This is a genomic window from Cryobacterium sp. TMB3-10 (assembly GCF_004402305.1).
Lineage (GTDB): Bacteria > Actinomycetota > Actinomycetes > Actinomycetales > Microbacteriaceae > Cryobacterium > Cryobacterium zongtaii.
In genome coordinates this window covers 1-57,671 of the sequence record NZ_SOGH01000006.1, presented here as the reverse complement: position 1 = coordinate 57,671, position 57,671 = coordinate 1, and the positions used below count along the sequence as shown (strand labels likewise).

The 57,671-nt window shown below is 68.3% G+C and carries 40 protein-coding genes (1 of these 40 running past the window's edge); 25 read left to right on the top strand and 15 right to left on the bottom strand.

The window, feature by feature from the left end; all coding sequences use genetic code 11:
* Positions 1-10, top strand: the end of a protein-coding gene (gene purM / locus E3T22_RS02515; protein WP_088457377.1) for a phosphoribosylformylglycinamidine cyclo-ligase. 1,094 nt of this gene lie to the left of the window's left edge; 10 of the gene's 1,104 nt are visible here — the last part of the coding sequence; its start codon lies off the left edge, out of view; its stop codon occupies positions 8-10.
* Between the two features lie 155 nt (positions 11-165).
* Here purM and E3T22_RS02510 read toward each other — a convergent pair whose 3' ends face one another.
* The gene (locus E3T22_RS02510) at positions 166-405 is read right to left on the bottom strand and encodes a DUF3073 domain-containing protein (protein WP_088457376.1); all 240 of its coding nucleotides are present in this window, start codon (positions 403-405) and stop codon (positions 166-168) included.
* 151 nt (positions 406-556) lie between these two features.
* Here E3T22_RS02510 and E3T22_RS02505 point away from each other — a divergent pair, with 151 nt between their 5' ends.
* Positions 557-1,642 (top strand): NAD(P)-binding domain-containing protein, encoded by a 1,086-nt coding sequence (locus E3T22_RS02505; RefSeq protein ID WP_134480220.1) that lies wholly within the window; start codon positions 557-559, stop codon positions 1,640-1,642.
* Positions 1,643-1,649: 7 nt separating this feature from the next.
* On the opposite strand, the gene E3T22_RS02500 is transcribed toward E3T22_RS02505, so the two are convergent.
* The 4 genes from E3T22_RS02500 to E3T22_RS02485 form a co-directional block, all read right to left on the bottom strand.
* Entirely contained in the window at positions 1,650-3,803 is a 2,154-nt protein-coding gene (locus E3T22_RS02500) for an APC family permease (protein WP_174776242.1), read from the bottom strand.
* Between the two features lie 194 nt (positions 3,804-3,997).
* The gene (locus E3T22_RS02495; RefSeq protein WP_088457374.1) at positions 3,998-4,603 is read right to left on the bottom strand and encodes a PadR family transcriptional regulator; all 606 of its coding nucleotides are present in this window, start codon (positions 4,601-4,603) and stop codon (positions 3,998-4,000) included.
* Positions 4,600-5,472: a DUF4097 family beta strand repeat-containing protein gene (locus E3T22_RS02490; RefSeq protein ID WP_103478554.1), complete on the bottom strand. Its 873-nt coding sequence runs from the start codon at positions 5,470-5,472 to the stop codon at positions 4,600-4,602. The genes E3T22_RS02495 and E3T22_RS02490 overlap by 4 nt, the downstream gene beginning before the upstream one ends.
* Before the next feature lie 117 nt (positions 5,473-5,589).
* Positions 5,590-6,429 carry a CPBP family intramembrane glutamic endopeptidase gene (locus E3T22_RS02485; protein WP_240632515.1) on the bottom strand — a complete coding sequence of 280 codons (840 nt, stop codon included), beginning with the start codon at positions 6,427-6,429 and terminating at the stop codon, positions 5,590-5,592.
* Between the two features lie 103 nt (positions 6,430-6,532).
* Between E3T22_RS02485 and E3T22_RS02480 the strand changes: the two genes are divergently transcribed.
* Positions 6,533-7,747, top strand: coding sequence for a M20/M25/M40 family metallo-hydrolase (locus E3T22_RS02480; protein ID WP_134480218.1), 1,215 nt, complete (start codon positions 6,533-6,535; stop codon positions 7,745-7,747).
* An 80-nt stretch (positions 7,748-7,827) separates the two neighbouring features.
* Complete coding sequence (locus tag E3T22_RS02475) at positions 7,828-8,583, top strand: MerR family transcriptional regulator (protein ID WP_134480216.1); 756 nt, start codon at positions 7,828-7,830, stop codon at positions 8,581-8,583.
* 79 nt (positions 8,584-8,662) lie between these two features.
* Here E3T22_RS02475 and E3T22_RS02470 read toward each other — a convergent pair whose 3' ends face one another.
* Positions 8,663-9,277, bottom strand: coding sequence for a YitT family protein (locus E3T22_RS02470; protein ID WP_088457370.1), 615 nt, complete (start codon positions 9,275-9,277; stop codon positions 8,663-8,665).
* Positions 9,278-9,340: 63 nt separating this feature from the next.
* Here E3T22_RS02470 and E3T22_RS02465 point away from each other — a divergent pair, with 63 nt between their 5' ends.
* Positions 9,341-10,792 (top strand): PLP-dependent aminotransferase family protein, encoded by a 1,452-nt coding sequence (locus E3T22_RS02465; protein ID WP_134409370.1) that lies wholly within the window; start codon positions 9,341-9,343, stop codon positions 10,790-10,792.
* A 72-nt stretch (positions 10,793-10,864) separates the two neighbouring features.
* On the top strand, positions 10,865-14,155 hold the full coding sequence (locus tag E3T22_RS02460; RefSeq protein WP_134480214.1) for an efflux RND transporter permease subunit: 3,291 nt from the start codon (positions 10,865-10,867) through the stop codon (positions 14,153-14,155).
* A 1-nt stretch (position 14,156) separates the two neighbouring features.
* Here the strand turns inward: E3T22_RS02460 and E3T22_RS02455 are convergent, their stop codons facing one another.
* Positions 14,157-15,206 (bottom strand): M23 family metallopeptidase, encoded by a 1,050-nt coding sequence (locus E3T22_RS02455; RefSeq protein WP_134480212.1) that lies wholly within the window; start codon positions 15,204-15,206, stop codon positions 14,157-14,159.
* A 1,144-nt stretch (positions 15,207-16,350) separates the two neighbouring features.
* On the opposite strand from E3T22_RS02455, the gene E3T22_RS02450 reads away from it, so the two are divergent.
* The 8 genes from E3T22_RS02450 to E3T22_RS02415 all read left to right on the top strand — a co-directional run bounded on the left by E3T22_RS02450 (position 16,351) and on the right by E3T22_RS02415 (position 30,414).
* Positions 16,351-17,445, top strand: coding sequence for a LacI family DNA-binding transcriptional regulator (locus E3T22_RS02450; RefSeq protein WP_241983573.1), 1,095 nt, complete (start codon positions 16,351-16,353; stop codon positions 17,443-17,445).
* Between the two features lie 167 nt (positions 17,446-17,612).
* Complete coding sequence (locus tag E3T22_RS02445) at positions 17,613-19,274, top strand: ABC transporter substrate-binding protein (RefSeq protein ID WP_088457366.1); 1,662 nt, start codon at positions 17,613-17,615, stop codon at positions 19,272-19,274.
* A 108-nt stretch (positions 19,275-19,382) separates the two neighbouring features.
* Entirely contained in the window at positions 19,383-20,363 is a 981-nt protein-coding gene (locus tag E3T22_RS02440) for an ABC transporter permease (protein ID WP_088457365.1), read from the top strand.
* Positions 20,360-21,325, top strand: a complete 966-nt coding sequence (locus E3T22_RS02435) for an ABC transporter permease (RefSeq protein WP_134409373.1) — start codon at positions 20,360-20,362, stop codon at positions 21,323-21,325. Before E3T22_RS02440 ends, E3T22_RS02435 begins: the two co-directional genes overlap by 4 nt.
* The gene (locus tag E3T22_RS02430) at positions 21,322-23,055 is read left to right on the top strand and encodes an ABC transporter ATP-binding protein (protein ID WP_134480210.1); all 1,734 of its coding nucleotides are present in this window, start codon (positions 21,322-21,324) and stop codon (positions 23,053-23,055) included. Before E3T22_RS02435 ends, E3T22_RS02430 begins: the two co-directional genes overlap by 4 nt.
* A gap of 70 nt (positions 23,056-23,125) precedes the next feature.
* Positions 23,126-24,295, top strand: a complete 1,170-nt coding sequence (locus E3T22_RS02425; protein ID WP_134409375.1) for a glycoside hydrolase family 1 protein — start codon at positions 23,126-23,128, stop codon at positions 24,293-24,295.
* A 75-nt stretch (positions 24,296-24,370) separates the two neighbouring features.
* Positions 24,371-27,910, top strand: a complete 3,540-nt coding sequence (locus tag E3T22_RS02420) for a hypothetical protein (protein ID WP_134480209.1) — start codon at positions 24,371-24,373, stop codon at positions 27,908-27,910.
* Positions 27,911-27,927: 17 nt separating this feature from the next.
* The gene (locus E3T22_RS02415) at positions 27,928-30,414 is read left to right on the top strand and encodes a glycoside hydrolase family 3 C-terminal domain-containing protein (RefSeq protein WP_134480207.1); all 2,487 of its coding nucleotides are present in this window, start codon (positions 27,928-27,930) and stop codon (positions 30,412-30,414) included.
* 156 nt (positions 30,415-30,570) lie between these two features.
* Here the strand turns inward: E3T22_RS02415 and E3T22_RS02410 are convergent, their stop codons facing one another.
* Both E3T22_RS02410 and E3T22_RS02405 read right to left on the bottom strand, forming a co-directional pair.
* On the bottom strand, positions 30,571-31,752 hold the full coding sequence (locus E3T22_RS02410; protein WP_134480205.1) for an alpha/beta hydrolase: 1,182 nt from the start codon (positions 31,750-31,752) through the stop codon (positions 30,571-30,573).
* A 133-nt stretch (positions 31,753-31,885) separates the two neighbouring features.
* A complete protein-coding gene (locus E3T22_RS02405; RefSeq protein ID WP_088457360.1) occupies positions 31,886-32,992 on the bottom strand; it encodes an aromatic acid exporter family protein in 1,107 nt (368 codons plus the stop codon).
* A gap of 138 nt (positions 32,993-33,130) precedes the next feature.
* Here E3T22_RS02405 and E3T22_RS02400 point away from each other — a divergent pair, with 138 nt between their 5' ends.
* Both E3T22_RS02400 and E3T22_RS02395 read left to right on the top strand, forming a co-directional pair.
* Positions 33,131-33,892: an SDR family oxidoreductase gene (locus E3T22_RS02400; RefSeq protein WP_088457359.1), complete on the top strand. Its 762-nt coding sequence runs from the start codon at positions 33,131-33,133 to the stop codon at positions 33,890-33,892.
* 236 nt (positions 33,893-34,128) lie between these two features.
* On the top strand, positions 34,129-36,354 hold the full coding sequence (locus E3T22_RS02395) for a DEAD/DEAH box helicase (RefSeq protein ID WP_134409380.1): 2,226 nt from the start codon (positions 34,129-34,131) through the stop codon (positions 36,352-36,354).
* A gap of 230 nt (positions 36,355-36,584) precedes the next feature.
* Here the strand turns inward: E3T22_RS02395 and E3T22_RS19610 are convergent, their stop codons facing one another.
* Together E3T22_RS19610 and E3T22_RS19605 are read right to left on the bottom strand one after the other, a co-directional pair.
* Positions 36,585-36,998: a hypothetical protein gene (locus E3T22_RS19610; protein ID WP_370291383.1), complete on the bottom strand. Its 414-nt coding sequence runs from the start codon at positions 36,996-36,998 to the stop codon at positions 36,585-36,587.
* 25 nt (positions 36,999-37,023) lie between these two features.
* On the bottom strand, positions 37,024-37,404 hold the full coding sequence (locus E3T22_RS19605; RefSeq protein ID WP_370291381.1) for a substrate-binding domain-containing protein: 381 nt from the start codon (positions 37,402-37,404) through the stop codon (positions 37,024-37,026).
* Positions 37,405-37,501: 97 nt separating this feature from the next.
* On the opposite strand from E3T22_RS19605, the gene E3T22_RS02385 reads away from it, so the two are divergent.
* The 8 genes from E3T22_RS02385 (at position 37,502) to pip (ending at position 47,134) form a co-directional block, all read left to right on the top strand.
* Complete coding sequence (locus E3T22_RS02385; protein ID WP_134480202.1) at positions 37,502-38,125, top strand: hypothetical protein; 624 nt, start codon at positions 37,502-37,504, stop codon at positions 38,123-38,125.
* A gap of 174 nt (positions 38,126-38,299) precedes the next feature.
* Positions 38,300-38,956 carry a YcnI family protein gene (locus E3T22_RS19300; protein ID WP_134409382.1) on the top strand — a complete coding sequence of 219 codons (657 nt, stop codon included), beginning with the start codon at positions 38,300-38,302 and terminating at the stop codon, positions 38,954-38,956.
* An 8-nt stretch (positions 38,957-38,964) separates the two neighbouring features.
* The gene (locus E3T22_RS02375) at positions 38,965-39,612 is read left to right on the top strand and encodes a copper resistance CopC family protein (RefSeq protein ID WP_241983572.1); all 648 of its coding nucleotides are present in this window, start codon (positions 38,965-38,967) and stop codon (positions 39,610-39,612) included.
* Positions 39,613-39,789: 177 nt separating this feature from the next.
* Complete coding sequence (recQ, locus tag E3T22_RS02370; RefSeq protein ID WP_134480200.1) at positions 39,790-41,829, top strand: DNA helicase RecQ; 2,040 nt, start codon at positions 39,790-39,792, stop codon at positions 41,827-41,829.
* Between the two features lie 213 nt (positions 41,830-42,042).
* Positions 42,043-44,151, top strand: coding sequence for an acyl-CoA dehydrogenase (locus tag E3T22_RS02365; protein ID WP_088458130.1), 2,109 nt, complete (start codon positions 42,043-42,045; stop codon positions 44,149-44,151).
* Between the two features lie 163 nt (positions 44,152-44,314).
* Positions 44,315-45,277: an ABC transporter ATP-binding protein gene (locus E3T22_RS02360; RefSeq protein WP_088457353.1), complete on the top strand. Its 963-nt coding sequence runs from the start codon at positions 44,315-44,317 to the stop codon at positions 45,275-45,277.
* Positions 45,274-46,101: an ABC transporter permease subunit gene (locus E3T22_RS02355; protein WP_088457352.1), complete on the top strand. Its 828-nt coding sequence runs from the start codon at positions 45,274-45,276 to the stop codon at positions 46,099-46,101. The genes E3T22_RS02360 and E3T22_RS02355 overlap by 4 nt, the downstream gene beginning before the upstream one ends.
* Before the next feature lie 76 nt (positions 46,102-46,177).
* On the top strand, positions 46,178-47,134 hold the full coding sequence (pip, locus tag E3T22_RS02350) for a prolyl aminopeptidase (RefSeq protein ID WP_088457351.1): 957 nt from the start codon (positions 46,178-46,180) through the stop codon (positions 47,132-47,134).
* A 21-nt stretch (positions 47,135-47,155) separates the two neighbouring features.
* On the opposite strand, the gene E3T22_RS02345 is transcribed toward pip, so the two are convergent.
* The 4 genes from E3T22_RS02345 to E3T22_RS02330 form a co-directional block, all read right to left on the bottom strand.
* Positions 47,156-48,106, bottom strand: coding sequence for a hypothetical protein (locus tag E3T22_RS02345; RefSeq protein ID WP_134480198.1), 951 nt, complete (start codon positions 48,104-48,106; stop codon positions 47,156-47,158).
* 24 nt (positions 48,107-48,130) lie between these two features.
* Positions 48,131-49,393, bottom strand: a complete 1,263-nt coding sequence (locus E3T22_RS02340; protein WP_134480196.1) for a DUF1972 domain-containing protein — start codon at positions 49,391-49,393, stop codon at positions 48,131-48,133.
* Between the two features lies 1 nt (position 49,394).
* The gene (locus tag E3T22_RS02335; RefSeq protein WP_088457348.1) at positions 49,395-50,960 is read right to left on the bottom strand and encodes a sugar transferase; all 1,566 of its coding nucleotides are present in this window, start codon (positions 50,958-50,960) and stop codon (positions 49,395-49,397) included.
* 334 nt (positions 50,961-51,294) lie between these two features.
* The gene (locus E3T22_RS02330) at positions 51,295-52,983 is read right to left on the bottom strand and encodes an FAD-dependent oxidoreductase (protein WP_088457347.1); all 1,689 of its coding nucleotides are present in this window, start codon (positions 52,981-52,983) and stop codon (positions 51,295-51,297) included.
* Between the two features lie 288 nt (positions 52,984-53,271).
* Here E3T22_RS02330 and E3T22_RS02325 point away from each other — a divergent pair.
* Positions 53,272-57,671, top strand: a 4,400-nt coding sequence (locus E3T22_RS02325; protein WP_241983571.1) for a DUF4082 domain-containing protein, incomplete at its 3' end; no start/stop codon positions are given.

The window sequence follows — 57,671 nt, the reverse complement described above, 5'->3', positions numbered from 1 at the left end:
CGCCGCCTGACCCCGTCTCACCCGGCCACCGGGCGCGACAACGGACCGCCCCGAGGAAACTGCCTGGGGGCGGAACCGACGCTGAGAGTTGCCCGGGAAGCGGTCGACGGGCGCGCCAACACGACAGCCGCGCACGAGAACGTGCGCGGCTGATCGAGAAACGGGCTAGGCGCGCTTCTTCTCGTCTTCGGTGTCGTAGTGGTCGACATAGTCGTCCGACTCGTCTGACGTCGTCTTGTTCGCTTCGTACTCCGGCCACTTGGCCAGGTCCTCGTCGAGCCGCGGGTCGGTCACCGGATGCCCGGTGAGCTCGCGTTCGAGCGCGTTGTAGTTGGTGTCCGGGCTGAAGTACTTCAGCTCGCGGGCAACCTTGGTGTGCTTTGCTTTTTGACGGCCGCGCCCCATGCGTGACCCCCTAACGATGCCAGGCCGGGTGAGTGATGAGTCACCCGGGAGTTGCCGAACGGAATAGTGAAATCTAGCCGCTAGTTTAGCATGGTGGGCCTCTCGCCCCGATGCCGCGGCTCTGCGGTCAGAACCCCAGGGAAGAGGACGCATGGTGAACGCCACGGCTGTGCCGGTGGTGATCATCGGTTCCGGCCAGGCCGGACTCTCCGTGGCGTACCACCTCAAGCGGTTCGGGCTCACGGCGGGGCGTGATTTCGTGATCTTCGACCGCGGTGCGGATGCCGGTGGCGCCTGGCAATACCGCTGGGAGTCCCTGCGCCTCGGCGCTGCTCACAGGGTCAACGACCTCCCCGGCCTGAACGAGCTCGGCCTGAGCTTCGAGAACGCCGACCGTTCCCGGCCCGCGCGGGACGTGGTGAGCGAGTACTACCGACGCTTCGAGGAGCATTTTGAACTCAACGTCGTGCGCCCGGTCTCGGTTCAATCGGTGTTCAACCGACGAGCCGACCTCGTCGTGCGCACAACGTCCCCGGTCTACGGCGAGCGGGAGACCCTCGCCGGCTTGCTCGTCAATGCCACCGGCACCTGGGGCGCACCGTTTGTGCCGCACTACCCGGGCGCCGGGCGGTTCGCCGGCCGCCAGCTGCACACCGCGGGCTTCAGGGATGCCGCCAAATTCGCCGGTCAGCGGGTCGTTGTGGTCGGTGGCGGCACCTCCGCGATCGGCTTCATGCTCGAGTTGGAGGGTGTCGCGGCGAGCCTGACCTGGGCCTCGCGTCGCCCGATCGATTGGGTGCACACCGAGCATCTTGATCTCGAGGGGGCATCGGCCGCGGTGGCCATGCAGGACGACGCCGCCCGCAACGGTCGCGCGCTGCCGAGCATCGTCAGCGGCACCGGCGTACCGGTCAGCCGACGCATCCAGGGCGGTATCGACAGGGGCACCCTGGTGGCGCGGCCGATGTTCGTCGGCCTGGAGCCGACCGGGGTGCGGTGGGCCGACGGCTCCGTCACCGAAGCGGACGCGATCATCTGGGCCACCGGGTTCCGGCCGGAGCTGCGCCACCTGGCACCGCTCAAGCTGCGCGATCAGGCGGGCGGGCTCGTGGTCGGCGCCGGCTCCTCCTGGACGGACCCGCGGATCTTCCTGGCCGGCTACGGGCCACAGGCCAGCACCATCGGCGCCCGACGGGCCGGCCGGACCATCGCTCGGCAGGTCTTCGCCCTGCTCTGACGCGTGCTTACTTGCGCTTGCGCCGGTTCGGGTTGACCGGCCGGGGCCGCGGTTTCATGGGCGGGCTGGCCGGGCTCGACTTGGGGCCGATATCCTCTGTCTGCACTGCGACGCTCGTCGTGTCCATGCCCGCCGGAGCGAGGGGCTTACGCGGGATCGGGTGCGAGCGCACGGGCTCACCGCGACGCTCCTGGCCGGGGATCGGTCGGGACCTGCGCCCGTAGATGAGCTCAGAGGAGTCCAGCAGCCACGGCACCAGCGCTATGGTCACGCCGTGCACGAGCATCAGCTTCTGGCGCAGTCGGCGGGCCTTGTGGTTGTGCAGCAGCGACTCCCACCAGTGCCCGACGATGTAGATCGGCGTGTACACGGTGACAACCTCGGAGCCGTACTCCTCGCGGCGGTCCTTGATGTAACAGATCAGCGGCCAGCTGATGTCGCGGTACGGCGACGCCACGATGTTCAGCGGCACCTGGATGTTCTGCTTGGCCCAGTCGATGATGAGGTCCTCGGTCTCCTCCTCGTCGATCGACACGTGCACGGCCTCCAGGCTCACGTGCCTGGCCGCGATGGCGTAGTCGAGGGCCTTGAGCACGGGCTTCTGCATCTTGCCCACGAGCACGATGGCGTGGTCGCCCTGCGAACCGAACGTTGTGATCGGGTCGACCTCGATCTCCTTGGCCACGTCGCGGTAGTACCGGTTCACGCCGATCATCAGCACGAACAGGATCGGCATCATCAGGAACACCAGCCAGGCGCCATGGGTGAACTTGGTGATCGTGACGACGATCAGCACCACGCCGGTGAGCGCGGCCCCGAAACCGTTGATCGAGAGGCTCCGGATGATCGAACCCCGGTTGGGCGGATCCGTCTTCAACAGGGTCAGCCAGTGCTTCACCATGCCGGTCTGGCCGATGGTGAACGACACGAAAACGCCGATGATGTAGAGCTGGATCAGCACCGTGAGGTTGGCCTGGTAGATCACGATGATCACGATGGCGGCCAGAGCGAGCAGCACAACGCCGTTCGAGTAGATCAGTCGGTCGCCGCGGGTGCTCAGCGACTTGGGTGCGTAGGAGTCGCGGGCCAGCACGCTGCCGAGCAGCGGGAACCCGTTGAAGGCCGTGTTCGCGGCCAGCAGCAGGATCAGGGCCGTTGCGCCCTGCAGGATGAAGAACATCAGCGAGTTGTTACCGAAGGTGGCCGCAGCGATCTGGGCGATCAGGCTGCGCTGGGGCTGGGTCTCGCACTCCGCCCAGCCGATCAGGTCGCAGGGGTTCTCCGCGTAGTGCACCTTGGAGAACAGCGCCAGCGCGGTGAGCCCCACGAACAGCACAATGGCGATGCCGCCCATCAGGGTCAGGGTGATCTGGGCGTTCTTGATCTTGGGGCGCTTGAAGGCCGGCACGCCGTTGGCGATGGCTTCTACGCCGGTCAGGGCGCTACATCCGCTGGCGAAGGAGCGCAGAAGTAGCAGGATGAACGCCGTCTGGGCGAGGTTGTGGGCCTCCACCTCGAATCCCGCCGACTCCGCGACCGGCGCGTCGCCCAGGGCCACACGGCCCAGGCCGACGACGATCATCAGCAGCACGCTGCCGATGAACAGGTAGGTGGGCAGAGCGAAGGCCTTGCTCGACTCGGCGACTCCCCGCAGGTTGACGGCGGCGAGCACGATGACAAAAAGCACTGCCAGTTCCACCCGTAGTGGTGCCAGCCCGGGCAGCGCCGAGATGATGTTGTCCACGCCGCTGGACACCGAGACCACGACGGTCATCACGTAGTCCACGAGCAGGGCGGATGCGACGACGAGGCCGGCCTTCTCGCCGAGGTTCTTGGAGGCGACTTCGTAGTCGCCACCACCGTTGGGATAGGCCTTGATGAGTTGCCGGTAGGAGGCCACCACCACCACCAGGAGCAGCACGACCACGGCCGCGACCCAGGGTGCGAAGCTCAGGAAGGCGAGCCCGCCGAGGGTCAGGATCATCAGCAGTTCCTGCGGAGCGTACGCGACGCTGGACAGCGGGTCGCTGGCGAAAATCGGCAGCGCCAGGTGCTTCGGAAGCAGCTGCCCGTCCAGGTGTTCGCTGGCGAGCGGTTCGCCGATTATCCACCGTTTCGGTGATCGGGCTTCGGGTGCTGGGGGGTTCCCCTCTGGTGTCACGAGGGACGACACTACTCCGATGCACCTCGCTGTCAAGTTGTCGGCACATTGACAGGATCAGCCGGGCGTTTTCGCAGCTGAAGTCCGGTCGTTCGTTCGCATCGTTCCGGCTGATGGGCCCGTAGTTCCGCACGCTGTGCCTGGAGAGTCCGGGCCTCCACCGTGCGTCCGGACTCTCCCAGCTGCCGCGCAGGTTACCGCGTGAGCGAGTCGCGGATGCTGGCGCGCACGGCGTCGAGCTGGCGCCGCAGTTCCGGCACGGTGTCGACCGGCATCGTCGAACGGTAGGCCTGGCGGCGCAGGTCGGCGCGCACCTGCTGCCGGAACTCGTTGAGCACCATGTCGGCCTCCCTCAGCGCCAGGTTCGCGTCGCCGGTGGGGCGGGCGTCCGCCGTGGACTTTGTCGGCTCTGGCGGCTTCTGGCGGGCGGCCGAGGCCAGGTCGGCGCGCAGGCTCTTCATGGCCTCGGTGACCCCCGTACGAACCTCGTCGGCGAGGCGACGCACCGAGTCGGTGACCTCGCTCTCGATATTGGCCAGGTCGTCGGCGCGGGCGGCGAGCTCGGCGCGGCCGGCGTCGGTGATCTCGTATACGGTCTTGCGGTCGCCGGCCGTCTTGGTGACCAGTCCCTCCTCCTCAAGCTTTGCCAGGCGCGGGTAGATGGTCCCGGCGCTCGGGCTGTAGGTGCCGCCGAAGCGGTCGCTCAGTGCCTGGATGAGCTCGTAACCGTGCCGAGGACGCTCGGCAAGCAGGCTCAGCAGGTAGAGGCGCAGGCTGCCGTGGGCGAAGATCGGGGTCATGATGACGCTCCGTCACCCGCGGTCTCGGTGCTGCCGGCCGTGCTGCCCGCGTCGTTGACGCCGGCGCCGTGGCGGCGGATGACCGAGATGTTTCCGGATACCGAGTTCGCGCGCAGGTCGAGCCAGGCACCGTCGAGGTTGCCGGTGCTGCCGTCGTACCCCTTGCCGAGGGTGCCGCGGATGGTCTGGTTGTCCAGCTGCAGGGTGCCGGAGACGGTGTTGATCTTGTAGCGGGTCGGCACGTCGGCGCCGATGCGCACGGTCAGGCTGCCGCTGACGAGGTTGGTGGAGACCTGGTCTGGTACGCCGTCGATATCGAGGAAGACAGCGCTCGTGACGCCGTCGACGGTGAACCGGCCGATGTCGCCGCTCGCGGTGACGTCGCCGGATACAGTGTGCGCCACGATGTTGCCGGTGTGATTGCGAACCGACATCTCCCCGTTCACGCCGTTGAGCTCGAGGTCGCCGATGATGTCGTCGACCACGAGGTCGCCGGAGACCGTGCTGAGCTTGGCGTCATTGCGCAGCCCCGTTACGAGGGCGTCAGCCGTGACGACGCCGAATTTCATGGCGACATCGCGGGGGACGGTGATGCTCACCTCGGCCTTGGCGCTGCCGCGGAAGGAGGCGAACACGTCGATGAAGTTGTCCCAGCGCAGCTGGGGGTGATCGATCTCGAGGGTGTCATCGACCACCGAGATCTTGAGGTCTTTGCCCGAGACGCTGTGCACCTCGATGCGCGCGCCCGGTTCGTCGCTGCCGATCACGTCCACTTTTCCACCGATCAGGCCCACTTTGAGCGAGCGAACCAGCTCAACATCGATGACCTTCGTCTGCCCGGGGGCGACGAGCCATTTTTCCTGCGTCATAGTCTTCTCCTTCGCGATATATCGCGTTCAATGCATCTCAAGATATATCGCGTCTTGACTCCCGGCAAGGCCCTCACGGCAAACCCGAAGGTAGTCCGGTCAGCCCGGTCAGCCCGGTCAGTAGGGGAAGATCGTCAGCCAGTCGCGGTTGTGGGCGTGCACCAGCACGAGGAACACCGCGAGGTCGAAGAGCAGGTGCACGCAGACCACGTAGGTCAGCGATTTCGTGATCGAGAAGGTGTAGCCCTGCAGCAGGGCGAAAGGGATCGTCAGCAGCGGCCCCCAGCTGCGGTAGCCGAGTTCCCACAGGAACGAGACGAAGATCACCATCTGCAGGAGGTTCGCCGTCCAGAAGGAGAAGTGCCGCCTGAACAGGGCGAACACCGTGCAGATGAAGAACAGTTCGTCCCAGATGCCCACGAATCCCACGCCAACGAAGAGCCGGCCGAGCTCGTCGGGCGCGCTGATGCTCGGCCAATTCAAGTAGGCGCCGGAGCGGATGAAGTAGCTCGGCAGAATGAGGTACCCCAGCAGCAGCACACCCACCAGGTACCAGCGTTCCAGAGTGGTCCAGCGCTGCCCGGTCTTGATCGGGAACCAGACCTGGCGGTCCCCGAAGGCGCGCCGTGAGATGAGGTACGGCACGGCCACCGCGGCCGAGAGCACCACCCCCATCAGTGCCATGTTGGAATAACTGATGTCGGCCTCGACCGAGATGGTGCTGATGATCAGGAGCCCGACCGCTATGAGGAGCAGGTCGCGGAACAGCGCCCGGTCCACCAGCACGGCCACGAGCAGGGCCGCCGCGAGCGTGGCGTAGCCGGGCAGCGGCATCCGCAGTGCGAACAACAGCACCGCCGAGGTCGAAATCAGTGCCGCCGCCAGCAGGCGAAGCGGCGCGTTCGCGGATGCCCGCTCCGGCGTCGCCGGAGCATCCACGGCGGCTTCGTCTCCCATCATGCAATTCTGGCCGAAACCACCGCCAGGGTAAACAGTGCTCCGCCGGGCCGCCGGGGGAGGCCCCCTGCCGGACCGGGCCATCGGGCACTAGGTTCGGTGAATGGCGACGAACCCTTCTCACGAGCCGGGCCCGACCGGCGCCCTCGAACCCGGCTCACTCGAGCCTGGTGACAACGGTCACCTGGATCCCGTCGTGCTGGCCGCCCGCCTCATCGCAATCGATTCCACCAACCCCGACCTCTGCCCGGACGGCGCCGGCGAGGCCGAGATCGCCGACTGGTGCGCCCAGTGGCTGGCCGCGCGAGGTTTCGAGGTGCATCGGCTGGAGGAACGCACCGGCCGGCCGTCCATCGTCGGCATCAAGCGCGGCACCGGCGAGGGTGCCTCCCTGATGCTCAACGCCCACCTCGACACTGTCGGGGTCGACGGCTACGAGGGCGACCCGTTCTCCGGCGCCCGGCACTCCGACCGGGTGCACGGTCGCGGTGCCTTCGATACCAAGGGAGGCCTGGCCGCCGTCCTGGTCGCCGCGCACCGGGCCACCCTCACGCCGCTGGCCGGCGATCTGCTGGTGACGCTGGTGGCCGACGAAGAATTCGGCAGCCTGGGCACCGAGGAGGTGCTGCGGCGGTTCACCGCCGACGCGGCCATCGTCGTGGAGCCGAGCGAGCTCAGCCTCACCGTCTGCCACCGTGGTTTCGCCTGGTTCGAGCTCACCCTGCACGGGCGGGCGGCCCACGGGTCGATGCCCGGCCAGGGCGTCGACGCCATCCGGCATGCCGGCCTGGTGCTTCAGGGCCTCGATGAGCTCCGGGCCGGCTTTGAGCAGAAACCCGCGCACCCGCTGCTCGGCCACGGCAGCGTCCGGGTCGCCACGATCACCGGCGGTACGGATGCCGCGACCGTCGCCGCGAGTGCCACCCTCACCATCGAGCGGCGCACGCTGCCCGGCGAGACCCCGGAGCGGATCGAGGCCGAGCTGCGGCGCCTCCTCGATCGCCTGGCCCGTGACACCGCCGACTTCCGCTACGACCTCACCCGTCTCGTCGCCCGCGGCGCATTCGAGGCCGATCCAAACTGGCCCATCGTGCGCCTGCTCGACGAGCAGGCCGAACGGGTGCTCGGCCACGCTGTCGTGCAGAGGGGCGAGCCGTTCTGGACCGACGCCGGCCTGGTCCGGGAGGCCGGCATCCAGTGCCTGCTGTTCGGGGTCGACGGCGCCGGAGCGCACGCCCGTGTCGAGTGGGCCACGGAGTCGTCGATCCATCAGGTCGCCGAGATCCTCGAAGACACCATCGTCGCATTCTGCGGTTGACATTGACGTAGCGTCAAGAATTATCCTGGACGTCGTCGGGCGGCCCGCTCGACGCCGCTACCGAAAGGAGCGCGACACAGGTGGACCACTCGATCCAGGACATCGCCCGGCTGGCCGGAACCACGAGCCGCACCCTGCGCCACTACGGCGCCGAGGGGCTGCTCCCACCGAGCCGGATCGCAGCCAACGGCTACCGCTACTACGACGACCGGGCGCTCGTGCGGCTGCAACGCATCCTGTTGCTGCGCGCGCTGGGCCTCGGGCTGCCGGCGATTCGTGGTGTGCTCGACCGCGAGACCGACGAAGCGGCGGCCCTGCGATCGCACCTCGGCTGGCTCGAGCAGGAACAACACAGGTTGCAGCGTCAGATCCGGTCGGTGCGAACCACCATCACAGCTTTGGAGAGAAAGGACCAGCTCATGGCAGAGGCGATGTTCGACGGCTTCGACCACACCACTCATAGGGAGGAGGTCGAACAGCGCTGGGGAGCCGACGCCTACGCCGGCGGCGACAGGTGGTGGCGGGGCATGAGCCCCGCGCAACGTGCCCAGTGGCAGGCGACGACCGCCGCGCTCCAGGCCGACTGGCAGGAGGCCGCCGCACGACAGGTCGCCCCCGCCGGTGCCGAGGCGCAGGAATTAGCCAGGCGGCATGTGGAGTGGCTCGATGGTGTGCCCGGCATACCGCGAGAGAACGGCCACCCGGCCGCCGCCTACGTGTGCGGGCTCGGCGAGATGTACGTCGCCGACGACAGATTCGCGGCCCACTACGGCGGCCAGGCCGGGGCCGGCTTCGTGCGTGACGCCCTCGCGGCCTACCTGGACCGCACCCTCTAACGAGGCGGCGTCCATCCCGCGAGAGCGGGAAAGTGGTCGCTTCCGCCGGCCGAGGTCGCCACAGGGCCGCTTTCGCGAGCTACGCGGGATCGAACGCGGGGGTCGGCGCCTCACGACGGCTGCGGTCCCTGGCGAACAGAGGCAGCGTCCACTGACAGAGCGGCCCCACCAGGAGGGCGAACAGCACGGTGCCCACCCCGACGTTGCCGCCGAGCACCCAGCCGGTCGCGAGAACCAGCCCCTCGATGCCGGTGCGCACCGTCCAGATCGGCCAGCCGGTGCGGGCGTGCAGCCCGGTCATCAGGCCGTCGCGCGGACCGGGGCCGAGTCCCGCACCGATGTAGATACCCGAGGCGATGGCCAGCAGCAGCAACCCGGCGGCGAACAGCAACACTCGCAGCCACAGGGCGAGGTCTGCCGGCACCAGCCACAGGCCCACATCCGCCGCCGGGCCCACAAGCACAGCGTTCAGGACGGTGCCGATGCCCAACCGCTGCTTGAGCGGGATCCACAGCAGCAACACGATGCCGCTGATGATCGTGGTGATGACTCCGAAACCGAGGTGCAGTTGCCCGTCGATGCCCTGGGTCAGTACGTCCCACGGGGCCACCCCGATCGCGCCGCGCACGATCAACGCGATACCGATCCCATAGAGGAAGAGGCCAATGATGAGCTGAATCACACGACGGGTCATAAGAGTCAATCCAATTGCATCAGCACCCTGTCCTCAAGTAGCCAATTTGCCTAGAGTGGCTTCATGTCGTCGAACCAGCTCACCGCCCGCGGCCTGGAGTCATTGCTGGGCGACTGGCGCACGGCGGGCAGCGCCTACCGGGCGTTGGCCGACCGCATCCGCCTGCTCACCCTCGACGGCCGCATCCCCACCGATAGCCGGCTGCCCGCGGAACGCGACCTCGGCATCAGGCTGGGGCTCAGCCGCACCACGGTCACGGCCGCGTACCGGCAGCTGCGCGAGGCCGGTTATCTGCACAGTGTGCAGGGCTCCGGCAGTGTCGCCCGTCTGCCCGGGGTGACCGTCGTGGCGGATGCCGCGGTGCCGGCCGGCGTGCTAGATCTCGGCCAGGCGGTGCTGCCCGCCTGGCCCGGCCTCGCCGAGGTGGCCGCGCTCGCCGCGGCGGACCTGCCGGCGCACCTGACCGGCTCTGGCTTCGACCCCGTCGGCCTGCCCGAACTGCGCCGGGCCATTGCCGACCGCTACCGGGCCAGGGGGCTGCCCACCGAGCCCGAACAGATCATGGTCACCGTCGGCGCCCAGCACGCCATCGCCCTGCTCGCGCGGGTGCTGATCAGCCGGGGCGACAGGGTCCTCGTCGAGACGCCGACCTACCCGCATGCCTACGAGGCGCTGCGGGCGGCCGGCGGTCGCCTGATGCCGGTGTCAGTCACCGCCGCGCTGCCCGGCGCGGACGCCGGCTGGGACGAGTCGGCGTTGTTGCAGACGATCCAGCGCAGCAATCCGGTGCTCGGCTACCTGATGCCCGACTTCCAGAATCCCACCGGGCAGACCATGCCCGTTGCCCAACGAGAACGGGTGCTGGCCGCGGCTGCCCGGCAGGGCACCGTGCTGATCAGCGACGAAACCATCGGCGAACTCGACATCGACCGGCCGGGGGAGTTCGGCCCGTTCGCCGCCTCGGCCGACCCCGACCGGCCCGACCTCGCCGTCACCGTCGGGTCGGTGGGTAAAACGGTCTGGGGCGGTCTGCGGGTGGGCTGGATCCGGGCCGACCCCGGCCTGATCCGCAAGCTGGCCGCGGCCCGGCTCGCCAACGATCTCGGCACCCCGGTGCTGGAGCAGCTCATCGTCACGCGGCTGCTGCGGGAGCTGCCCGAGATTCTCGAGTCCCGCCGGACGCTGTTGCGGGCGGGGCGGGACCGTCTCGTGACGGGTCTGAGCACGCGGTTTCCCGACTGGCAGGTGCCCCACGTGGACGGCGGCGTCACCCTGTGGGTCAACCTCGGCCGGCCGGTCAGCTCCCAGCTCGCCCTCGCGGCGCGCACCCAGGGGCTGCTGCTGCCGGCCGGCCCGCGCTTCGGCATCGACGGAGCGTTCGAGAGGTTCCTGCGTATCCCGTTCTGCTCCGGTCCCGACGAGATGCCGCGTGCCCTCGACGCCCTCGGGCTGGCCTGGGAGTCGCTGCTGCGGCATCCAATGCCCGACACCGGGTACCTCGCCGATGTGGTCTGACCGTAACCAGACCGTCACATCTCACGGCTGCCGGCCCCGCTGGTGGCTACTGTGCAATGGGATACTGATCGGGTGTATTTTCTCTCGGTCTTGAGCATGAAGAACCGGGCGCTCATCGCGCTCATCACCATCGTCGCGGCCGTTTTCGGCTCCCTCGCGCTGACCAGCCTCAAGCAGGAGCTGATCCCCTCCCTGCAGCTGCCGACGCTGCTGATCTCGACGAGCTACCCGGGTGCCTCGCCCGAGGTGGTCAACGATGACGTGTCCACGCCGATCGAGACCGCCATCCAGGGCATCGAGGGCCTGGAATCCACCTCCACCACCAGCAGCACCAACTCGTCGCTGGTCAACGCCACGTTCACCTACGGCACCGACCTGGTCAAGGCCGAATCCAAGATCAGCCAGGCCGTCAACCGCATCAAGACCACCCTGCCCGCCGACCTCGACCCCCAGGTGATCAGTGGCAGCATCGACGACTTCCCGGTGCTGTCGCTCGCCGTGTCCGGCGGCGACGCCGACACCATCGCCGACCAGCTCACCCGCGGCGTCCTCGGCGACATCCGCGACATCGACGGGGTGCGCGATGCCGCCCTCGTCGGCGACATCGGCCGGCGCGTCACCATCACGCCGGATGCCGCGGCCCTGGCCACGCGCGGCCTCAGCGCGAGCGCCATCCGGGACGCTCTGCAGCAGAACGGGTCGCTCATCCCGGCCGGTTCCCTCACCGAGAACGACACCACCCTGTCTGTGCAGGCCGGCACCAAGCTCGGCTCCGCCGAGGAGATCGCCGCGCTGCCTCTGATCGCCGGCGCCGCAGCCGGCCTGTCGCCCGCGGCGGCCGGACCGGTCTCGATCGGCGACGTCGCCGCTGTCGCGGTGGTCGAGAACCCCGTCACCAGCATCTCCAGGGTCGACGGCGAACCAGCCCTCACCATCTCGGTGACCAAGGTGCCGGCCGCGAACACCGTCGACGTCTCGACCGCCGTGCGCGCCATCCTGCCGCAGCTCGAAGACGCCGTGCCCGGCACCACCATCACCGTGGTCTTCGACCAGGCCCCGTTCATCCAGGAGTCCATCGACGCGCTCACCCAGGAGGGCATCCTCGGCCTGGTCTTCGCGGTCCTGGTGATCCTGGTCTTCCTGTTGTCGGTGCGCGCCACCCTGGTCACCGCGATCTCCATCCCCACCTCGGTGCTCATCACGTTCATCGGCCTGCAGTCGGTGGGCTACTCGCTCAACATCCTCACGCTCGGCGCCCTCACCATCGCGATCGGCCGAGTCGTCGACGACTCCATCGTCGTCATCGAGAACATCAAACGGCACCTGGTCTGGGGCGCCGACCGCGCCGAGACCATCGTGCGCGCGGTCCGAGAAGTGGCCGGCGCCATCACCGCCTCCACCATCACCACCGTCACGGTATTCCTGCCGATCTCGTTCGTCGGCGGCTCCACGGGCGAGCTTTTCCGACCGTTCGCGCTCACGGTCACCATCGCCCTGCTCGCATCGCTGTTGGTCTCACTCACGATCGTTCCGGTGCTGGCCTACTGGTTCCTGCGCGCGCCGAAGCCCGCCGCCGCCGAGCCGTCCCCGGACGGTCAGGCAATCGCCGCGTCCGCCGCCATCAGCGCCGCGCCAGTCACCGCCCCGCCAGTCACAGCCATGCCAGTCGCAGCCGTGCCACTCACAGCCGCTCCGGTCAGCGCCGGGACCGCACCGGCCGCCGTCGCACCGACCACCTCGTCCACGCCGACCACCCGCAACCGGCACGCCGCGCCAGACGCCGACGGCTTCGACGAACGCGATGCCCGCGAACAGCCCAGTCGTCTGCAGCAGGGTTACCTGCCGGTCATCCACTGGACCCTCAGGCACTACGTGGCCACTCTCTTGCTCGCCGCACTGGTCCTGGTCGGCACCGTCGCCATGCTGCCCTTCATGAAGGTCAACTTCCTCGGCTCGACCGGCCAGTCCACCTTCCAGGTCAGCCAGGAGCTTCCGGTGGGCACCAGTCTCGCCGCCCAGGATGCCGCCTCCACCGCGGTCGAAGACACCGTCCGCGCCGTCGACGGGGTGAGCATCGTGCAGGTTTCCATCGGTGGCGGCAGTGCGTTCGCGGCCTTCGCCGGTGGAGGGTCGTCCTCCAGCACCGTCACATACTCGGTGACCACCGACGATTCCGCGGATGCCGACGCGGTCCAGGTCGAGGTGCGCGAGCAGCTCGACACCCTCGACGACGCCGGCGAGATCACGGTCTCGTCCGGGGGCGGCTTCGGCGGCTCGTCGGACATCGAAATCGACATCACGGCGGCGTCCGGCGCCGACCTGCAGACCGCATCCGACGATATTCTCGCGGTCGTCGGCGAGCTCGACTCCCTCACCCAGGCCAGCAGCAACCTCGCCGCCTCCCGCCCGTACGTGGCCGTGACCATCGACCGCAGTGCGGCGGCCGCCGCCGGGCTCAGCGAATTGGCCCTCGGCACGCTGGTGTCACAGGCGATGCAGCCCAGCACGATCGGCTCGATCGTGATCGACGAGGCCACCCTGTCGGTCTACCTGCAGTCGGGCTCGTCCCCGACCACCACGGCGGAGCTCGCCGCCCTGCAGATCCCCACTCTCGCGGGGCTGGTCCCGCTCGACAGCCTGGCCGCCGTGCAGCAGGTCGACGGACCGTCCACCCTCACCACCACCAAGGGGCTGCGCACCGCGACGATCTCGGCCACGCCCAACAGCGACGACCTCGGTACCGCCACCGCCCAGGTCACGACGGCCCTGGCCGACACCGAGCTGCCCACCGGCGCCACGGCGAGTCTCGGCGGCGTCTCGGCCGACCAGACTGACGCGTTCCAGCAGCTGGGCATCGCGATGCTCGTCGCCATCCTGATCGTCTACATCGTCATGGTCGCCACCTTCCGGTCGCTGTTGCAGCCGCTGCTCCTGCTGGTATCGGTGCCGTTCGCGGCGACAGGGGCGATCGCGTTGCAGGTGGTCACGGGCATCCCGCTCGGCGTCGCCTCATTGATCGGCGTGCTGATGCTCATCGGCATCGTCGTGACCAACGCCATCGTGCTCGTCGACCTGGTCAACCAGTACCGGCGCCGGGGGCAGAGCGTCTACGACGCCCTGGTGCACGGCGCGTCTCGCCGGTTGCGGCCGATTCTGATGACGGCGCTCGCCACCATCTTCGCCCTGTTGCCCATGGCCGTCGGGCTCACCGGACACGGCGGCTTCATCTCGCAGCCGCTGGCGCTCGTCGTCATCGGCGGCCTGGTGTCATCGACGGTGCTGACCCTGGTGGTGCTGCCGGTGTTGTACCTGGTGGTCGAGGGCGGCCGGGAGAGCCGTCGGATGCGACGTTCACTGCGCTGATCTAGCCGATCCCGAGTCCGATCCCGCGGTCGGTGAAGAAGGGGAGTGGGTCGAGAGCTATGGCGTCGACGCGCACCTCGAGGTGCAGGTGGCAGCCGGTGGAGGAGCCGGTGCTGCCCACTCCGGCGATCACCTGACCGGCCGTGACCCTCTGGCCGGCAGCCACGAGGGTGGCGTCGTCTGCGATGTGGGCATAACCGGTGGTCACCCCGTCGCCGTGGTCGATCAGCACCCAGTTGCCGTAGGTCCCGAATCGGCCCGTCTGGGCGACGACACCGTTGCTGGCGGCGTACACCGGGGAGCCGCACGCGGTGGCGAGGTCGGCACCCGAGTGGAACGGCAGAACGCCGGGTAACGGCAGCTCAGGTCGGGGGCCGAATCCGTCGGTAAGGCTTCCCACAGCAGGAGTGGCCCAACCCTGGTCACTCAGCCGGGCACCGAGGGTGCCGGCCAGCTGGCTGACCGCCTGAGTAGCGCGGTCCGCAGAGGCCTGGACGGAATCGGCCAGCGCCGCCTCGGCGTTCGTGCTGGCGGTTGCGAAGGCCGCGGTGGCCTGGCTCAGCGACACCTCCGCGGTCGCGAGGGCGTCCTGCTGCTCGGTGACGGTGAAAGCCAGCGCCGCCGTCTGCGCGGTCGCGAGGTCAGCCTGCAGGGTGGCCGCACGTTGGCTGTCCCGATCGACAAGCGCTCGGATCTCGCTCATATTGCCCGCCAGCATCGAGATCCGGTCGACGGTTCCCAGGCGGGAGAGCAGGTCCGCCGAGCCCCGATCGCTGAGCAAGGCGTCCAGTGCCGCCGTGCCGGAGCCCTCTTGCACCATCGTTCGCACCAGGTTGGCCATCGTGCGCGTCGATACCTCTGCGCGAAGTGCGGCCGCGTCGGCCAACACCCGAACCTCCTCGAGCCTGGTGAGGGCGGCGGTCTTATCGGCCATCGTCGCCGCGAGATCGAGTCTTGCGGCGTCGTAGGCCGACTGGGCGTTGGCGCGGGCGCTCTCCGCTGCCGCGAGAGCGGATGCTGCGCGGGCGGCATCGAGCGAGGGAGCCGCCACCGCGGTGCTCAGGGGCCTCGTCGCGCGGCCGGGCGAGCGTGGGGCCGGAGACGACGGCCTTGTTGATGTCGAGGGGGTGTTTTCTGGGCTCGCGGGGGGCGTGACTGGAGACGTCGGGGGCGCGGAGTCGGTGGGCGGATCCGTGGGTTGGGGGGTTGGCTGCGGGGTCGGCGTAGGCTCCGCTGTCGGCTCCGGGGTGGGGGTGGGGGTCGGCTCCGGGCTCGTCGGGTCGCCCGGTGTGGCTGGGCTGGTCGGGCTGGGGCTGACCGGCGGCGGAGACGGCTCTGGAGTTGGTCCCGGATCCGAAGGCTGGTCGCTCGGTGTCTCCGTCGGTATCGGAGTCGACGTCGGGGCGCCTGGGGTGTCCGTGGGAGTGGGAGTGGGATTCTCGGTGGGCGTGGGCGTGGGCGTGGGCGTGGGCGTGTCGGTTGGCTGGGGTGCGACCGTGGTCACGGCCAGGGTGGACGCGGCGTCCGCTGCGGTCGGTGCGCCGGCCGTGAGAACCGTGGAGCCCAGCACGAGCAGACCCGCAATGGTCCCGGTTCGCAGTCGGCGTTTGTGCAGGGGGCGTGCGCGCACGACGCGATGCACACCGCGGCCGTGCGATGTCGTGGCCATGTAGGTTCTCAATCCCAAGCGGTAGAGAGTCGGCCGGTCAACCGGCAGTGGCGCAAGTATTTCACCGCCCCCCAACGGCCGCAACGCATCGGGCCAAACCCGTGGCTAGTGCGGCTGGCCGAGCTGGTTTGCACGGCCGAGCTGGTCCCACGGTCCCGCTGTTCCCGGTAGTCCCGCTGGTCCTGCTCGTCCCGCCCCGCCAGGTGGGCGAGGACGTCGATCCCGCCGAGACTCCGCCGAGGTCATCAGGTAAAAGCGCTGATCGACGGGCCTGCGGGTGTCATGGAACTATCGTCGCGCCTGGCGATCAACGATGGACTGGACGTGATGGGACCTCCTGCTTCTCGCGTCAGAGGGCGTACTCGCTCTGAGCTACTGGCCTCAACTCACCCTGACCCGCAGGGGTGGTCCGAAACAGGCGATGAGGCGCATTTCAGGGGCGTCCGACAATCATGCCAAGATGGATTACACCGCACCCTTATGCCGTACCACGGCGCAAAATCCACCCAGCTAGAGCCCATACGAGATGGAGGATCTGATGCCGAAGACTCCCACCGTCTACGATGTCGCGGATCTCGCGGGGGTGTCGATCGCGACCGTGTCGCGGGTGTTCCGAAAGCCGCACAAGGTGTCGCAGGCGACCAAGGACCGCGTAGACGCAGCCGTCTTGAATTTGGGCTACGTGCCGAGCGGAAGCGCTCGGAGCCTGGCGGCGCGACGGGCCGGTGCGATCGGGCTGTGCTTCCCCGACTTCGACGGGATCGACGGCGGACCGGCGCCGATCGTCTATACCGATGGCAGGGTGATCGAGCACTTCGACCCGCCCGAGGACGTCGAGCCGAGCGGGGACCTCTACCTCAGCGAGGTCATGCTTGGCACGGAGATCGAGGCGTGGCGGCACGGCATGGCCGTGACTATCGCGGTGGCGCGTGGCGACGAGATCTTCGACAACCTTGCCGGTCGCGTCGATGGCATGATCACGCTCTCGCGGACGGTGCCCGAGCGGCTGCTTGCCCACATCGCCCGGCATATCCCGGTCGTGGTCATCGCCGGCACGCGCGCAGGGGACGACTACGACCACATCGGCACCGACAACGTAGCCGGCATGCAAGCGATGACCCAGCACATCGTCGGCGCCCACGGGGTCCGCGACCTGGCCTTCGTCGGAGGCCCGGCCGACTCCCCGGACGATCACGACCGCTTCGAGGGATTCCGCATGGGGCTGCAAGCAGAGGGGATCGAGCCACCGGCCGGGCCACTGCTGCGGGGTGACTTCACCCGGAGTCACGGTCGGATGCTCGGTCGTCGTCTGGTCGAGGCAGGTCGGGTCCCGCGGGCGCTCGTGTGCTCGAACGACCAGACCGCACTGGGAGTCCTCGACGCCCTGCTCGCCTCAGGACTGAGGGTGCCCGAGGACGTCATAGTCACCGGCTTCGACGGGATCGACGCCTCGCAGACGTCACAACCGCGGCTCACAACCGTCCGTCAACCCATGCGTGAGTTGGGTCGAGCGGCGGTGGACACCTTGCTGCGCAGACTGGGGGACCCCCTGATGCCACCGCAGACCGGAACCCTACCGGTCACGGTACTGCTGCGTGAGAGCTGTGGTTGCCTCGCCTGACCCAGGCCGGGCATCGTCACGTCCATCCCGTCGTCTGTTCGATCGGAAGTTGCGCGACGAGATGTATGCGCATACAGTATGAGGACAGCACTACTTGCCGACGTGATCCGCGTGGATGCGTAACGCTCGGCCGAGGTGACAAAGATGACACTAAGGGGAAGACATCCATGATCGATCGCACCCGTCGGACGCGTACGCGCCTGACTTCCGTCCTGGGGCTGGGGCTCGTCGCAGCCCTGGCTCTGAGCTCCTGTGCAGCTCCCGAACAGGGAACCGAGTCCGGAACGGCAGGGTCGAGCTCGCTCATGCTCGCCGCCGACAACGGATCGCCGACGTTCGTCAAGAACTTCAACCCATTCGTGATCGAGAAGCGAACCGCATCGACGATCATCAATGAACCCCTCATGGTCGTCAACGCTCTCGACGGCAAGTCAACGAACTTCCTGCAGACGAACTACACGCAGCCCGACGCCAAGACGATCGTCTCGGACATCCGCGAGGGCGTCACCTGGAGCGACGGCGAAGCATTCACCGCCGAGGACGTCGTCTTCACGTACAGCCTCCTCAAAGAGTTCCCGGCACTGGACAGCACCGGTGTCTGGTCGCGTCTTGAGTCCCTGAGCGCGGATGGCCAGACGGTCACCTTCGTCCTCCAGGCGGAGGACTCGTCCGCACCGATCACCATGCTCGCCGTGCCGATCGTCGCCGAGCACCTCTGGGCAGACGTGGCGGACCCGGTGACCTTCACCAACGATGACCCCATCGGAACCGGCCCCTACACTCTCGGCGACTTCAACGCGAACCAGTACAAGCTCGAGAAGAACCCGGACTACTGGCAGGCCGACAAGGTGGCCGCCGATGAACTCGTGCTCCCCGCCGCGAACTCGCAGCTGGACGTCGTCAACAACGGTTACGACTGGGCCTACGCGTTCATGTCGGATGTCGAGAACACCTGGGTCGCCGCCGACGAGGGCAACCAGTACTGGTTCCCCGCCGCTGGCACGGTTGCCATCGCGCCGAACCTCACCAAAGCGCCCTACAACGACCCGAACTTCCGCGAGGGCATGTCTCTCGCTCTCAAGCGCGACAGCATCGCCGACAACGCCTCAGAGGGCACGGTTGGTGCCGCCGGACAGCAGGGACTCCTGCTGCCGACACAGGCCGAGTGGCTCACCGACGCCATCCCCGACGAGGGCATGGTCACGCAGGACACCGACGCCGCTGAGGCGGCTTTCGCCAAGGCCGGATTCACGTCCAAGGGCGGAAAGCTCGTCGACGCGGACGGCGTGCAGGCCAAGATGACGATCACCACACCGAACGGCTGGACCGACTGGCTGCGCGCAGTGCAGGAGATCCAGAAACAGTATGTCGCGATCGGCATCGATGTGAAGATCAACCAGCCGCAGCCCGCCGCTTACTTCCAGGCGGTGCAGAACGGTGATTTCGATGTCGCGATGACGTCCTTCGGCGGCAACGGCTCGGTCTACCAGGGCTACTACAACCTGCTGAGCTCCGATTTCCTCCAGCCGATCGGCACCACGGCTCCGTCGAACTACCAGCGGTACTCCAACCCTGAGGTCGACAGGATGCTCACCGAGTTCCGCACGACCGTAGACGCGGACCGCCAGAAGGAGCTCGCCGGGGAACTCCAGGAGGTCATGTACAACGACCTCCCGGTCATCTCCGTCTACTACGCGGGCCTCTGGGGTCTCGTCTCCGACAAGAGCTTCACCGGCTGGCCCGACGCCGACAATCCCTACATGACGCCGACTCCGTACACCTCGGCAGCGCTCGTCGTCCTGACCACCATCACGAAGGCGAACGGCTAAGAGGTTCTCCTGCAGAACCGCTACAGGCTGAGCGAGGTGCCTCTGACACCTCGGGCACCTCGCTCAGCCCCGCTGTGCCCCCAACCTCCTATCGAAGGCGAGTAACCCGTGTGGTACCCCCTGCGCAAGCTTGGCTTGCTGCTCCTGACCGCGTGGGCCGCGATCACCCTGAACTTCCTGCTGCCGCGGCTCATGCCCGGCACGCCTGCTGATGCGGCCATCGCGAAGCTGGCACAGAACGGCCCTGTGGATCCAGCGACCCGAGCAGCCATCGAGGCTCAGCTCGGCGTCCCGACCGGCGACGTGTGGTCGCAATACGCTCAGTACCTCGGCAACGTGTCCCGCCTCGACTTCGGGGTCTCGTACACGTTCTTCCCGCAGAGCGTTTCCTCCCTCGTCTTGAACGCGCTCCCGTGGACACTTGTCATGGTCGGTCTCGTGACCATCGTGGCGTTCGTGCTCGGGACTCTGCTCGGTGTGCTCGCCGCCTGGAAGCGCGGCACCTGGCTGGACACGCTCCCCACGCTCGGCGGAACGTTCACCTCGGCCTTTCCATACTTCTGGACCGCCCTTCTGCTCGTCTTCTTCCTCGGCTACACGCTCAAGTGGTTCCCGACCTCGGGTGCGTATGGCCTCGAAGCGACCCCCAACCTCAGCCTCGCCTTCATCGGCGACGCGCTCGGCCACGCCTGGCTGCCCGCCGTGACGATCCTCGTCACCTCCGTCGGCGGCTGGATACTCGGGATGCGCAACAACATGATCAATACCCTCGGCGACGACTACGTCACCTTCGCCGAAGCGAACGGTCTGCGCACCCATACCGTCGCCATCAAGTACGCCGCCCGCAACGCGATCCTGCCGAACCTCACCGGCTTCGGCCTGGCGCTCGGTGGTGTGGTGGGTGGCTCGCTGCTCGTCGAGCAGGTCTTCAACTACCCCGGTGTGGGCTACTTGCTCTTCAACGCGGTCACGAACCAGGACTTCCCGCTCATGCAGGCGCTGTTCCTCATGATCACGATCAGTATTCTGCTCGCGAACTTCTTGGTCGACATCTTGTACGGACTATTGGATCCGAGGACCCGACGATGACTTCTCTAGTGAATCTCCCTGAACCCACGGGCTCGACCCCGCCCCATCAGGCCGCGCGCGGTGCCGGCCCCGTCCTCCCCAAGCAGCACGGACCGGCCTCGCCCTTGCGGGTCCTCACGCGCGGCGCCTCGACGATCTGGAGCAACAAGAAGGCCCGCATCGGCGTGGTCCTGCTCCTCGCCTTCGTGGCTCTGGCCATCTTCGCGCCGCTCATCGCGCCCTACGGCGCGAGCGAGAACGGCTTCGGACGCAACCAATCTCCATCCCCGAGCCACTGGTTCGGTACCACGGCTGCCGGCGAGGACGTGCTCTCGCAGGTTATCTTCGGTGCCCGGATTTCGGTGCTCGTCGGCTTCATCGCCGGGTTTCTCTCCACGCTCATCGCCGTCGTCGTGGGCCTGTCATGGGGCTATATCCGTGGCCCGCTCGCCGACGTCATCAACTTCATCGTCAACCTCGTGCTCGTCATCCCGGGGCTACCGCTCATGATCGTCATCGCGGCCTACCTGCAGAACGGCGGCATGACGATGATCATCTTCGTCGTTGTGCTCACCGGTTGGGCCTATGGGGCCCGCGTGCTCCGATCGCAGACACAGTCCATCCGCGGTCGTGACTTCATCACCGCGGCGCAGTTCGCCGGAGACGGCGCGGCCCGCATCGTCTTCCACGAGATCCTGCCGAACATGACCTCGCTCATCACCGGCAGCTTCTTCGGTGCGGCGACGTCGGCGATCCTCGCGGAGTCTGGCCTGTCCTTCCTGGGGATCGGTGACACGACGACCGTGAGCTGGGGATCCATGCTCTTCTGGGCGTCGAATTCAAACGCCCTGCTCACCGGTCAGTGGGTGCTGTTGTTCGCACCCGGCCTGTGCATCGCACTGATCGCCACGTCGCTCACTCTTATCAACTTCGGGGTGGACGGCCTGTCCAACCCCCGCCTACGGGAAGGAACCGGACGATGAGCCTGCTCGAGGTCAACAATCTGTCGGTCATCTATGAACCGCGCGGTGCGGAGCCGACTTATGCGGTCAAGAACGCTTCTTTCTCCCTGGAACGGGGCGAGTTCGTCGGCCTGGTGGGAGAGTCCGGCTCCGGAAAATCAACCCTGGGCTTCGCGGTGACCCGCCTCGCCAAGGCGCCGGCGCGCATCTCACAGGGAACGATCCTTTTCGATGGGCGCGATATCGCGAACATGGATGACGAGGAGCTGCGCAAGCAGCGCCAGGGCGGTTTCGCGATGGTGTTGCAGTCGGGCATGAACGCGCTCAACCCGGTGCGCTCGATTCGCAAGCATTTTGGTGACATTTTCGCCGCGCACGGCCACGTGCCCGCAAGCAAGCGGCTCGCGCGAGCCTACGACCTCGTCGAGAAGGTCGAGCTACCCCGCGATGTGCTCGACCGCTTCCCCGGCGAGCTTTCCGGCGGGATGCGACAACGCGTCTCGATCGCTCTCGCCCTGTCTCTCGAGCCTCAGCTCATGGTCTTCGATGAGCCGACCACCGCTCTCGACGTGCTCGTGCAGCACGCCGTCATGGGCACCATCCGGGAGCTGCAGAAGTCTGAGAACTTTACCGCGCTGCTGATCAGTCACGACCTCGGCATCGTGCTGGAGTCGACGACACGGGTCATGGTCATGAGCGAGGGCGTCATCGTTGAGGATGGTACGTCGCAGCAGATCCTGCACGCACCGCAGCACGAGTACACACAGATGTTGCTCGGCCACTATGCCGACCCCCGCGCGGAGGTCGTCCAGGTGCCCGGGCTCGTCGTGCGCGGCTCGACGATCTCGACCACCGGGCTCGATGGCGTCCCCAACGCTGTCTCGCCGATGACGGGCGAGTTGGTGACAAGTGCGCCCTCCGGGCCCGCCCGGCGCCGACCGGGGCGACCCGAGGCGGCGGCGATCGTGGTCGACGACGTCACCAAGGTCTATCCGCGGCCGCGCCGCGGTAGCGACCCGGTCACTGCCGTGGACCACGTCTCCTTCACCCTCGACCGGGGCCAGTCCATGGCCCTGGTCGGCGCGAGCGGCTCGGGAAAGTCCACCATCGCCAAGCTCATCACCGGCGTCGAACGTCCGACATCGGGCACGATCCTTTTCGGTGAGACCCGGGTCGATACGCTACGGGGCAAGGGGCTGCGGGGGCTACGCCAGGAGGTGCAGATGGTCTTCCAAGACCCGTACTCCGCGCTCAACCCACTGCACACCGTCGAGTACGCGCTCATGCGCCCCGTCCTCAACTACACCGGACTGCGCGGTGCCGAGGCGCGCACCCGCGTGCTCGAGCTCCTCGATACCGTGGGTCTGACGCCCGTCGAGCAGTTCGCGGCGAAGCTCCCGCATCAGCTCTCCGGCGGACAGCGTCAGCGCGTGGTCATCGCCCGCGCGCTCGCTTGCGACCCGCAGGTGATCATCGCGGATGAGCCCGTTTCGATGCTCGACGTGTCGTTGCGCGCTGGTGTTCTCGCGCTCCTTGATGGACTGCGGGTCACGTTCGGCGTTTCGATGCTCTACATCACCCATGACCTCCTCTCCGCCCGGCTGGTGACTGACCAGATCATGGTCCTCAATCAAGGCCGCGTGGTGGAGTCCGGACAGACCGCCCAGGTGCTTCGGTTCCCCCAGGACCCCTACACGATGGAGCTGCTCGAGGCGATTCCGCAGCCACACCGCGCGGGAGCCGGGCGATGACCGGCGCCGGGCGCACTGCGCACACCACGTGCTGACTGCACCAATCCACACAAGACCAAGCGAGGCAAACATGCTGCACTTCCCCGAAGGATTCCGCTGGGGATCCGCGACCGCCGCTCACCAGATCGAGGGCAACAACGTCAGCTCCGACTGGTGGCGTCGCGAGCACCTCGTGGACTCCACGATCGCCGAGCCGAGCCTTGATGCCTGCGATAGCTACCACCGCTTCCGCGAGGACATGCAGGCGCTCGTCGATGCGGGCCTGGGTATGTATCGCTTTTCGATCGAGTGGGCTCGCATCGAGCCCCAGAAAGGCTTCGTCTCTCAGGCGGAGCTCGCCCACTACCGCCGCATGGTCCTGACGGCCATTGAGCTCGGCCTCGAGCCGATGATCACGCTGCACCATTTCACCATTCCGCAGTGGTTCGAGGACGAAGGTGGGTGGCGTGCGCCCGACGCCGTCGAGCGATTCGCTTTTTACACGCGGACCGTGCTCCCCGTCCTTGAGGGCGTGGAATGGGTGTGCACCATCAACGAGCCGAACATGGTCGCGATGATGGCCGGAGGCGACGGTCTAGGTACGACCTTGCAAGCTTTCGGACAGCCCGGACCCGACGTCAGCGTCGCCCGGACCCTGCTCGCGGCCCACCGCGCCTGCCGAGCGGTGCTCGCGGAGGCAGGCGATTTCCGCACTGGCTGGACGGTCGCCACACAGGACTTTCAGCCTGAGCCAGGCTGCGAGGAGATCGCCCGTGAGTATGGCTACGACCGTGACGCCTGGTACCTCGAGATGGCTGCCGGCGACGACTGGGTCGGCGTGCAGGCCTACACCCGCACCAAGATCGGTCCCGAGGGGCCGCTCCCGATAGCCGACGACGCCGAGAGGACCCTTACCGGCTGGGAGTTCTACCCGCGAGCCCTCGAGGACGGTATCCGCCTGTCCCACGAGATGGCACCGGGGGTGCCCGTCTTCGTCACCGAGAATGGCATCGCTACCGACGATGACACCCGCCGGGTGGCCTATCTGCAGGGCGCGCTCGAGGGACTGCACCGGGCGATCACCGACGGGATCCAGGTGGAGGGCTACCTGTACTGGAGCTTGCTCGACAACTACGAGTGGGGTTCCTACGGCCCGACCTTCGGGCTCGTGAGTGTGGACCGCTCCACCTTCGTGCGGACCGTCAAACCCAGCGCTCATTGGCTCGGCAACGTGGCGACGGCCAACGCTCTCGCCGTCTGAGCTTTCCCGCCCGCACCATCCCGCTCGACCCGCCGCACCCCACCCACTTGCAGCTGCCTGCCTTGAGGAATATTCGTGACCACGCACACCGTCCACCCATCCACTGCCGATCCTGCTGCAGCAGCCACAGACCTGCCGGCCGAGCGTGGCCAGAGGAGAGTCGCGCCGACGGCGGCGTTGCTTGAGGCGGGGACCACTCGCATCGAGCTGTCAGCCGCCGGCGACGTGCGTGCCATCACGTACGGGGAGTCGATGTTGGTCAACCAGTATCTGCCGAGCGAGCATGACGCCATGGTCGGCGGCGTGTTCTTGCGCCGCCACGGCCTGGACGCCTCGGGTGCTCGCATTGTCGAGGGGGTGCCGCTCGTCGGTGGACGCTCGGCCGGTGACTTCGCTGAGGCGCCGGGCTACGTGCGCTGGTCAGGCCAGGCCCTCGGGGCGAGCTACGTGGTGACTCTCACTCTTGACCCGCACGGTGACGTCTGGGTGTGGCGGGTGGACCTCGCGACCGCTGAGCCCGGCGCGGCGGGCTCCATCTACGACGTCGTCTTCGCCCAGGACCTGGCCCTCGTGCCGTTCTCGACGGCCGTCAACAACGAGCCGTACGTGAGCCAGTACGTCGTGCACCACGTGCTCGACGACGCCCGCGCCGGAGCCGTGGTCGCGAGCCGGCAGACCATGGCGACTGCGCCCGTGCTGCCTCTGGCGGTGACCGCTCTCGTCGAAGGAGCTCGCGCCTACCTCACCGACGGATTCTCGTTCTATGGGCTCGACGCGAAGATCGATGGCCGCGCTCACAGTCTCGGCGTGCCCGACTGGGACTCGCTCATCTATCAGTACGAGTTCGCCTTCCCGGTGCTACTCGGTCCCGAGTTCGATCTCACCGCTCCGCGCACCGTGCACGCCGTGACGGCCGTGGTCGCGGACTACCGCGGAGAGCTCGCCGACGCCCTCGACGAGGTGCCTGGACTGTTCGATCGCGCGCTCGCGCTGGGGCTGGGCAGCGCGCCCTCAGCACTGCACGACGGAGCGAGCTCCGTCACAGTGCATACCGCTCCCGCTGCCGGGCCGCACGCGTCGTCCCGCTCCCTGTTGGTATCGGCCCCGCTCTTGGCCGGCCTCGACCTCTCCGACGCCGAGCTCACCGAGCTCGGGACCGTGTCGGCGAACTCCGACGCGTCGTCCCGGGTCCTCCAGCCCGAGCGCGACGATGCCGGGAACCTGCTGTCCTTCTTCACGCCAGAGGCCACCCACGTCGTCAGCCGTGCAAAGGAACTCGCGGTTGAGCGACCCCACGGGCACGTCCTCAAGGCCGGCACCGACGTTAGCCCGAACGACAACATCCTCTCCGCGACGGCCTACGCCTACGGGGTCTTCGCCTCGCACGTTGTCGTCGGGAACACGACCGCCAACCGTTTCGTCTCCGTCCAACGCAACCACCTCAACCTGCTGCGTTCCTCAGGGGTGCGGGCACTCGTTCGAATAGGTGACCGGTGGCAGCTGCTCGGAGTGCCCTCCGCCCTCGTCCTCGACCTCGGCGGGGTCCGTTGGATCTACGCGACCGAGGACGGTCGCATCGAGGTGCGCACGACGGCGAGCCATGACGCCCGTGCCATCGAGATCTGCATCGACTCCGAGCAGCCGATCGACATCATCCTCACCGTGGATGTCGAGCTCGGCGGGCAGTCGTGGACCGCAAGCCGGGCCCTCAACGGCCGCGCGATCGTCTACGCTGCGGACGCCGGGACCGACGTCGCCGAGCACTGCCCTGATCTCGTCTACGTACTCGCCAGTGAGGCCGGGCGCTTCGGTGACGACACGGTGCTCTTCCCCGACGGCCGCTCCCATGGCACGAACCTGACGACTGTCGCTTTCGACGCAACGACCTCGGCCTCGCTTGTGCTCTCCGGTGACCTCGACGGCGCCGCGGACGCCCTCGCCCACGCCGAGGCGGTGCTCGACAACCCACTCGACGTCGCCGCCGAGCTCGAGGCGCACCGCGGTTACATCGCCGACTACACGCGCAACCTACGGGTCGAGGGCGACGGCCGCCTCACCGAGATCAACCTCCTGCTGCCGTGGTTCACGCAGAACGCGCTGGTTCACTTCCTCGTCCCGCACGGTCTCGAACAATACTCCGGCGCGGCCTGGGGCACCCGTGACGTCTGCCAGGGACCGCTCGAGCTCAACCTCGCCTTCGGTCACTTCGACGCGGCGCGCGACATCGTCCGCCGGGTGTTCGCCCAGCAGTCCCCGGACGGGACCCTGCCGCAATGGTTCATGTTCGACGCCTACCGCGAGCGGTACTCCGACGAGGCCCACGGCGACGTCGTCGTCTGGCCCTTGATGGCGCTGGGGGAGTACCTGGCTGCGACCGGCGATACGACGATCCTCGACGTCACGGTGCCGTACTGGGACGGCGAGCTGCGCCGCCCGGGCAGCGTGGCTGCGCCCCTCACCGACCATGTGCGCGCCTCCCTGAACTACATCCGCAGCCACCGCGCCCCTGGGACTGACCTGCTCTCGTACGGTGAGGGCGACTGGGATGACACCCTCCAGCCCGCACAGGCCTCAATGAGCCGTGAGATGGCCTCCGCCTGGACCGTCGCCCTTCTGTTTCAGGCGGTCAGCACCCTCGGCGGCCAGCTTCGGGGGACCGCGCACGACTCGCTCGCCACCGACCTCATGTCCGAGGCGTCGACGATAGCGGCTGAATTCGCTGAGCGTCTCATCATCGACGATGTGCTCGCCGGCTACGTCGTCTTCACCCCCGAGGGCCCGCGGCCCGTGCTGCACCCCAGCGACGACCGGACGGGGCTTTCCTACCGGCTCATCCCCATGACCCGGTCGATCATCGCCGGACTGTTCACCCCCGAGCAAGCAGTGCGCCACGAGAGTCTCGTCGAGGAGCACCTGCACTTCCCCGACGGCGTCCGCCTCATGGACCGGCCCGCGCCCTTCCACGAAGGCCAGACGCGATTCTTCCGTCGTGGTGAGCAAGCGGCGAACTTCGGCCGTGAAGTCGGGCTCATGTACACCCATGCCCACATCCGCTACACGCAGGCCCTCGCGACGCTGGGCCGAGAGCGGCTCGTCACGGAGCTGTTGAGAATCAGCCCAGTCGGCCAGTTCGAGCGACTGAGCACGAGCATGCCGCGCCAGCGAAACTGCTACTACTCATCCTCCGACGCCGCCTTCACCGACCGCTACGACGCCGCCGCGAATTTCGACCGGTTGCGAGATGGCACCGTCGGGGTCAAGGGCGGATGGCGCGTCTACTCCAGTGGCCCGGGTATCTACCTTCGCCAGCTGGTGCAGGGAGCGCTCGGCCTCGTCGAGCGAGCCGGCGCGGTGGTCATAGACCCGGTCCTCGCTCTCGAGGACGACGGCCTCACGATCGCCATCGACCTTGCCGGCGAGCGTCGCACGGTGCGCTTCCACGTCGAGCCCGGCAGCGGGGATGTCCGCGTGATGGCCGACGGCGCGCCCCTCACCGGGGTCAAGACGACGGCGCACTACCGCCAGGGCGGCCTGTCCGTCTCGTTCGCGGACCTCGTCGGAATCTCGGTCCTCGACGTTCACGTCGGCGTTGACCGCAGCACACTTGAGGCCTGACCATGGAGGAACATCTGATGACATCGCCGGCGGACAACCCCACCCCATCGCTCTCGGCGGGCGAAGAGCAATTGGCGCAGGCCTCCACGGGCCTGGTTGACACCGAGACCTACATCGACCTGGAGCTCGTCGCGCTGTGCCGGGAGTCCGCCGCTGACGGGACTGTCCTGCTCCGCAACGACGGCACCCTCCCTCTGCGCGGGGGGTCGCGCATTGCGCTCTTCGGGCGGGTCCAGATCGACTACTTCTCGGTCGGGTACGGGTCGGGCGGGGACGTCAACGCTCCGTACTCCTGGAACCTTCTGGACGCACTGCGCGACGGCGGCCAGGTCACCGTCGACGCAGATCTCGCCGCGTCCTACACGCGCTGGTGCGCGGAGAACCCACCCGACGAGGGCACCTGGGGGAATTGGCCGCGCTACTTCGAGGAGATGCCCCTCGAAGGCGAGGCCGTTCGAGCCGCCGCAACCCGGACGGACGTCGCCATCGTCGTCCTGGGGCGTGCCGCCGGGGAAGCGCGAGAGAACACCCTGACCCAGGGCAGTTATTACCTCACGGACGCGGAGAAGAGCCTGCTGGACGCGGTCACCTCAGCGTTCACGCACACCGTCGTGGTGCTCGATTGCGGCAACGTCATCGATCTCGCCTGGCTGGACCAGTACGGCGAGGCGATCTCCTCGGTGCTCTACGCCTGGCAGGGCGGCATGGAGGGCGCGCGGGCCATCGCGGACGTCCTGACCGGCGTGCAGGTGCCCGGAGGGCGACTCACCGACACCATCGCGCGTTCCTACGCCGACTACCCGAGCGCACCGAACTTCGGCGGGCTCGAGCATAACGACTACGCGGAGGACATCTACGTCGGCTACCGGTACTTCGAAACCTTCGCGCCCGACGCCGTCCTCTTTCCCTTTGGGTTCGGTCTCGGGTACTCGAGACTCGATGTGGTGGCCACGGCCCACGTCAACGACGAGGAGGTCACGGTCACCGCGCGCGTGAGCAACGTCGGGACGGAGCATCCCGGCGCTGAGGTCGTCCAGGTGTACGTCCAAGCGCCGGACGGCGAGCTCGGCAAGCCTGCCCGCACGCTGGCATCCTTCGCGAAGTCGCGACGACTGGACCCGGGCGAGAGCGAGTCGTTGCACCTGGCGTTCCCGATCGCCTCTCTGGCCTCTTACGACGATTCCGGGGCAACCGGCCATCGGTCCGCCTACGTCCTCGAGGCCGGTCAATACACGGTGTTCGCCGGCACCGACGTGCGCGCGGCGACCCAGATCGCCTCGTTCACGCTCAGCGAGCTGCGCGTCGTCGAACAGCTGACCGAGGCGTGCGCACCCGCCGCCGCTCACCCCTTCCAACGGATGATTCTCGACCGCGACGACGCCGGTCGCGCCGTCGTCGGGTGGCAGGATGTCCCCACGCGGGAGGTCTCCCGCCGCGAACGGCTCCAGGCACGCACGGTTCCGGCGCTGGAGCAGACCGGAAGCCAGGCCGTCACTCTGGCCGATGTCGCTGAAGGGGCAGCGACGCTCGACGAGTTCGTGGCCCAGCTCTCCCACGAGGACCTGGAAGCGCTCACCCGAGGTGACGTAGTCATGGACAGCCCGCTCGGGACGCCCGGGAACGCCGGCGTGTTCGGCGGCATCACCGCGTCGCTACGAGCGAAGGGCGTGCCTCCCATCACGACGACGGACGGCCCCTCCGGCATCCGGCTGGCGGCCTACGCTGCGCTCCTGCCCTGCGGAGCGGCACTCGCCTCAACCTGGAACACCCCGCTCGTGCGTCGACTCGCGGCGCACCACGGCGAGGAGATGGTCCGCAAGGGCACCCACGTGCTACTCAGCCCGGGAATGAACATTCACCGTGACCCCCTGTGCGGGCGCAACTTCGAGTACTTCTCCGAGGACCCGCTGGTCACCGGCCTTATCGCGGCCGCAGTCGTGGCTGGCGTCCAGGAAGCGGGAGTAGCGGCCTGCCCCAAGCACTTTGCGTGCAACAACCAGGAAACCAACCGGAACCTCAACGACTCGAGGGTCTCGGAACGGGCTCTGCGGGAGATCTATCTGCGCGGGTTTCAGATCTGCCTCGCCCAGGCGCGCCCGCACACCCTCATGACGTCGTACAACAAAATCAACGGCGCATGGTCGCACTACAACGACGAGTTGTGCACGACGATCCTGCGGGAGGAATGGGGATTTGAGGGAACGGTGATCACCGATTGGTGGATGCAGCGCGCCGTCGACCCGGATTGCCCGGCGGTGGCTGACGACGCTTACCGGGTCCGCGCGCAGGTCGACGTCTTTATGCCTGGCGGATGGTTCGACCACGTCAGCGGCGGCTTCGACGCCTCGGCGGCATCGTCTCTGCTCGATTCCCTCGCTCGCCCAGACGGCATCACACTCGGCGAGGTCCAGCGCACCGCCCGAACCGTCCTCCAGCTCGTCCTGGCGCTGCCCGCGCTGAGCAAGGAGATCCTCAGGAACTCGGCGGCGGGGAGCCAGCCCTAGGTACGAGCATCGGCGTAGACCTTCCCTTTGCCCCTCAAGCCGGCCCTTCCGCATCAACCAGTGCCGGAGCGGCGTCGGATGAGAACAACGACGACCACCCGGCCGGGCGGAGTGCCGGCGGGTTGTGGATAACTCTTTTCAGGCCGTGCGCCTGGCTCAGTCCGTGTCGAGGTGCTCGTGCAGAAAGGCCGACACCGCACCGCGCATCGCCGCATCGAGGATGCCGATGGAGTGCAGGCTGCCCGGCACCGTGACGAGCTGGTTGACGATGCCGAGGGCGTTGAGCTCCGCGGCGAAGCCGGTGGACTGGCTCAGCGGAATGAACTCGTCAGTGGACGACCCGACGAAGACGGGCGGGTCGGTGCGATCCAGCGACCTGACGGCCGACGCGTCCCGGGCCGCCCGACAGTCCAGCAGCGATTCGCAGTCCAGGTAGTCGAGCACGATCTGCTCAAGCCCAGAGGAGCCGCCGGCCACCACGATGCCGTCGTAGCTCAGGTCGACGGGCCCGGAGAGCTCGGCAACAGCCGCGACCCGGCTGCCGTCGGTAAGCGATCCAGTGCCGCGGGCACCGAGCAGCGTGGCCAGGTTGCCGCCCGCCGAACCGCCGAAGGCACCGATTCGAGCGGGGTCGATGCCGTAGTGCTCGGCATTTGCGCGCATCCACTCGACGGCGCGGCCCAGGTCTTCAATGGCAGCCGGAAAACTCACCGCCGGCACCAGCCTGTAGTTCACCGAGTACGCCACGAACCCCTCGGAGGCGAGCCATTCGCAGACATTGCGCCAGTCGCTGTTGCCTTTGTCGCCGCGAGCCCAGCTGCCGCCGTGGATGGAGAGCACCGCCGGCCGGAGGGTGGCTTGAGAGGGCGTCTCGGTGTCCGTGCCCGGTTCCATCGCGCCAGCGGTGGCCGGATCCGCGGATGCGTCGTCGGCGGGAGCCGCCGTCGGCTCGGGCTCAGGGGACGGATCGGGCGCGGCCGTTTGGCCGGCCGCCGCGTCCCCGGTGTCGCCGTCCACGTCAGCGGTTGACCCGGCATCCGCTTCTGGCGGCGAGCAGACGTCGAGGGTGAGCTGGGTGCCGTCCGGCTGGGTGGCGTAGACGACGTCCTCATCGATCACGGCGTCCCCGGGCGCGGTGAAGGTGCGGATGCCCACGATCGCCGTGGTGTCGACCTCGCTCGCGGTTCCGCCGGCCTGTGCGGGCGCCACCGGGCGCAGGTTCCAATGCAGGCCGCCGAGCAAGGCGGTGGCCACGACGGCCATGCCGCCGGCATAGGCGACGAAGAGAACGAGAAAGCGTCGGGAGCCGAGTCCGATGATGCGGCGACCGTTACTCACGGATGCTCCTGAAATGTGCTGGGTGCGGGTGCTTTCGAGAATAGATCGGTCGGGCCCGGCCCGCTAATCGGCGGGCGTCAAAACGCCGGCCGGGCGCGTCGCAGAGCGGCCCGACGGCGGCCTCAGCGGGGCGTCAGGCCTTCGCGGGGACGTCGCGGGTAATCCCCGGGCTCAGAGCGGCGAGCATCCGGGTGACGTCGAGGGCCGCCGCGCTGGCCGCGACGATGGCTTCCGCACCCAGTTCACGGTGCTCATGGATCGCCTCGGTCATGGCGGCTGCGGCATCCTCGGCCGCCCGCAGGGCGTCGAGACTCGGTTCCCCGGTGTCCCATTCATTGACCAGGGCGGCCGTCGCCCGCACCGCCGCACTCAGCGCCGGTCGCAGCGCGGCCGGCAGCTCCACGGGCACCGGTGTACCCCAGGCCGCCCCAGCGAGCACGTCGGTGAGGTCGCGCACATAGAAGGTCGCGTTCTCGAGCGCCGCCAGGTCGTCATAGTCGGTGCTGAGATCGTGCGGCCGGATGCGCGCCCGCGGGTTGATCCGGCGGCTCTCGTCGGCCTCCGCCAACGCGCGACGCACGGCAGTGCTGGTGCTCGCCAACGTGGCGCCCTGCTTGGACCATTCGCCCTCCTCGGGCGGCCAGCTCGCCTCGAGGGCGTCGGCAACCGAACCCAGGTGCAATCCGAGCGCACGCCGCAACCTGGACAATTCCTTCACCGCGGCAGTCACCCGCAGCGGGGGTGCGACGAGGAGGTTCACCGCCAGCCCGACAACGATGCCCAGGGTCATCTGCGAGACGTATCCGATCGAATAGCCGTCGGCGTTCGGACCGCCGACGATCAGCACGAACAGACCCGCGATCGGCACGTACTCCCGTCCGGCGCCCAGCTGGCGGATGCCGCCGAACAGCATGCCGATCCCCACCACGAGCGACACCGTCAGCACGCTGGGTTCGCTGAAGATGATCACCGCGGCCGCCAGAGCAATGCCGATCACCAGCCCGGCAAGGGTCTGCATAGCGTTCTTGATCGACCCCATCAGGGTCGGAAAGCTGGCCACGATGACACCGAGCGGCGCGTAGTAGGGGTAATCGTTGGCGACGCCGGGCATCAGGGGGGCGAGCTTCCAGGCGATCGCCACCGCAACGGCCGTCTTCACGGCCTGCAGCAGGCGGGGATGTGCCACGGCGGTCTTCACCAGGCCACCGGCGGCACGTGGGGAGAGATCGGGAGTGCGCATCGAACGAGTCTGCACGATTCCCGGCTTCCCGCCCAATCGCGGCTGGCCCCGCGGGCCCAGAGGTTTCGGCGCCATCGGCATAGAATCGCGGCATCACCTGGGCCTGTCCCCGCGGGGAGAGCTCGAAAAGGAGGCGTCGTGAAGATCGCGATAGCGGGAGGAACCGGCACCGTCGGGCGTCACGTCACCGACCTGGTCAGCCGTCTTGGGCACCAGCCTGTCGTCCTCGCCCGGTCGACCGGAATCGACCTCGTGACCGGAGACAGGCTCTCCTCGGTGCTCGACGGTGTTGACGGGGTCATCGATGTGGTCAACACCTCCACGCTGTCCGCTAAAGCGTCCACCCGCTTCTTCGGCACGGCCACGGCCACGCTGCTCAGGGCAGAGGCCGCCGCCGGGGTGCGGCACCACGTCACCCTCTCGATCGTGAATGCCGACACGGTCTCCGCCGGGTACTACGCGGGCAAGGTCGTCCAGGAGGAGGCGGTGAAACGCGGCGCCGTGCCGTGGACCATGCTCAGGGCCACGCAGTTCCACGAGTTCGCGGCCCAGACCCTCGGGCGAGGCTCGCGCGGCATCCTCACCCTGGTGCCCGTCATGCGGACCCAGCCCGTCGCGGCGCGGGAGGTTGCCCAGCGGCTCGTCGAGCTTGTGGTGGGCCCGCCGCGCGGGCAGGTGCCCGATCTCGGCGGCCCACGGGAGGAACGCCTTGTCGACATGGTGCGCGACTACGCCCGAGTCACGCGCACTCACGCCCGCATCGTGCAATTCAAGCTCCCGGGCCGAATGGGCACCGCGATGCGAGACGGCACCCTGTTGCCGGCCCCCAACACCGAACGAGGTGCCGAGTCCTTCGCACAGTGGCTCGACGGCATCGCGCACCCAAAGCCCGCCGGCTAGCAACCGTGACTTTTGGGACTCGATAAGGTAACGTGGACAAGTCGGCTCTTGACACCGCGTGTTTGATTGTGTGCGCGGATGGGTTTGTAAGTCAGGATGGGCCGGTTTCCCAGTAATCCGCTGGTGAAAAATCACTGTATGTGAACGGCCCCGGCCATAGACTGCCCGGGTTCTCAGGTTGCGTCGCCGTGCGACGCACTACTGCCATGTACTCAACACAACCCAGAAATACTTCTATGCCTTCTAGCAAGAAGCCGGCCGTCGGCCGCGCAGCCAAGAACTTCGACCCGAGCCACTCCAAGGGCGGCCCCAAGGGCGCACCCAAGGGCGGCAGCAAGAGCCCCGGACACCGCGGCTACCGCGCAGACGATGGCGCTCCCAAGAAGCAGCGCTGGAACGCCGACGAGCGCGCAGCGCGTTCCGGTGAGCGCTCCTCCTCCGACCGTCCCGCCTACGGTGACCGTCCCGCCTACGGTGCCCGCACCGAGCGTCCGGCCTCCAACGACCGTGCCCCGCGCACCGACCGTCCCTCGTACAACAACGACCGTCCCGCTCGCGGCGACCGTCCCTCGTACAACAACGACCGTCCCGCTCGCGGCGACCGTCCCTCCTACGGCGACCGTGCCCCGCGCACCGATCGCCCGTCGTACAACAACGACCGTCCGTCGTACGGCGACCGTGCCCCGCGCACCGATCGCCCGTCGTACAACAACGACCGTCCGGCTCGCACAGAGCGTCCGTCCTACGGTGACCGTGCCCCGCGCACTGACCGTCCGTCGTACAACAACGACCGCCCGTCGTACGGTGACCGTGCCCCGCGCACCGATCGCCCCGCCTATAATGACCGCAACAGCGACCGTCCGGCTCGCACCGAGCGTCCGTCCTACGGTGACCGTGCCCCGCGCACTGACCGTCCGTCGTACAACAACGACCGCCCGTCGTACGGTGACCGTGCCCCGCGCACCGATCGCCCCGCCTACAACGACCGCAACAGCGACCGTCCGGCTCGCACCGAGCGTCCGTCCTACAACAGCGACCGTCCGGCCCGCACGGAGCGTCCGTCCTACGGCGATCGCCCCGCCCGCACCGACCGCCCGTCGTACAGCAACGACCGTCCGGCCCGTGGCGAACGTCCCGCGTACGGCAATGACCGCGCGGCCCGCAACGACCGTTCCAACGACGGCGGCCACTCCAGCAACTTCTACCCCGACCGCGACTCCAAGCCCAAGTTCGCCGCCGGCGACGACGTGGTGCTCGAGCGCCTCGAGGCCATCGCCACGACCGCAGAAGATGTTGTCGGCGTGACGTTCGGCGACCTCGGGCTCGGTGGCAACATCGTGCGCGAGCTCGCTCTCCTCGGCGCTCCGTCCCCGTTCCCGATCCAGGCCGCGACCATCCCCGATGTGCTCGCCGGCCGTGACGTGCTCGGCCGCGGCAAGACCGGCTCCGGCAAGACCATCGCGTTCGCCGCTCCCATGATCGAGAAGCTCATGGAGAACAACGGCGCCAAGGACCGCAAGATGGCCCGCAAGCCCCGCGCGCTGATCCTGGCCCCCACCCGCGAGCTGGCCCTGCAGATCGACCGCACCGTGCAGCCCATCGCGCGCAGCGTCGGCCTCTTCACCACCCAGATCTACGGCGGCGTTCCGCAGTACCGCCAGGTCAGCGCCCTCCAGCGCGGCGTGGACATCATCATCGGCACCGCCGGCCGCATCGAGGACCTCGTCGAGCAGGGTCGTCTCGACCTGTCCGAGGTTGTCATCACAGTCCTCGACGAGGCCGACTACATGTGCGACCTGGGCTTCCTCGAGCCGGTTCAGCGCATCCTGCGCCTCACCAAGAAGGGCGGCCAGCGTCTGCTGTTCTCGGCCACCCTCGACAAGGGCGTCGCCTCGCTTGTCAAGGAATTCCTGACCAACCCGGCCGTGCACGAGGTCGCCGGAGAAGACCAGGCCTCCAGCACGATCGACCACAAGGTCCTCCTCATCGAGCACCGCGACAAGGCCTCCATCATCGGCCAGCTTGTCGACCGCCAGGGCAAGACGCTCATCTTCAGCCGCACCCGCGCCTACGCCGAGCAGCTCGCCGACCAGCTCGAGGACGCCGGCGTCAAGGCCACCAGCCTGCACGGCGACCTCAACCAGGCCCGCCGTACCCGCAACCTGCAGATGCTCACCAGCGGTCGCGTCAATGTTCTCGTCGCCACGGACGTCGCCGCCCGCGGCATCCACGTCGACGACATCGACCTGGTCATCCAGGCCGACATGCCCGACGAGTACAAGACCTACCTGCACCGCGCCGGCCGCACCGGCCGCGCCGGCAAGTCCGGTACCGTCGTCACGCTGATCCCCAAGCAGCGTCGTCGTCGCATGGAAGACCTGCTCGACCGGGCCGAGATCGACTCCAGCTTCACCTCGGCCACGCCGGGCGACGCCTCGATCACCGCTCTGGCGAACCTGTAACACCAGCGCACAACCGGCAGGGCATCCGTTTCGGCGGGTGCCCTGCCGGCGGTTAACCGGCGCGCGAATCCGTCGCGCACGATCGGGGATGCGGTACGGTTTTGTCGTTCGCGTGCTCCCTCACAATTCGGGTTTGTGACAGCGCGCGCGAGCACAGGATGTCTGTGGGGCATCCGCGCGGTGCTCCACAGATATCCGCCCGGCCTGGTCAGCGGGGGCGGATGCGCGGCTCAGCGGATGCTTGCGACGGCCTCGAGCACCCGGTCAGAAAAGTCAGCGGACAGCGGCGCCGAACCCGCGCTCTCTGCGGCGGCGGCCTGACCCTCCGGGCTGGCCATGTACGCCAGGTAGGCCGCGACGAGCTCGGCCTGGTCGGCGTCGGGATAGTCTTCGCAGGCGATCAGGTAGCTCACGAGCACCAGCGGGTACACGCCGGGGGCCGTGGAGGTGCGGTCGACATCCACCACCAGGTCGTAGGGGTTGTCCCGCGCCACCAGGGGCGAGGCGTCGATGACGGCCGCGGCGGCCTCGGTGGAGAAATCGACGAACTCGTCGCCCACCTGCAACGCCGCGACAGAGAGGTCACCGACCCTGGACGCATCCGCGTAGCCGATGGTGTTGTTGCCGTTGGCGACGGCGCTCACGACGCCGGAGTTGCCTTGGGTGCCCTCACTTCGTCGTGCCCGAATCGTCCGAGCGATGCACCGCGGAGATCTGTTCGGCGGGCAGGGTGGCGTCGGGGTTCAGGTCGACGAGGGCGGGGTCGTTCCACCGCGTGATCGCACCGGAGAAAATGTTCGCGATCGCCGACGGATCCAGGCGCAGGGTGTCCACGCCATCGACGTTGTAGACCAACACCGACGGTGACACGTAGACGGGCAGGTCGATGGCGGCGGACCCCGGCGCGCTCGACCCGGCACCGTCCAGCGTGCCGGCCAGAGTGCTCGTCTCGTCACCGGATTCGTTGGCGGCGCAACCCGACAGGAGCAGGGCGGCCACCGCGATCGACGTGCCGAGGGAAAATGCCGGGTGCCTGTCTGGTGCCAGCACTGTTCCCATTCTGCCCGACCGGAGCCGCGTGTTCTCCGAGAGGCAGCTGAACGGCGCGGTCCTGATAGATTCGAGGAACCGTGACAAAGGGAGAATCATGACCACACGCTGGGCGCGCTTCGCCCGTGGGTGGATCGTCGCGGCCGTCTCCACGTTTGTTGCCGCGTTGTCGCACACCGTGGGTGGCGGAGCCGTGCCCGGCCTGTTGGCCGTGGTCGTGTCCCTGGCTTTCGCCGGGATCGTCTCCATCGCCCTGTCCGGCCGCACCCTGTCCACCTGGCGACTCACCGCGGCGGTGCTGCTGAGTCAACTCGTCTTCCACGGGCTGTTCTCCTTCGGCAGCGCGGGCGGCGCCCTGGTGACCACGGATGCGGCAACCGCGCACGCCCACAGCGCGGGCAGCGTCGCCGTGCTGGTGCCATCATCGATGCAGGCCGGCACCATGTCCGGCGCCGACCACGGGCTGATGATGACCGGGGCCCACGTCCTCGCCGCCGTGGTGACCGTCCTGGCGCTCCGCTTCGGCGAGCGGGCCTTCTGGGGTCTGTTCAGCACCGCGACGGTGGCCCTGAAGGCCCTCGTGCGGATCCTCGTGCTCACCCCGATCCCGAACATCCCCCAGACGATCTCGGCGTCCTCGGCCGCTCTGCCGCCCCGCGACCTTCTCGTCCTGCTGAGTCCGATGCGGCATCGTGGGCCGCCGGTGCACCTGTTCGCCTGAGCGTCACGCTCGGCCACCTTCAGTCTTCGCACCTCTTATATATATGTCGACCCATCCGTCGGCCGCCCCGTCGAATTTTCGTACCGAGCCCCGCCATGCCTGTCGGCCCCGCGCGGGCCGCGGCCACGATTCGACCACTCGCGTGTCGACCGGCCACCAACCCAAGGACCCATCATGAAGCTCTCCACGCCCGTCTTCTCCGCCACCGCCCTTCTCGGAGCCGGCCTGCTCGCCCTGTCAGCGCCGCTGGCCGCCAGCGCCCACGTCGATGTCGAACCGTCGTCGACCGCCGCCGGCTCCTACAGCCTGCTCACCTTCTCGCTCGGCCACGGCTGCGACGGGTCGGCCACCACCGGCATCACCATCGACATCCCCGACACCATCACCAGCGTCACCCCCACCATCAACCCGGGCTGGGACATCACGCCGCTCACCGACGGCCAGGTCACCTACACGGCTCTCACCCCGCTCGCCGACGGCCTCCGCACCACCTTCGTACTCAGCCTGCAGATCCCCGAGGACGCCGCCGTCGGCGACACGCTGGCGTTCCCCGTGCTTCAGTCTTGCGAGGTCGGGGAGACCGACTGGTCAGAGACGGTCGTCGAGGGCGAGGCCGAACCGGCCCACCCGGCCCCGTCGCTCACCGTCACCGAGGCCGGCGCAGAGTCCGGCCACGGTCACAATGCCGCTGCCGCAGCGGATGGCGCCCCCGCGACCGAGCCGATCGCCACCGACGATGTGCTGGCCCGGTTGCTCGGCATCGGCGGTCTCATCGTCGGCGCCGTCGGCCTCGTGGTCGCCGTCGCCGCCCGCCGCAAGAACGCCGCATAGAGCTCCCCATGGCACCCATCCGAAACAGCCGCCGGCACGCCCGCATGCTGAAGCGGTCGGCGCTGGCCGGGGCCGTGCTGGCCGTCGCCAGTCTCGGCGCCACGGCCGCCCCGGCGTTTGCGCACAACTACCTGGTCGGCTCGACACCGGCGGCGGGTTCGATCGTCACCGAGCAGCCCGGGACCGTATCGATCACCACCAACGACAACCTGCTCGACCTCTCGGGCCAGGGCGAGGGCAGTGTCATCCAGGTCACCGGCCCGGCCGACGCGCCGAGATACTACGGCGACGGCTGTTCGACGATCGCCGGGCCCACCCTCGAAACCGCGGTGCAGCTCGGCCAGCCGGGGGAGTACACGGTGACCTGGCAGGTCGTGTCGACCGATGGGCATCCGATCTCGGACACCTTCACCTTCACCTGGCAGCCCGACGCGGCCCAGGTGCTGAACGAGGGTTCCGCGACCGCGCCCGAGTGCGCCACCGCTGGTTCAGGCCAGACCGGACCGGCCAATTCCGAAGCGGCCGGCGCCGACGCCGCGGAGTCCGGCTCGGCGGTCGACGTCACCGACCTGCTTTGGATCGGCGGAGCGCTCGTGGCAATCCTCGCCGCGATCGGTGTGACGCTCCTGCTGCTGCGCCGTCCCACCCCGAAATAGCCATCACCCCATCCCGCAGTAGGTCAGGCAATTTCGCGAGAGCGGTGGAACGGTCACCTCGGGTGCTCCGAAGCAACCACACCACCGCTTTCGCGAGAGCTGCGGGTGGGCCGTGGCATCCATCCACATGCCGCCGCCCCGGCCAGTGGCGTCGGTGGGCGCGGGTAGAGTTGGCGGGTGAGTTGGAACGCCGAGATACCGTGGGATCCTGACGAGTTCGAGCCGCCGGACGACTTCGATGCCCCACCGCCCCCAGACCCCTACGGTCAGGGTGGCTTCGCCACGCCCGCGTCGGCCGCCGCCGGCCCGGCCGGCTCCGGTCCCGTCGATTTCGGCCCGCCCGCCGGCGGCGCAACGCTGCTCGCCCCGCCGCCGCCCAAGCGGGCCACCGCCAAGTTCGGCACCGCCGCCGAGGCGCTGCACACGGTCTTCGGCTACGACTCGTTCCGTGGTGAGCAGGCCCAGATCATCGACCAGCTCATCGGTGGCGGCGACGCCGTCGTGCTGATGCCCACCGGTGGCGGCAAAAGCCTCTGCTACCAGATCCCGTCGCTCGTGCGCGAGGGCACCGGCATCGTCATCTCCCCGCTGATCGCACTCATGCAAGACCAGGTGGATGCGCTCACCCTCGTCGGCGTGCGCGCCGCGTTCCTCAACTCCAGCCAGGACTCCGCCGCCCGCAACCAGGTCGAACGTGACTACCTCGCCGGCAACCTCGACCTGCTCTACGTCGCCCCCGAGCGATTGAGCAACGAGGCCACCAAGCGGTTCCTCGATCGCGGCACCATCGCCCTGTTCGCCATCGACGAGGCGCACTGTGTCTCCCAGTGGGGCCACGACTTCCGCCCGGACTATCTCGCGCTTTCCGAGCTCGCCGACCGCTGGCCCGATGTGCCCCGCATCGCGCTCACCGCCACGGCCACCGACGCCACCCACAAGGAGCTCACCGAGCGCCTGCAGATGGGCGAGGCGCAGCACTTCGTCGCCAGCTTCGACCGGCCCAATATCCAGTACCGCATCGTCGGCAAGAACGAGCCGCGCAAGCAGCTGCTCAACTTCATCAAGACCGAGCACCCCACCGACGCCGGCATCGTCTACGCGCTCAGCCGCAAGACCGTCGAGCAGACCGCCGAGTTCCTGCGCGCCAACGGCCTGAACGCCTATCCGTACCATGCCGGCCTCGACCAGGGCCTGCGCGCCCGCACCCAGTCCAGGTTCCTCCGCGAAGAGGGCGTCATCATCGTGGCGACCATCGCGTTCGGCATGGGCATCGACAAACCGGATGTGCGCTTCGTCGCGCACATCGACCTGCCCAAGTCCGTCGAGGGCTACTACCAGGAAACCGGCCGTGCTGGCCGCGACGGCCTGCCATCCACCGGCTGGCTCGCCTACGGCCTGCAGGACGTCGTGCAGCAGCGCCGCATGATCGACGAGTCGCCGGGGGACCTCTCGCACCGCCGCAAGATGAGCGCGCACCTGGACGCCATGCTCGCGCTCTGCGAGACCGTGCACTGCCGGCGGGTCAACCTGCTGCGCTACTTCGGCCAGGCCAGTGAACCGTGCGGCAACTGCGACACCTGCCTCACGCCGCCGGAGGCCTGGGACGGCACCGTTCCCGCCCAGAAACTGCTCTCCACGATCGTGCGCCTGCTGCGCGAACGCAACCAGCGCTTCGGCGCCGGCCAGCTCATCGACATCCTGCGCGGCAAGACCACCCCGCGCACCACCCAGCACAACCACGACCAGCTGGCCACCTGGGGCATCGGCGCCGACCTCACCGACCAGCAGTGGCGGGGAGTCGTGCGGCAGCTGCTCGCGCAGGGGTTCATCGCCACCTCCGGCGAATACGGCACCCTGATCCTCACCGAGGCCGCCGCAGAGGTGCTCGCCGGCAACCGCCCCGTGCAGCTGCGCAGCGAACCCGACAAGCCCGTGAAGCGCACCCCCGCTGCCCGCGCCGCCACCGCCAAGGCCGGCCTCGCCGAGCTCAGCAGCGAGCAGGAGGCGCTGTTCCAGGCCCTGCGTGCCTGGCGCAGCACCACCTCACGCCAGCAGGGCGTTCCCGCCTACGTGGTTTTCGGCGATGCCACCCTGGTGGCCGTCGCGGCGGCGAAACCGCGCACGCTGGCGGACCTCGACGGCATCACCGGCGTCGGTGCGAAGAAGCTCGAGTCTTACGGCGAGGCCCTGCTCGAGGTCGTCGCAGCGAACGCTTGACCCACCCGGATCGACGGGGGTGGCGGAGCTCATCCGCCGCCCCTTTTGTGGGCCTTGGTAGGTTGAGTCGCCCCCTTGTTGTAGAAGAGCTACAGTCCGAGTGCGCCGCGCCGCGCCCTTCTTTGTAGCCCCGTCACGCACTATTTCCGCACTCGGCGCCCCCGATCTAACGTGGTCGAACACTCGACTTCCGCGCCGACGTTAGGACCAATGATGGTTGACACTGCCCAGCGCCCCACTCCCGCCCGGCCCGACGCGGTCGGCACCGACACCCGCACCGACACCGGGCCCGTCCGGGTCGCCGGCGACCCGCTCGCCCCGCGCATCGACCTGCCCGCCCTGTCGCGAACCCTGCTCGGCACCTGGGCCGATGTGCGGCTGAAGGCCCGCGAGCTCACCGCCCGCCCTGACCTGCAGCGCATCGAGGGGCAGTCCATGGCGGACCACCGCCTGCGGGTGCTCGGTCAGCTCAAGATCCTCGCCGACAACGGCCACGTGCACCGGGCCTTCCCGAGTTCGCTCGGCGGTTCGGATGACCACGGCGGCAACATCGCCGGATTCGAGGAGCTCGTCACGGCCGACCCGAGCCTGCAGATCAAGGCCGGTGTGCAGTGGGGGCTGTTCGGCGCCGCGGTGCTACACCTGGGAACCACCGTGCATCACGAAACCTGGCTGCCCGACATCATGTCCCTCGCAGTGCCCGGCGTCTTCGCGATGACCGAGACCGGCCACGGGTCGGATGTCGCCGCCATCGGCACTACCGCCACCTTCGACGTGGCCACCGGCGAGTTCGTTGTGCACACCCCGTTCCGGGCGGCCTGGAAGGACTACCTCGGCAACGCCGCCATCGACGGCACCGCCGCCGTGGTCTTCGCTCAACTGATCAGCCTGGGCGTCAACCACGGCGTGCACGCCTTCTACGTGCCGCTCCGCGACTCCACCGGGGCGTTCCTGCCCGGCATCGGCGGCGAGGACGATGGCCTCAAGGGCGGCCTGAACGGTATCGACAACGGCCGGCTGCACTTCGACCAGGTGCGCATCCCGCGCACCAACCTGCTCAACCGGTACGGCGATGTCGCCGTCGACGGCAGCTACTCCAGCCCGATCGGCAGCCCCGGCCGGCGCTTCTTCACCATGCTCGGCACCCTCGTGCAGGGCCGGGTGTCCCTCGACGGCGCCGCCACCCAGGCCTCCGCCCTGGCGCTCACCATCGCCATCCGCTACGGCAGCGAACGCCGCCAGTTCACCGCCGGCAGCGAGACCGATGAAGAGGTCATCCTCGACTACCAGCGCCACCAGCGCCGCCTCATCCCGCGCCTGGCCACCGCCTACGCGCAGACCTTCGCGCACGACGAGTTCCTGGTCAAGTTCGACCAGGTGTTCAGCGGCGCCGCGGCGACGGATATCGACAGGCAGGACCTGGAAACCCTCGCAGCGGCCCTCAAGCCGCTGTCCACCTGGAACGCCCTGGACACTCTGCAGGAGTCCAGGGAGGCCTGCGGCGGCGCCGGTTTCCTCGCCGAGAACCGCTTCGTCGGGCTGCGCGCCGACCTCGATGTCTACGCCACCTTCGAAGGCGACAACAACGTTTTGCTGCAGCTGGTGGCCAAGCGTCTGCTCACCGACTACAACCGCAAGTTCGCCGGCGCGGATGCCGGAGCGATGGCCAGGTACGTGGTGCAACAGACCGCGGGGCGCGCCTACCATGGCACCGGCCTGCGCACACTCGGCCAGTCCGTCGCCGACTTCGGCTCCACGGCGCGCAGCGTCGGAGCGCTGCGGGAGACCGGAACCCAACGAGCCCTGCTCACCGACAGGGTCGAGACCATGATCGCCGCCATCGCCCAGTCGTTGCGGAACGCCAGCAAGCTGCCCAAGAAGGAGGCGGCCGCTCTCTTCAATTCCCACCAGAACGAGCTGATCGAGGCGGCCCGCGCCCACGCGGAGCTTCTCCAGTGGGAGGCGTTCACCCGCGCTGTCGAGACGACCACCCACGCGGGCACCCGGCAGGTGCTCACCTGGCTGCGCGACCTGTTCGGCCTGCGCCTGATCGAGGAACATGCGGCCTGGTACCTCATCAACGGACGGCTCTCCGGCAAACGGGCGTTGGCGGTCACGGCGTACATCGACCGCATCATCTCCAGGCTGCGGCCGCACGCTCTCGACCTCGTCGACGCGTTCGGTTACGCCCCCGAACACCTGCGGGCACCGATCGCCACCGGGGCCGAACGCGAACGCCAGGTCGAGGCCCGCGCCTACTACCGCGCACAGCGGGCCGCCGGCACCGCCCCCGTCCCCGAAAAACCGGTCCGCCGCCCCTGACCCGCCGGCCCTGCCCGGTCCGGTCCGGTCCGGCCAGAGGATGAGGGGCGGCGCCCCGTAACCATCCGCTCGACGGATGCGGGCGCCCGGTCCGGCGTCATACTCTCGTCTGTGGGGTCGACGCGGCATGCGTTCCGTCCCCGCCGACGGGAAGAGGAACCGGATGATTCAGGCACAGTCCCTGACCAAACGCTACGGAAGCAAGACCGCGGTCGACGCCGTCGACTTCACAGTGCAGCCCGGCCGGGTGACGGGGTTCCTGGGCCCGAACGGGGCCGGCAAGTCCACCACCATGCGTATGATCGTGGGCCTGGACCGGCCCAGCCACGGCTCGGTCACCGTCAACGGCAAGCAATACCGCGAGCACAAGGCGCCCCTGCGTGAAGTGGGGGTGCTGCTTGACGCCAAGGCCATCCACACCGGCCGCAGCGCCTACAACCACCTGCTCGCCATGGCTGCGACACACTCCATTCCGGCCAGCCGGGTCAAGCAGGTCATCGAACTCACCGGACTCGACTCCGTCGCCCGCAAGCGCGTCGGCGGTTTCTCGCTCGGCATGGGCCAGCGTCTCGGCATCGCCGCGGCGCTGCTCGGCGACCCGGCCACGCTGATCCTCGATGAACCCGTCAACGGGCTCGACCCCGAGGGCGTGCAGTGGGTGCGCCATCTGGTGCGCCACCTCGCCGCCGAGGGCCGCACAGTCCTGCTCTCCTCCCACCTGATGAGCGAGATGGCCGTCACCGCGGACCACCTCATCGTGCTCGGCCGCGGCAAGGTCATCGCGGATGCCCCGGTGGCCGAACTGATCGGCGCCGCCACGCGCAAGGTCGTGCGGGTACGCACCCCGTACGCGCCGGAGCTCGCCGCCCTGTTCCAGAGCGCCGACATCACCGTCACCCGCACCGAGGCAGACCTGCTCGAGATCGTCGGCATCACCGCCGCCGACATCGGCAACCAGGCCGCCCGTGCCGGCATTGCCCTGCACGAGCTGACGCCGATCAGCGCGTCCCTCGAGGAGGCCTACATGTCCCTCACCCAGAACGACGTGGAGTACCGCACCGGCGGCACCTCCGATGACCCCGCCGCCGAACACTCGGCTGCAGACCTTACGGAGAGTGTCCGATGACCACGATCGCCCCGGCCCCCGTCCGTGCCTTCGTCCCTTCCGGACCCGGCCTCAGTTTCGGTGGTGAACTGCGCTCGGAGTGGATCAAGCTCCGCACGGTGCGCTCCACCATCTGGTCGTACGCCACCGTCATCGTCATCTCCCTCGGCATGGCTGCACTCATGTCGGCCGCGTTGCCCACCGAGGGCGGTTCTCTGCCCGCGGCCGTGCAGACGAGCATGCTCGCCCAGGCCGCCACCTTCGGCGTCTTCTTCGGCCAGCTCGTCGTGGCGGTCCTCGGCGTGCTCGCGATCAGCGGCGAGTACAGCACGGGCATGATCCGGTCCAGCATCACCGCCGTTCCTCGGCGGCTGCCGATGTTGGCGGCCAAGGCCGTTGTGCTCTTCGTCTGTACCTTCGTGGTCGGCCTGATCAGCACCCTCGGGTCCTATCTCGTGGCCGCCCCGATCCTGGCCGGCAAGGAAATCACGGCCAGCCCGACCGACCCCGACCTGTTGCTCCCGTTGCTCGGCGGTGCGCTGTACCTCGCGCTGGTCGCCGTCTTCGCCCTGGGCGTCGGCGCCATGTTACGCAGCAGCGCCGGCGGCATTTCCGCAGCCCTCGGCATCCTGCTGCTGCTGCCGATCGTGTTGTCGATGATCCCTGCCCAGTGGTTGGCGGACCTGCTCCCGTACCTGATCTCCAACGCCGGCCTGGCCATCTTCGGGCTCAACGGCTTCACCAGTGCCACTTTTGAGACCTGGCAGAATGTCCTCATCGTGCTCGGCTGGGTGGCCGTCTCGCTGGTCGGCGCCGCGGTGCTGCTCAAGCGTCGGGACGCCTGAGGTACGACGGTTTCCTGCGGCGCACCCCGGCGCGGGGTGCGCCGCGAGCCCCCGGCCCGGGCCGTAGGCTCGACATATGAGAGAGTTCTACCCCGAGATCGAACCGTACGACACCGGCATGCTCGAGGTCGGCGACGGCCACACCCTGTATTACGAGGTGTCCGGAAACCCGAACGGCAAGCCGGCCGTCTACTTGCACGGCGGGCCGGGCGGCGCGTCCAGCGCCACCCAGCGGCGGGTGTTTGACCCTGAGAAGTACCGCATCGTGCTGTTCGACCAGCGCGGCTGCGGCCGCAGCACCCCGCATGCCAGTGCGCCGGATGCCGACCTGACAGCCAACACAACCTGGCACCTGGTCGCCGACATCGAGCGTCTCCGCGAGCACCTCGACATCGACCGGTGGTTGGTCTGCGGCGGTTCCTGGGGCAGTTCCCTGGGGCTCGCCTACGCTGAAACACACCCAGAGAAGGTCACCGAACTCGTTCTGCGCGGCATCTTCACCCTGCGCCCGATCGAGCTGGACTGGTTCTACGAGGGGGGAGCCGCGGCCATTTACCCCGATCTGTGGGAGGGTTTCATCGCGCCGGTGCCCGTCGACGAACGGGGACGGCTCATCGAGGCGTACAGCCGCCTGCTGCACGACCCCGATCAGTCAACCCGTGAACGCGCCGGTGTGGCCTGGTCCACTTGGGAGTCCTCCACCATCACCCTGCTGCAACAGCCGGAGACCATCGAGCGGTTCACCGAGCCGGCCTTCGCCGTGGCGTTTGCCCGCATCGAGAACCACTACTTCATGAACAAGGGCTGGTTCGAACCCGAGCAGCTGCTCCGTGACGCCGCCAAGCTCAAGGACATTCCCGGAGTCATCGTGCAGGGCCGCTACGACATGTGCACGCCGGCGTTCACCGCCTGGGCGTTGCATCAGGCCTGGCCGGAGGCCGACTTCCAGATGATCCCGGATGCCGGCCATTCCTTCGAGGAGCCCGGCATCCGCGCCGCTTTGCTCGACGCCACCGACCGCTTCGCGAACTAGCCTGCGGGGTCAAGATCGGCATCACCCGGCGGCCGTCTGTTCTGCGTGCACACGGTGACCGCCGGTACCGTGCGTGTCAGCGCCGATAGTCCGGAGCGCCGTCCCGGCACCGGCGGCGGTGCCACGCACGGCGGCGACCAGTAGCGCGCCCGGCCGACCCGCCCGGGAGCGGTGCCTCCCGTTGCGCAGCACGCTGACGGCGTACCCCGGGCTGGCTAGGAGCCACTGCACGATGTGACGCCGGCCGAGGTGACGTGCGGCGAATGTCAGCCGGCTGCGGCAGGCGGAGTAGACGTCTAGCGGCGACACCACTCCGGCGACCGGGAACGAACGGGTGCTCCGCACCGCGGTGACGTCGCTGTGCACCGCGAGGCAGCCGCCGGCGGCCACGCAACGCCAGGACAGATCGACGTCCTCCCACGAGCGGAAATGGCCCTCGTCGCATCCGTCCAGCCAATCCCAGAGGGAGGCGTGGATCATCAGGCACGCCCCGCTGAGCCAGCCTCCTGGCGCGGAACTATCCGCATCATCGGCCATCAGCGCGCGGCCACGACGGATGTCCACGGTGCCGCCGCCGAACCACAAGGAGCCATCCGTGCCGACGATGCGAGGGCTCAGGATGCGCTGGGGTTCTGCTGAGCAGCCCTGGGCCAGCGTGAGCATCCCCGGTTCGTCGATGCGCACGTCGGGGCTCAGTATCAACAGGCGATCACAGCCGTGCGATCGAAGCAGCCGCACCCCGGCGTTGACCGCGGCTCCGAAGCCGAGGTCGATTCCCGGCGCGATCAGCGTCCAGCCTTCGCGAGCGCACAACACCGTCGTCGCTTCGCGGTTGGCGAGCCCGCTGAAATTGTCGACGACGACGACCCGTCCGGTGCGCGCGCGCCGCCCGATTCCGACCAGATTGAGCTCGAGAAGATCGGGTTCGCCGTGGTTGACGACAACGATCCCCAGCTCAGCGGGCAGCGGCACCCGAACTCCGGTCCGCCGACATGGTCACAGAGCGCCTCGCGCCACGGTGGACGGCGGCCGCGCACCGGTGCGTCCTCTTCGGGGAGAGCGACCGGTGCGTCCCGGGCTTTTGCCCTGGGTGCTGTATCCGGAGACAAGGCGACGGGCGAGATCTTCGTAGCTGTCGGTGACGTGGCCCCAGTTGTACAGGGCGGCGGCGCGACGCTGCAGAGCCTCACTGACCTCCTGGGTGTGGTGGGGATTCAGCTCGGCGTCCTCGATCAGGGCCGCGAGAGTCCCGGCGTCCCGAAAATACGCTCCATACACGCCGAGCACGTCGCGGTTGAACCTGACATCCCAGGCGATTGCGGCTGTCCTGGCTCCCATCGCGCGCAGGAGCGACGGGTTCGTTCCCCCGACGGAATGGCCGTGCAGATAGCTGACCGAGTGGGCGTACAGCTGGTCGAGCTGGTCCTGGTCCCACAGCCTGCCGAGCAATCGCACCCGCGGGTCGTGGGCCAGGGCGGTGATTTTGCGCGCGTATGCGCCTGGATGCGGGGCGGAACCCACGACTACCAAGGGGAGAGCGGCACTGCTGCGCCGGTAGCCGTCGATGATCACGTCGACATGGTTCTCGGGCTCGAAGCGGGCCACAACGAGGTGATAACCATGGGGCCGCAGGCCCAATTCGGCCAGCCGCGTCGCCGGGGAATTCTGTAGGAGATGTGTCCCGTAGCCGATGAGCTCCGTGGGGATGGCGAACTCCGCGTGGTAATAGTCGACGATGCCCGGCGCGTCGGCGATGAGGGCGTCTGCCCATCGCACCGCCTGTTGCTCGGCCCAGCGGTAGTAGCGGCGGGCAGTCCCGCCCCACTTGTCCCGCTTCCACTCGAGGCCGTCGACATGCACGGTTGTCGGGATGCCGCGTCTGCGCAGGAACGGCACGAATGGTGCGTTCGCCGAGTTGAAGACGAACGCGGCATCCGGGCGCGACCCGGTGGCGGCGTGTGCCACCGAGAAAGCGGTGTGGCTGAGCGGTCCGAATGCGCCCAGACGCAGTGCCGGCAGATGCACGAGACGCATTCCCAGGTAGACGGTGGCCGGGGGGAGGTGGCCAGGCGCCGAGTTGCGGGAGCGGCAGTAGACCGTCACGGCGTGCCCACGATCGACCAGTCGACGGCCGACCTCCTCCACCGCTGTTTCGAATCCACCGAACGCGGCCGGGATGCCTCGGGTGCCGATCATCGCGATCCGGAGCGCCCCCACGTTCGAGGGGGTGACCGGATCGGTGTGGCCGGGGGCCGCCATGTCAGTAGGCCCCCAGGGGGCGGATGACGATCTTCACGGTTCGCCAGATGATCATCAGGTCGCCGGCCAGTGACCAGTTCTCGACGTAATAGAGGTCGAGGCGAACGCTTTCCTCCCAGCTGAGGTTGGAGCGCCCGTTGACCTGCCACATGCCGGTGAGACCGGGCTTGATGTACAAACGCCGGTGCATGTGCGACTCGTAGTTCTCGACCTCGGCGGGCAACGGTGGGCGCGGCCCGACGAGGCTCATCTGGCCGACCACGATGTTCCAGAGCTGCGGCAATTCGTCGAGGGAGTACTTGCGCAGGACCCGGCCCACCCGGGTGATCCGCGGGTCGCTGCGGATCTTGAAAAGCACCCCGGCGCCCTCGTTCTTGTCGAGCAACCCGGCCAGATCGTCTTCGGCCGTTCGCACCATCGAACGAATTTTGATCATGTGGAAGGTGCGGCCGTTGCGACCGACCCGCTCCTGCCGGAACAAGACGGGTCCTGGGCTGTCCAGCTTGACCAGGACCCCGATCACGAGGAGCAGTGGGCTGATCACCAGGAGCGCGGTGGCGCCGAGGGTGATGTCCAGAGCGCGCTTGAGCACGTGCTTGGCGCCGTCGTACTGGGGGATCTCGACGTGGATGAGGGGAAGGCCCTCGACCGGGCGGAAGTGGATGCGGGGACCGGCGACGTCGGTCAAGCGGCTCGACAGCACGAGCTCTGCCGAGGTCTTCTCGAGGTCCCAGCCCAGGTTGCGGATGAAGGTGTTTCCCAGGCTCGGATGCCCGGCCACGATCACGGCATCGACCCCCAACGACTGCGCCGCGGCGGCGACGTGAGCGAAATCGGACACCACGGGAACCCGGTGCCCGGCCGACGTGACGCTGGTCGTGTTCTCGTCCTCCAGCGCCGCCCCCACCACGTGATAGGCGGCGCCCGACTTGTCGTTGATCTGCCGCACGACGTATTCGATGTCGTCCCGGCCGCCGACGACGATGGCCCGGGCGAGGTAGTGACCGAACTTGCGTTGGTGGATGAGCCACTTGCGCCAGAGCCACCGCTCCAGGACCAGGGCCGCGACCCCGAGTGGCAGGGCGAAGACGAAGTACGCACGGGCGGTGTTGACCTGCAACAGCAGGAAGGCGATGGCGAGAAGACCGAAGGCCAGCGCACTGGCGTTGATGACGAGCTTGTACTCGGTGGCTCCCACCGCGACGACCCGCGGCGCCCTGGTACGGAAGGTGGACAGCGTGACGATCCAGGTTCCGATCACCAGTCCGATGACCGCCCAGGCCGACAGCGGGATCGGGGTCGTGTTCGCGATAGGGGTGCCCAACGCGAACCGAGCCAGGAAGGCGGCGGTGACGGCGGCGACGATCACCGCGGCGTCCGTGAGCTGGAGCTTGGTGCGGTACTGGCGTGCCCACGCCGCACCGGACAGGCCGCTGGCGGCGGCGGCCGTGGCCGTGTCCTGAACGTCAGGGACCGGGACCGTCGCGGGCCTGACCAGGCGTAACGGAGCGCGGTATCCGCGGGGGATCGCTTCGGTCAGCGGAGAACCCGGCTTGGGCGCGCTCATGTGTGACCGAAGCTTCCGGCCGCAGACCAGGCGTGCCCGGGGCCGGCTCGCCGGGCCGGGTTCGGGGGTTGAGATTTTCGGGGTCGACGGATCGGTCGACACGTCAAGGACGTATTCACGGAGATTCCCCTGCAGTTCGGGTTTACAGGTTCGTGCGGGAAGTGAAACGGGTACTGGGTGACGGAAATGTCGGATGGCGCGGGTGTGACGTTGTGGCGGGTGTCGCAGATGATCTCGTGAGTGAGCTGATATATCCTCAGCAACTCACGAGCTGACCATACCCTGCAATCAGATTTCGGCGCTGTGACCTGAAAGGGGGGTCAGGTTGCAACGGCTACGCGGCTTCGACCGGCCGAGGCGGGGCATCGGCAGCCGGCGCAGCCAACTCCTCGGAGAGGTGCCGCGCCAGTCTCACCGCCAGGCACACCGCAAGGAACGTCGGGTTGGCTTCGCCGGCGGTTCTGAAAACGCTGCTGGATGCGATGAAAAGATCGTCCATGCCGTGCACCTTGCAGTCGCTGTCGACCACACCGTCGCCTGGATCGGCGCTCATGCGGGTCGTGCCGATGTGATGGAATCCATCCGTTGCCTGAGCGAGCACCGAGGACACCCTCTGGTCCTCGGCGTCGAGGTAGACCACCCGACCGCGTCCGGATGCCCGCAACTGCTCGTCCAGGTACTGGTGCGCCGCGAGCACCGAGTCGAGGTCCTGCACCGCGTACCTGAAATCGATGTCCAGGCCCGGCTGGCCGTCGGCGCCCGTCGTCCCGTTGAGCCGGATCCTGGAATCCGGATTGGGCGTCTGCTCGGCGTGGAAGTGCAGCGCGTAGCTGCCCCCGGCGTTCCGCAGCAGGAAGCCGGGTTTTCGAACCGGTGAGAGGTAGCGCTTGCGGAGGATCGTTATCACGTCGGCCGCGGCGCGAAACGGCCGCTTCGCGATGTTCAGCAGATGAGGTGCGTACCGGCGCGGGCGCGGCCCGATGTGGCGCAGACGGATGCCCTCAGCCAGGATCCGCCGGCCCACCGGGGCCAGGGAGAGGGCGAGGAAGACCAGCGAGAGCGTCGCGTTGCGGTGCCCTTCCTCGTAGAACGGCGGGTTGTCGGCGTAGAAGCTGGTGTTCAACAGGTGTCTCTCGCGCTGGGTGCGCTCGGAGAACGTGAAGCGCCTACGGACGTAGGCATTGTGGTCGTCGAGGCTGAAATCGAGGTCGCGGATGTCCGCCGCGTCGGTGAGCTGGATGTTCGCGATGCTTCCCGTGAGATGACCCATGTAGTAGCGGCCCAGCGGTCCGTCGGCGCCACCGAAGTGGGAGGGCAGCCGGCGCTGCACGGTCAAGAGCAGTCGGGTGGTTTCCAGTCCTCCGCAGGCCAGGACGTACGTCGCGGCGCGTATCGCGAAGGTCTGGCTCTGGTGGAGCACCTGGAGGTGGGTGACGCCGGCGCCGTCAGGGTTGATGATGATGTCGGTGACGGTCGCTTCGCACAGCACCGAGATGCCGGGATGCGCGGCAACCCTGGAGCCGAGCCGGGCCGCCAGTTTGGGCTGTCGTGCCCAGCGTTCCAATTGCGAAAGGCTGACCTCTCCCAGGCCGGCCCAGTCCGCGGCGGCGCTCCGGAAGGTCGGTGCTCCGCAATCCAGGTACGCTGCGGCGGCCGCTTCCGAAGGCAGCACGTCGGCTTGGCTCAGGGGCCAGCCGCTCCCGTCGACGTAGTCGCGGGTTTCGAAGTCGATCGCCTCGAAGCGCACACACCGGCCGCCCCACAACCAGGACGATCCGCCGAGCCCGCGTCGGGTTGCCTGTTCGATGGGTGCGTGCGTGGCGGGATCGAGCACATGCACCGGAGGACGTGCCGCCCGGGCCGCGGCATCCTCTTTGGCGGCTTGGGTCCCGGCGTCCAGGACGAGAACCCGGAGCCCGGCGTTCGCGGCCTCAAGGGCGAGGGAGAGGCCGACGGGTCCCGCTCCGACGACGCAGCAGTCATAGATTTCGGTGGGGGTGGGCGGTTCTGTGGTTATCGACATCGATACCCGCCTTCGGGACGGTTGGGGCGAGGCCCTCAGACAGGGGTCGGCCGTAGCGACAGAGCCCGAGTGCGGGCGCAGGCGAGTGAGCGATGCTCTCAGGCGGGTGAGATCGTTGCACCGATCCCGACGGTGCGCATCCCCGGCGAGCGGATTCGAACACCCCCCTTCGGGGGCGAGCGGGCCTATGGCCCCCGTGGCACTCTGTGCGGTGTGAGCGATACTCAGCTGTCACGCTGACTGCCGCCCGATCTCCCGTTCTTTCGCACAGGTAATCAGAGGAGCACCGTGTCTGAACGTTTGCCCGTCGTCGACGGCCGAGCCGGAACCTCCACGTTCCTCCCGAGGTTCGGTTCCCTCGCCGCCAAGGCTCTGGCGACGGTCATCGTTGTCGTGAGCGGACTGTTGATCCCGCTCGGGGCGCTGCCGGCGAATGCGGCCGGATGCGGAACGGCACCCAACCCCATCGTGTGCGAGAACGCCCTTCCGGGGACCGCCGCGTCGGTGTGGGACATCAGCGGAGCCGGTGATCCGTCCATCCAAGGGTTCTCCACAGACATCAGCACCAACGTCGGCGGCACCGTAGGGTTCAAGATCGACACCAACGCCCGGGCGTACACGATTGCGATCTACCGCACCGGCTGGTATCAGGGCAACGGCGCCCGGAAGATCGCCGACGTCACACCGGCCGCGGCGCTCCCACAGAACCAACCCCAGTGCATCACCGAGGCCGCGACCGAGTTCTACGACTGCGGCAACTGGGCCCTGTCGGCATCCTGGCCGGTGCCCGCCGACGCGGTCTCCGGTGTGTACATCGCGCTGCTGACCCGTACCGACACCGGTGGCCAAAGCCACATCACCTTCGTCGTGAGGGACCAGGCCAGCACGTCGCAGGTCTTGTTCCAGACCTCCGACCCCACCTGGCAGGCCTACAACACCTATGGCGGCTCCGACTTCTACCAGGGCGCCGATAACGGCCGCGCCTACAAGGTCAGCTACAACCGGCCCGTCGCGACCCGTGGGGGGATCGACGGTCGCGACTTCTATTTCAGCAATGAGTATCCGGCAGTCAGGTTCCTGGAGAAGAACGGTTATGACGTCTCCTACTTCAGCGGCGTCGACACCGATCGTTTCGGGGCCAGCCTGAAGAACCACGAAGTCTTCCTCTCCGTCGGCCACGACGAGTACTGGTCAGGAGCCCAGCGCAAGAACGTGGAGGCCGCACGAGACGCCGGTGTGAACCTGCAGTTCCTGTCCGGCAACGAGGTGTACTGGCGGACCCGGTACGAGCCGTCCGCCGACAGCAGCGCAACGGCCTACCGCACCCTGGTGTCCTACAAGGAGACCTGGAGCCAGCGGAAGATCGACCCCTCCGCCGAGTGGACCGGTACCTGGCGTGACCCCCGGTTTGCGTCCTCGGTCAACGGGGGGGGCCTCCCCGAGAACGGGCTGACCGGCACGCAATACCAGTCCAATTACTCTGACCTCCCTGTCACGGTCTCGGCCGCTGAGGGCAAGACACGCCTGTGGCGGAACACCGGTTTGTCCAGCCTCGCGGCGGGAACCTCCGCGGCCTTGGCGCCGCACACCGTCGGCTACGAATCAAACGAAGACATCGACAACGGCTTCCGACCGGCCGGTCTGATCAGGCTGTCGACGACCACGGGATCGGTGCCGGAATACCTCACTGACTTCGGCAACACCGTCAGGCAAGGCAGCACGACGCACCATGTCACCCTCTACAAGGCACCGAGCGGGGCCCTCGTGTTCTCGGCCGGCAGCGTGCAGTGGACGTGGGGGCTCGACCGGGAGCACGACGGCCCCGGCGCACCGGCAGACGTGCGGATGCAACAGGCACAGGTGAACCTGCTGGCCGATATGGGTGCCACCCCCGCCACGTTGGCGGCCGGCCTGGTAGCCACGACAGCGAGCACCGATACCACCGCACCCTCTGTCACCGTCACCTCTCCCGCGGCAGGAACCGCCGTGCCCAACGGCGCCAGCACCACGATCAGTGGAACGGCCACCGACTCCGGCGGGGTCGTCGCCGGCGTCGAGGTCTCCACTGACGGCGGAACCAGCTGGAGCGCGGCGACAGGCACCTCGAACTGGTCGCACACCTACGTTCAACACGGCGTCGCCACCCAGAGCATCCGAATCCGGGCGATCGACGACAGCGCCAACTATCCGACCACGCCCACCACACTCGCCGTGACCGTCACCGGGCCGCACTCTGTATTCGGAGTCCAGGCTCCGGCCAAGCCCGACTCGCAGGACCCCAGCGCGGTCGAGCTGGGCCTTCGGGTGACACCGACGGAGAACGGAACGATCGACGGCATCCGGTTCTACAAGAGCACAGCCAACACCGGAACCCACACCGGATCGCTGTGGAGCTCCACCGGCACCCGCCTGGCGACCGCGACCTTCACGAACGAAACCGCGTCCGGATGGCAGACCGCCACTTTCGCCACCCCGGTAACCGTCACCGCTGGAACGACCTACGTTGCCTCATACTGGGCGCCGAGGGGCCGGTATTCAGCTGATGACGACCCCTGGGCCTACCGGGGAGTCACCCGTGCGCCCCTTGCCGTCGCGGGCGGCTTCGGCGCCCAACCGGCCAGCGTCTACAACACCAACGGCGACTTCCCGACCGACATCTACGGTCAGAGCAACTACTACGTCGATGCTGTGTTCACCCGGTCGGGCAACACCGCCCCCTCGGCGACGGCCCAGTCCCCTGGACCGGGTTCCTCCAGCGTCGCCCTCAACACGGCCATCAGCGCCACGATTTCCACAGAGGTCGTCGCCTCCTCCGTCGCCTTCACTGTGCGTAACGCGCAGGGCACGGCCGTCGCAGGCAGCACGAGCTACACGGCCGCCACCCGCGTCGCCACCTTCACGCCGAGCAGTGCGCTCGCCGAGGCCACCACGTATACCGTGACCCTGGCGGCCAGGGACGCCGCGGGGGCCGCGCTCAGCTCGGGCGGCACGTGGTCGTTCACCACTGTGCAGGCTGCCCCGGGCAGCGGATGCCCGTGCAGCCTGTACGACGACAGCACCACGCCCAGCGTGGTGACCGTCGCGGACAACCAGGCGGTGACCCTGGGCGTGCGCTTCTCCGCCCAGACCGCCGGACAGATCACCGGGATCAAGTTCTACAAGGGGCCCGGCAACACGGGCAGCCACACCGGCACACTGTGGGCCGCCGACGGAACCGTCCTCGCCTCGGGAACGTTCACCGCCGAGAGCACCTCCGGTTGGCAGACCCTGGTCTTCGGGTCGCCGGTGAGCATCCAGGCTGCCACGGAGTATGTCGCCGGCTATCGCACCACGGTCGGCCAATACTCCGCGACACCGGGCGGGTACTCCGCCGCGTACACGCGGGGTCCGCTCAGCGCGGGCGTCAACGCGGGCACCTTCAGCTACGCGGCCGGTTTCCCCACCAACCAAACCTCCACCGACTACCTCGTCGACGTGGTGTTCACCGGAGGAGGCGCGGCGGCCGTCGCGGTGTCCTCGACGACCCCCGCCGCCGGCGCAACCGGTGTCGCGGCGACCGCGACGGTGTCCGCGACCCTGACGGCCGCGCCCGCGTCCGGCACACCCTCCCTCTCCGTATCCGACGAGGCGGGCGCGGTTGCCGGTGCGTCGACTTACAACGCCTCCACTCGGGTCGTCACGTTCACCCCGGTGGCGGCGCTTCCGGCGGGCACGGCGCATTCCGCGGTCGTCTCCCTCGCCGGCGCCGCCCTCCCCGGTGGGTCCTGGTCGTTCACCACGGCCGCAGCACCCGGCACCGGCACCTCGTACAGCCTGCTCGGCAACCTCACCCCGGCGCAGGCCGCGTCACCCGACGACACCTCGCCGGTGGAACTGGGCATGTCCTTCAGTTCGGCCGAATCGGGCTCTGTCACGGCGATCCGGTTCTACAAGGGTTCGACGAACACCGGCACCCACACCGGGTCGCTCTGGTCGTCCACCGGCCAACGGCTGGCGACGGTGACCTTCACCAACGAGACGGCGTCAGGCTGGCAGACCGCGCAGCTGGCGACACCCGTGGTCTTGACCGCCGGCCAGACCTACGTGGTGTCCTACTTCGCACCCAACGGCCGCTACGCCTCCACGACAAACTTCTTCTCCACCCCGCGCACCGTCGGTCCCCTCACGGCCGGCACGGCAAACAACGGTCGATACCTCTATGCCTCGGCCGGAGGCTTCCCGACCAACACCTGGCAAGCCGCGAACTACTTCGTCGACGTGGTCTTCTCCACCTCCACGACCACTCCTCCGGCGGCGGTGACGGTGTCGTCGACCACGCCGGCGGCGGGTGCGACGAATGTCGCGGTGTCTGGTGCGGTGTCGGCGACCCTGTCGGCTGCTCCGGCTTCGGGCACTCCGACGTTGGCCCTGTCCAGCGCCGCGGGTCCGGTGGCGGGCACATCCGCTTACAACGCGACGACGAGGGTGGTGACGTTCACCCCGGCTGCAGCGCTGGCGGCGTCGACGTCGTACTCCGCGGCGGTGACGCTGGCAGGGGCCGCGGTGTCCGGCGGGGCGTGGTCGTTCACCACGGCGGCCGCTCCGGCGGCGGTGACGGTGTCGTCGACCACGCCGGCGGCGGGTGCGACGAATGTCGCGGTGTCTGGTGCGGTGTCGGCGACCCTGTCGGCTGCTCCGGCTTCGGGCAC

Coding starts and splice junctions, on each gene's coding strand:
- E3T22_RS02510 (WP_088457376.1), bottom strand. CDS start 405: ATGGGGCGCGGCCGTCAAAAAGCAAAGCACACCAAGGTTGCCCGCGAG.
- E3T22_RS02505 (WP_134480220.1), top strand. CDS start 557: ATGGTGAACGCCACGGCTGTGCCGGTGGTGATCATCGGTTCCGGCCAG.
- E3T22_RS02495 (WP_088457374.1), bottom strand. CDS start 4,603: ATGACCCCGATCTTCGCCCACGGCAGCCTGCGCCTCTACCTGCTGAGC.
- E3T22_RS02490 (WP_103478554.1), bottom strand. CDS start 5,472: ATGACGCAGGAAAAATGGCTCGTCGCCCCCGGGCAGACGAAGGTCATC.
- E3T22_RS02485 (WP_240632515.1), bottom strand. CDS start 6,429: ATGGGAGACGAAGCCGCCGTGGATGCTCCGGCGACGCCGGAGCGGGCA.
- E3T22_RS02480 (WP_134480218.1), top strand. CDS start 6,533: ATGGCGACGAACCCTTCTCACGAGCCGGGCCCGACCGGCGCCCTCGAA.
- E3T22_RS02470 (WP_088457370.1), bottom strand. CDS start 9,277: ATGACCCGTCGTGTGATTCAGCTCATCATTGGCCTCTTCCTCTATGGG.
- E3T22_RS02465 (WP_134409370.1), top strand. CDS start 9,341: ATGTCGTCGAACCAGCTCACCGCCCGCGGCCTGGAGTCATTGCTGGGC.
- E3T22_RS02450 (WP_241983573.1), top strand. CDS start 16,351: ATGGAGGATCTGATGCCGAAGACTCCCACCGTCTACGATGTCGCGGAT.
- E3T22_RS02445 (WP_088457366.1), top strand. CDS start 17,613: ATGATCGATCGCACCCGTCGGACGCGTACGCGCCTGACTTCCGTCCTG.
- E3T22_RS02435 (WP_134409373.1), top strand. CDS start 20,360: ATGACTTCTCTAGTGAATCTCCCTGAACCCACGGGCTCGACCCCGCCC.
- E3T22_RS02430 (WP_134480210.1), top strand. CDS start 21,322: ATGAGCCTGCTCGAGGTCAACAATCTGTCGGTCATCTATGAACCGCGC.
- E3T22_RS02425 (WP_134409375.1), top strand. CDS start 23,126: ATGCTGCACTTCCCCGAAGGATTCCGCTGGGGATCCGCGACCGCCGCT.
- E3T22_RS02415 (WP_134480207.1), top strand. CDS start 27,928: ATGACATCGCCGGCGGACAACCCCACCCCATCGCTCTCGGCGGGCGAA.
- E3T22_RS02405 (WP_088457360.1), bottom strand. CDS start 32,992: ATGCGCACTCCCGATCTCTCCCCACGTGCCGCCGGTGGCCTGGTGAAG.
- E3T22_RS02395 (WP_134409380.1), top strand. CDS start 34,129: ATGCCTTCTAGCAAGAAGCCGGCCGTCGGCCGCGCAGCCAAGAACTTC.
- E3T22_RS02385 (WP_134480202.1), top strand. CDS start 37,502: ATGACCACACGCTGGGCGCGCTTCGCCCGTGGGTGGATCGTCGCGGCC.
- E3T22_RS19300 (WP_134409382.1), top strand. CDS start 38,300: ATGAAGCTCTCCACGCCCGTCTTCTCCGCCACCGCCCTTCTCGGAGCC.
- E3T22_RS02375 (WP_241983572.1), top strand. CDS start 38,965: ATGGCACCCATCCGAAACAGCCGCCGGCACGCCCGCATGCTGAAGCGG.
- E3T22_RS02365 (WP_088458130.1), top strand. CDS start 42,043: ATGGTTGACACTGCCCAGCGCCCCACTCCCGCCCGGCCCGACGCGGTC.
- E3T22_RS02360 (WP_088457353.1), top strand. CDS start 44,315: ATGATTCAGGCACAGTCCCTGACCAAACGCTACGGAAGCAAGACCGCG.
- E3T22_RS02355 (WP_088457352.1), top strand. CDS start 45,274: ATGACCACGATCGCCCCGGCCCCCGTCCGTGCCTTCGTCCCTTCCGGA.
- pip (WP_088457351.1), top strand. CDS start 46,178: ATGAGAGAGTTCTACCCCGAGATCGAACCGTACGACACCGGCATGCTC.
- E3T22_RS02340 (WP_134480196.1), bottom strand. CDS start 49,393: ATGGCGGCCCCCGGCCACACCGATCCGGTCACCCCCTCGAACGTGGGG.
- E3T22_RS02335 (WP_088457348.1), bottom strand. CDS start 50,960: ATGAGCGCGCCCAAGCCGGGTTCTCCGCTGACCGAAGCGATCCCCCGC.
- E3T22_RS02330 (WP_088457347.1), bottom strand. CDS start 52,983: ATGTCGATAACCACAGAACCGCCCACCCCCACCGAAATCTATGACTGC.